This is a genomic window from Actinocrinis sp., assembly GCF_035938995.1.
Taxonomy (GTDB): Bacteria; Actinomycetota; Actinomycetes; order Streptomycetales; family Catenulisporaceae; genus DASZGI01.
In genome coordinates this window covers 1-57,671 of sequence record NZ_DASZGI010000329.1, presented here as the reverse complement: position 1 = coordinate 57,671, position 57,671 = coordinate 1, and the positions used below count along the sequence as shown (strand labels likewise).

Here is a 57,671-nt window from a genome sequence, read left to right as displayed (position 1 = left end):
AACACCGGGGCCTGTTCCGTAGCGCTCGTCGCCGCATCAACGCTCCACCCTCGGGTACGCGGTGCGATTCGCGCATGCTCACGCGGTTCGATCCGCGGGCGACGGCAGGGCGAGGAGGTTGTATCCGTGGAGAAGAAGTGGTGGACGCTGCTGGCGGTGTGCGTCGGCACGTTCATGCTGCTGCTCGACGTCACGATCGTGGTGGTCGCGCTTCCCGACATCCAGCGCGGCCTGCACGCCAGCTTCGGCGACGTGCAATGGGTGGTCGACGCCTACGCGCTGGCGCTGGCCTCGGTCCTGCTGACCTCGGGCGTGCTGGCCGACCGCTACGGACGGCGCAAGCTGTTCGCGATCGGCCTCATCATCTTCACCCTCGGCTCGCTCCTCTGCGGCCTGGCGCAGACACCGCTGATGCTCACCCTCTCCCGCGCCGGGCAGGGCATCGGCGGCGCGATCATGTTCGCGACCTCGCTGGCGCTGCTCGGCCACAGCTTCCGCGGCCGCGACCGCGGGGTCGCCTTCGGGGTGTGGGGCGCGATCACGGGCGTGGCGGTCTCCCTCGGCCCGATCATCGGCGGGCTGATCACCACCGGGATCAGCTGGCGGGGAATCTTCCTAGTCAACGTGCCCATCGGCATCGGCGCGCTGGCCGTGGCCCGGTGGCGGCTGGAGGAGTCGCGGGCCGCGCATCCCGGCAGGCCGGACTTCGCCGGTTTCATCCTGCTCACCGCGGGTCTGATCGGCCTGGTCTACGGACTGATCCGGGCCGGGGAGACCAGCTGGGGCGACGTCGGCGCGATCACCGCCCTGGTGGTGGGCGGCGTCCTGCTGGCCTGCTTCGTCGCGGCCGAGTTCACGGTCGCCGATCCGATGTTCGACCTGCGCCTGTTCCGCAAGCCGACCTTCGTCGGCGGCCTGGCCGCGGCGTTCACGATGAACGGCTCGCTGTTCGCGATGCTGCTGTACCTGGTCCTCTACCTGCAGAACCTGCTGGGCTACTCGGCGCTCGCCGCCGGTACGCGCCTGCTGGTCTCCAGCGGTGCGATGCTGCTCGCGGCCACCATCGCCGGTCGGCTGAGCGAGCGTGTGCCGGTGCGCTGGCTGATCGGACCGGGACTGATCGCCGTCGGCATCGGCCTGCTGCTGATGGCCGGCCTGAACGCGGACAGCCAGTGGACACACCTGATTCCGGGCTTCATCGTCTCGGGCATCGGCTCGGGCTTCGTGAACCCGCCGCTGGCGTCCACGGCGATCGGCGTGGTCGAGCCGGAGCGCTCCGGCATGGCCTCCGGAATCAACAACACCTTCCGGCAGGTCGGCATCGCGACCAGCATCGCCGCGCTCGGGTCGATCTTCTCCAGCTCGATCCGGACACAGCTGACCCACGCGCTGGCCCCCACCCCGCAGCTGGCCGGACACGCCGGCCAGATCATCGCCGCCGTCCGCCAGGGCCAGGTGGGATCGGCATTCGCCGGCCTGTCGCCGACCGCACGGGCGACGCTGCAGACGGCGATCCGGTCAAGCTTCAGCGGCGCGCTGAACAACCTCCTGGTCGTCACCGCGTGCGTCGCGTTCGTCGGCGGAGTTCTCTCCCTCGCGCTCATCCGCCGCAAGGACTTCGTCGCCCGCGCGCCTGAGCCGGGGCAGGAGGAGCTGGTCAGGCAGTAAGCAGAAGACAGCGCCTCGCCAGACGCCGTCGGGCGACGACGGTGACCGGTGAGCGGATACCAGTGAGCCCGACGCACTACCCGACGCCGATCCACCCCGAGCAGTACAACGGCTCCTACGACTACGGGATCATCCGCAGCGCCTTGACTCCACCGACCGGTCCCCCGCGCCGGGTCACGCGTGCTGACCTGCTGGCGCGGCGTGCCCCGGCGGAGGCAAAGGCGCAGCCGGTGCCTGCCCTAGCCAGGCGCGGTAACGGCGCAGCGCCCGCCGCTGCACGAACTGGTCGCATGCCAGTGCGTATGCGGGGCGCGTGCCGAAGACGGGGTCGAGACCACGCGCCATCCGGCGCATCTGGTGCCGGACCAGCGCCATACCCGCAGCCGAGGCGAGGATCCTGTCCGACCAGGCCACCGGACGCAGCTGGCCGTCCGCTTCCTGGAGCTCTCGCCACCGATTCGGAAGATCAGGTGTTGCGGCGAGAGCGGTGCCGATGCCGACCATCTCGACACCGCCGGCGAGGACCTTCTCTGCCGTCGCCCTGCGCGTTATCCCGCCGGTGAGCATCAACGGCAGCGGGCTGGTTTCGGCCAAGTCGCTCGCCAGGTCGAGGAAGTACGCCTCACGCTTCTGGGTGCGCGTGTCGGCCGGGCGGCCCGCCATCGCAGGGCTCTCATAACTGCCGCCGGACAACTCCACCAGGTCCACGCCGAGCGGCTCGAGCATCGCGATCACGCGCCGCGCGTCGTCGGCGTCGAATCCGCCGCGCTGGAAGTCGGCGGAGTTCAGCTTCACCGCGACCGCGAACATCGGCGACACCGCGGCACGCACCGCCCGCACGACGTCGAGCAGCAGCCGGGCCCGGTTCTGCAGTGTGCCGCCCCACTCGTCGGTTCGCTTGTTCACCAGCGGCGACAGGAACTGCGAGAGCAGGTAGCCGTGCGCCGCGTGGACCTCCACACCGTCGAAGCCCGCGCGCTCGGCACGCTCCGCCGCCACCGCGAATCGGGTCACCGTGGCCGCGATCTGCTCCGGGGTCATGGCGATCGGCCGGCCGAACCGCTTGCTGTGTCTGCCCGCCTCGACGCCCACTCCGGATGGCGCCCAGACGACGCCGGGCATCTCGGCCTGCACTTGGCGGCCGGGATGGTTGATCTGCATCCACATCGCGGCGCCTCCGGACTTGCCGGCCCGCGCCCACGCCGCGAACGGCTCCAGCGGCGCGGCGGCGTCAAGCAGCACGCCACCGGGACCGGTCAGCGCCTGGGCGTGGACCATGACGTTGCCGGTGATCAGCAGCCCCGCTCCCTCGGCGCCCCAGCGCCGGTATAACTCCAGCAGCCGCGCGTCGGGCAGTTGCGCACGTCCGGCCATCCCCTCCTCCATGGCCGCCTTCGCGATCCGGTTACCCAGAGTGAGCCCGGACCGCAGCTTGAGCGGTGCGAACAGTTCGCCCGGCATCCTCGTCCCCTTTCGACCGCTACAATGTGAGCGCCGCTTACATTAGCGTGGGATGTGAGCACTGTCTACATGGGGAGTCGATCGATGCCGAAATCGGACGACACGTACCATCACGGCGATCTGCGCGCCGCGTGCCTGCGTGCCGCTCGGCAGCTGCTGGAGGAAGACGGCAGCGCCGCACTGTCGGTGCGGGCCGTGGCGCGGCGTGCCGGGGTGTCTCCGACGGCCCCGTACCGCCACTTCGCCGAGCGTGACACGCTCGTCTCCGCGGTCGCCGCCGAGGGGTACGTCGAGCTGGCCGGGCAGCTGGCCGCCGCGCACCCCTCGCCCTCGACGCCCGACGATCTCGCCGCGGTCGCCCTCGCCTACGTCAGGTTCGCGCTCGAGCACCCGGCGATGTTCCGGCTGATGTTCGCCGAACCCTGCGACCCGAGCAGTGAGGACCGGGTCGTCGCGACCGCCGTCATCTCCGAGTACGTCGGCGGCATAGTGCGGCGGGCGTTTCCCGGCGCCGACCCCGATGCGATGTCGACCGGGGTGTGGGCGCTGGTGCATGGTCTGGCGTTCCTGTACCTCGACGGCAAACTCGACGCCTCCGCACCCGAGGTCGTGGCCGGGCGCGTGGGCGCCGTGGTCCGCGAGCTGGCCTCGGCCGCTGCGGCGATGTCGCCGGCGGCGGCCGAGGCCGACCGGCCCTGAACCGGCCTGGGACCGGCCTGGGACCGGCCTGGGACCGACAGACCGTACCGGAATCACTCGCGGGTCAAGTTGTCCGCGAGCGCGAGGGCCGGGACGAACTTGGCCACGTCGACGGTGCCCCATCCGCTGGCCTCGTCGTAGCCGGGACCGGCGTTGTGTCCGGTGACGCCGTGGTCTGAGTTGTTGCCGGAGGTGATGTCGACGATGCCGGTCTCGGCACCTACCCACGGGATCTGCGACAGGTGCCCGAGCAGGTAGAGCGCCGGGTCGATGTTGCCGAGCCGGTGGCCCGCGGCCTGCTCGGCGAGGGCGACCACACCCGCGAACAGCGGGCACGACTCGCTGGTACCGCCGATCAGGTGCCAGCCGGCGTCGGACGGCACGAAGCTCTGGTAGCTCCACCCGGCCCCGGCGTGGGCCGCGCTCATCGAGATGTCGGGCTGGGCACGGTGGTTGCCGCTGATGACGCTCAGCCCATCCTGCCAGGACGGTCGCGCGAAGACGGTCGACTCGCCCCCGCCGCCGACGATCGGGTAGACGTCGCTCGGCACGCCGAGGACGTTGTCGTTGGCGACGACGTCCGGGGCCAGGCGGGTGCCGTCGTCGGCGATCAGCGGGAAGCTGCCGCCGATCGCGGTGACGAGCGGGTCGGAGGCCGGCCAGGCGGCCGCCGCGAACGGCAGCAGGCTGTTGCCGTCGAGCGCGATCCCGGTCGCCCCGTTGTCGCTGTCCGGAGCGAGCACCGAGACGTGGTGGGCCGCCGCGTCCTTGTAGGCGTAGCGCAGGCCGAGGATCTGCGAGGGGTCCGCGAAGTCGGGCTCCATGGTGCCGAAGCTCTGCGAGATGACGTCGCCGACGCCCTGGTCGATCAGGGACTTCTCCGCGTTCATCAGCTCGGGGAAGCCGGTCTCGCCCTGCGTCTCGTCGACCGAGGTCGCGGCCACGACGATCTTGGCGCCGGGGGCGATGGCGTGGGCGTACTGGACGTCGAGCGTCGCCTCGATGGCCCAGGCGACCATGTCGCCGTTCGTGGGGTCGAACGGGGGCATCGTGCCGAACTGCCGGATGTCGAGGGTGGTGGCGGGCAGGCCCCACTGGGCGTCGAAGACATCGAGGTCGTGCTGGAGCGTCGGCGACCCGTAGGAGACGACGACCATGATGGTCGCGCCCTTGCCGGTGATCCCGGACCGGTACAGGGGCGTGATGTCGTACGCCTTCTGATACTGCAGCGGGGAGTAGCAGCGGCGGCCGAGCTGAGCGAGGCACTGCGAGGACGACAAGGGCGTCGGCAGCACCGCCAGAGTGGTTGCTCCGGCCGAGGCCGGGATCGCGCGCGGGAGGGCATATGCGGCGGGGGCCGCAACAGGGGGCACGGAGGTGGTGGCGGCCGGGGCCGACAATGTCGCGGCGGCGATCGCTGTCACGAGCGCCGCCGTGCACGACGCTGCGCTTCTTCCCTTTCTCACGGTGACTCCTACGTCTCGCAGGGCTTGCGGCGGAGGTGGTGAATGAGCGGTACGGGCGGATGAGGGGATGAGGGGTGTGTCAGTGCCCTGGTGAAAGGTCGGGCGCGCGGTTTGCCCTCCATCGTCGTCGGCCGACGGGTTGGTGTCGCAGCTGGACAAAAAGAACAATCAACGCAGGACACGAGGGCGACGGGTACCGGAACCGCGTCGATGCGCGGCGTCGCGGCGGGCATAGGCTCTCCCCAGACAGATTCCGGCGAGGAGGAACCATGGCAGTGCTCGGCAAGATGCTGAAAAGCCGGCGGGCCGGGCAAGCACAGCTCGCCTGCAACGCGCCGAACCTGGCGCGGGCGGATATGCCGACGATGACGGTGAGCAGCCCGGATTTCGAGAACGGGGGCACGATCCCGCTCGTACACGCCGCGAAGCGGGTCGGCGGCAAGGAGTTGTCACCCGCTTTGACCTGGTCCGGAGCACCGGAATGCACGGCGCAGTTCCTGCTGGTCATGGAGGATCCCGACGCGCCCACGCCGAAACCGTTCGTCCACTGCGTCGCCCTGATCGACCCGTCGGTGACCTCCATCCCCCAAGGCGGGCTCAACCCGGCGACCGCACCGAGTGGCGTGCGTGTCTTGAAGCCGAGCATGGGAGGCCCCGGTTATCTCGGGCCGGCGCCGATCAAGGGCCACGGCCCGCACCGCTATGTGTTCCAGATCTTCGCGCTCGCCGACCCGGTGACCGCAGGCGCGACCGGCGCCGGCCTGGACACGGCGAAGCCGCGCGACGTGATCGCCGCCGCGAGCAAGCCGCTGGCCCGGGGTCGTCTCGACGGTTTCTACGAGCGGGCATGAAACCGAACCGGCGGTGGTTAAGCCGACGGTAACGTCCTACGAATGGAAAGACCCGACATGGTGGAGATTCCCGGCCGCGCCCGTGAGCTGCTGCAGCAACCACTCATCGTCCACCTGGCTACTACCCGCCCGGACGGGGCGCCACAGGTGAACCCCATGTGGTTCGTGTGGGACGGGGAGTTCCTCTGGTTCACCCACACGAACTACCGCCAGAAGTACAAGAACATCGCGCACGAGCCGCGGGTGTCGATCTCGATCCTCGACCCGGAGAACGGCTACAGCTACGTGGAGATCCGCGGTGTCGTCGACCACATCGACCCCGACCCGGAGGCGAAGCTCTACCAGCGTCTGTCCGAGCGCTACAACGGCGAGGCGGTGACCCCGCCGGACGCGGCACAGCGGGTGGCGGTGGCGGTGCGCCCGACGAAGGTCCACGCCCAGTAGCGGCCCGGGTCATATTGTCAGACCGCCGAGATGCTGGCTCGGCGGTCGGTGTGGGGTGTGGTTGGTGCGCGGTGTGGTTGGTGCGCGGTGTGGTTGGTGCGCGGTGTGGTTGGTGTGGGGTGTGGTTGGTGCGCGGTGTGGTTGGTGCGCGGTGTGGTTGGTGTGGGGTGTGGTTGGTGCTGCTCAGGTTGAGGCCGGGGGGCTAGCACGCCAGTGGAGCGTTGGCGGTGCAAGGGGCCGCGGGGTCCGGCATAGGCCGCCGATCCAGGACAGTGGCGGCGGGTGGGCACAGCGGCTCCGACCCGCTATCCGGCAAGAGAGCAGCGTGTCAGGCGGCCGGGAGCAGATCGAAGCCGAGCCGCTCAGCCACGCTACCCGGCACGAAGGCGACGGGTCAGGCGGCGGGCAAGAGATCCAAGCCCAAGCGCTCCGGGACACTGCCCAGCACGAGGGCGGCGGCGCCGCGCACACACGCGCTGTCGCCCAGGGTGCTGGGCACGATGCGCAAGGGCTCGATGTGCGAGGCCATGATGTTGCGGGCGAGCGTGCGGCGCATCGGCTCGAACAGCACCTCGCCTGCTGCCGCCAGGTCGCCGCCGACCACGATCAGCTCGGGGTTGAGCAGCATCACGGCTGTCGCCAGCGCGCGACCCACCGCGTCGCCTGCGTCCTCGAGCGCTCGCAGGGTGCCGCGATCGCCCGCGCGCAGCAGGTCGACGAGCTCTGACGTGGTCACCGGCTTTCCCCAGCTGCGGCTGAGCAGGCCGGCGATCGCGGGCGGGCTGGCCACGGTTTCCAGGCAGCCGCGGTTGCCACAGCGGCAGACGGCGCCACGCGGTTCGACCGTCACGTGGCCCAGCTCGCCCGCGAGTCCGCCGAAGCCGAGCAGCATGCGTCCATCGCAGATAACGCCGGCGCCGATGCCGGAGGACAGCCGCAGATACACGACGTTGGCGCACTCCCTGGCCGCGCCGAAGCGCCGTTCGGCCAGCACGCCGGCGTTGGCGTCGTTGATGATCCGCACGGTCAGGCCGGTGCGGCGGGTCAGTTCCTCCGTCGGCCGCATCCCGACCCAGCCGGGCATGATGCCGTCGGCGCGCATCGCCCCGGTCGTCTTGTCCACCGGGCAGGCGATGCCGAGGCCGAGGCCGAGCACGCGGTCCTTCGGGAGACCGAGCTCTGAGATCGCCAGGTCGATCAGCCGCGCGGCCGTGTTCAGCGCGCGGCGCGGATCGCCGTCGACGGCCATTTCCACGCTGCGGTCCCACAGCGTCGTTCCGACTAGGTCGGTCAAAATGGCGCGGACGTGATCGTGGCCGACGTCCAGGCCCGCCGCGTATCCGGCGCGCGGCTCGAGGGAGAGCAGCTGCGGGGGCCGGCCGGTCCGCGCCCCGGCGGGCGAGGGCTCGGTGGTCTTGCGCACCACTCCGGCGGCAAGCAGATCGTCCACGACGGAGCCCACCGTCGCCCGGGCCAAGCCGGTGCGCTGGACCAACTCGGCCCGGGAGAGCACGGGGCTGTCGGCGAGCGCGCGCAGCACCCGGACGCGGCCGAGGCTGGCGAGGTTGATCGGTGCGTCTGGAGAATCCGGGCCGCGCTGGGGCTCCGGGACTGCTGTGGCCACGACGCAACCGTACCAGCGGATTTAATCCTGATCTAGACATAACCGCGCGACCTCGGCACGCTGTGGGGTGGTGACCCGGCGGCCGTGGTCATCGATGCTTGACGAGGCTCAGTGTTGGATCATGCCTCTTGACAACGCTGTCATGATGCCAATGGCACACGGTCATTCCAGGGGAATGGAGCAGGGGCGCTCGGTTCCGACCCACGCGAGAGCGCTCAGTTCTGACCACTCACAGTAAAACAGCGTGATGGACACCACAGTGACGCGGCTTCCCCGCCGGATGCGGCGTCGCACGACTCCAACGGCGGAGGCGACATGCTATGGACGTTTCGACCGCTCAGGTCGCGGCGGATGCAGGCGCTGATCGCGGCGGCGGTGACCGGTGTCACCGCCGCTGCCGCGCCCGCGGCCACGGCCAGCAGCGCGGGGCGGGCAAACCCACTGCCCATCTATCTCGACACCCACTACAGCTTCCAGGCACGCGCCGCGGACCTGGTGTCACGGATGACGCTGCCGGAAAAGGTGGCGCAACTGAGCACGAACAGCGCGCCGGCGATCCCACGGCTCGGCGTGCAGCAGTACACCTACTGGAGCGAAGGCCAGCACGGCGTCAACACCCTGGGAGCCAACCAGGACAACGGCGGCAACGGCGGTCCGCCGAAGGCGACGAGCTTCCCGACGAACTTCGCGTCCACGATGACCTGGGATCCGAGCCTGGTGTATCAGGAGACCACGGCGATCTCGGATGAAGTGCGCGGTTTCCTGGACAAGTCGTTGTTCGGCACCGGGCAGAACAACCTGGGTCCGTCGGCCAGCGACTATGGGTCGCTGACATTCTGGGCGCCGACCGTGAACCTGGACCGCGACCCGCTCTGGGGCCGCACCGACGAGGCCTTCGGCGAGGACCCGTACCTGGTCGGGCAGATGGCCGGCGCGTTCGTGGACGGATACGAGGGCAACACGCTCTCCGGCCAGTCGCGGACTGGGTACCTGAAGGTCGCGTCGACCGCGAAGCATTACGCGCTGAACAACACCGAGGACAACCGCACCGGCATCTCCTCGAACGTCAGCGACACGGATCTGCGCGACTACTACACTAAGCAGTTCGCGAGCCTGATCGAGAACGCGCATGTATCAGGCCTGATGACGTCGTACAACGCGATCAACGGTACGCCGTCCGTCGCGGACACCTACACCGCGAACCAGATCGCGCAGCGCACCTACGGCTTCGGCGGGTACGTCACCTCCGACTGCGGCGCGATCGGCACCACCTATCAGAACTTCCCGTCCGGCCACGACTGGGCGCCGCCCGGGTACACCACCGACAGCAAGGGCGCCAACGGCACCTGGACGAACACCGCCACCGGCACCACCGTTCCCGCGGCGGCCGGCGGCCAGGCGTACGCGCTGCGCGCCGGTACCGACCTGAACTGCGCGGGCGGCGAGAACACGTTCGCGAACATCGAGGCGGCGATCAGCGCCGGCGTGTTGAGCGAGGGCGTGATCGACAACGCACTGATCAAGCTGTTCACGGTGCGCATGGAGACCGGCGAGTTCGACCCGCCGTCGCAGGTCCCGTACACCAGCATCACCAAGTCGGCGATCCAGAGCCCGGCGCACCAGTCCCTGGCCACCACGGTCGCCGACGACTCGCTGGTGCTGCTCAAGAACGACAACCTCTCGGGAACCAGCGCCCCGCTGCTGCCGCTGAACGCCGCCGCGACGAACAAGATCGTCATCGTCGGCGACCTCGCGAACACAGTCACCCTCGGCGGCTACTCCGGCGACCCGGCGCTCCAGGTCAGCGCGGTGCAGGGCATCACGTCGGCGGTGCAGGCGGCCAACCCCGGCGCACAGGTCGTGTTCGACGCCTGCGGCACTTCGACTACCAACACCGCCGCAGCCTCCTGCTCCTCGGCGACCATGTCGGACATCGGGTCCGCCGACGCGGTGATCGTGTTCGTAGGCACCGACGAGAACGTCGCGAGCGAGGGCAAGGACCGCACCTCGCTCAACATGCCCGGCAATTACGACTCGCTGATCAACCAGGTCGCCGCGGTCGGCAACCCCCGCATGGCGCTGGCCATCCAGTCCGACGGACCGGTGAAGATCAGCGACGTGCAGAGTGACTTCCCGGCCATCGTCTTCAGCGGCTACAACGGCGAGAGCCAGGGCACCGCGCTGGCCGACGTCCTGTTCGGCAAGCACAACCCCGACGGGCACCTGGACTTCACCTGGTACGCCGACGACTCCCAGCTCGCCCCGATGTCGAACTACGGCCTGACCCCCGCCGAGACCGGCGGACTCGGCCGCACGTACCAGTTCTTCACCGGCACGCCCACCTACCCCTTCGGCTACGGCCTGAGCTACTCCAACTTCAGCTACTCCGACGTCAAGGTCGATCACAGCTCGGTCAACGCCAACGGCGCCGTGCACGTCGGTGTCGTGGTGACGAACACCGGCACCACGGCCGGCAGCACTGTCGCTCAGCTCTACGCCGCGCCGTCATTCACCGTGTCCGGCGTGACGTTCCCGCAGGAGCAGCTCGCCGGCTTCCAGAAGACCAAGGTCCTGCGACCCGGCGAGAGCCAGTACATATCAATGGTCGTTCACCTGCCGGACCTGAGCATCTGGGACTCGAACGCGATGAAGTCCGTGGTCTACGACGGCACGTACGCCTTCAAGGTCGGCGCCAGCTCCGCGGACATCCGCGGCACTGCGGACGTGGACGTCACCGGCGCGCTGTCGCCCGACGTGCAGACCGTGACCGTGCAGCCGGACCAGGTCGACTTCCAGGTCGGCCAGACCCTCGACCTGACCGGTAAGAACCCGTGGATCGCGGACGACACCACCGGCGTCGGCTCCGTCCCGCAGGGCCGCAACATGAGCGTGACCGCCGACAACATCATCGAGGCCGCGAACAACGACGGCAGCTTCGTCGACCTGTCGAAGGCGCACGTGTCCTACCTCAGCAGCGATCCGAGCGTCGCCACGGTCGACCAAAACGGTCTCGTGACCGCCGTCGGCACGGGCACCGCCACGATCACCGTCACCGTGGACGGCGTCAGCGGCTCCATGCCGATCGTCGTCGGCCACGCCGTCTCGGTCAGCGCCCCGGCCTTGGCACAGCCCGGCCAGAACGCGACCGTCACCACCACGTTCACCAACACCGCGCCCGCCGCGTCCGGTATCTCAGGCACCGTACAGAACGTCGCGATGAACCTCGACCTGCCCTCCGGTTGGAGCGCGACGGCCAAGACCCCGTCGAGCTTCGCGAGCGTCGCCGCCGGGCAGAAGGTGACCACGACATGGTCGGTGTCGGTGCCGACGGGCGGTGCCGGCAACTTCACCCTGGACGCGGACGCCACGATCAACGGTGTGCACGACAGCACCGGCTACACACAGCTCGCCGTGCCGTTCTCCTCGCTGACCGCCGCGTTCAACAACTCCGCCGTCAGCACCGACGCCAACCGCTGCTGCGCCGACCTGGACGGCGCGGGCGCCAGCTATTCCGCCGAGGCGCTGGCATCGGTCGGCGTCACGCCGGGCGCGCCGTTCGTGCATGACGGGCTGACCTTCACCTGGCCGAACGCCGGGCCGGGTCAGCCGGACAACGTGGTGGCGGCCGGGCAGACCGTCGACATCTCCGGCTCCGGCTCCACGCTCGGCTTCCTCGGCACGAGTGCCTGGGGACCGGACACCGGCACCGGAACGATCGCCTACACCGACGGCAGCACGCAGCAGTTCACCCTCGGCTTCGGCGACTGGGCGAACGGCACCCCGCCGACCGGTGGCGACGTCGCGATCCGGTCGCCCTACGGCAACCAGCCCGGCAACAAGACGGGCTGGCAGGCCACGATCGACTACTTCCCGGTCACGATCGATTCGACGAAGACCGTGCAGTCGGTGACCCTGCCACAGGGCGACCCGCAACCGCAGCCGGGTACCCCGCCGATGCACATCTTCGGCATGTCGATCAAGTCGGACAACCTGTCGATCACCGCGCCGCCGGCGATCGAGCCGGGCGGATCGGCGACGGTCACCACCGCGCTGACCAACCCGTCGTCCTCGGCGCTGAGCAACGTCGCGCTCTCGCTGAACCTGCCCGGCGGCTGGTCGGCGGCGAATACGACGCCGAACACCTTCGCCGCGGTCGCGGCCGGGGCCACTGTCTCGACCACCTGGTCGGTCACGGTGCCCTCCGGCCAGCAGCCGGGGCCGCAGGTGATCGCCGCGACCGAGAGCGTCGGGGGCACGCAGGTCGGCATCTCCGGCGCGCAGACCGAGGTGCCCTACTCGTCGCTGACCACAGGGTTCAACAACGTGTCCATCACGGACGACTCGAACCACGGCCCCGGCAACATCGACGGAGGCGGAAACAGCTTCTCCGCCCAGGCGCTGGCCGCGGTCGGGCTCTCGCCCGGCGCCCTGTTCACCGTCAATGGACTGACCTTCACCTGGCCGAGCTCGGCCGCCGGCACCAACGACAACGTCGAGGCCGACGGACGCGCGATCAGCATCACCGGCAGCGGCACCACGCTCGGGTTCCTCGGCGCCGCCGCCAACGGCCAGTCCTCCGGCACCGCGACGATCACCTACACCGACGGCACCACCCAGCAGTTCACCCTCGGATTCGGCGACTGGGCCGGCACCACGCCTTACCCCGGCTCCCAGGTGGCGGTGACCTCGGCCTACGGCAACACCTCTTCCGGCACCTCGCCGTGGAAAGCGTCAGTGTTCTACGACGCCGTGACCCTCCAGACCGGCAAGACGGTCCAGTCGGTGACCCTGCCCAGCGCCGGGTCCTCGCCACTGCACGTCTTCGCCGCGACCATCGGCTGATCCCGGGAGGGCAGCTGCGACCCAACAGCCCGCAGACCGTCTCTCCGAGACGGCCGGACGCGACCGACTCCCATCCACACCGCCCGCGCTGCCCACACCCACCGACCGGCCATGCGGCGCCGCGCCCTCACGCGTCGCAGAGTACTGACTTTCCTCGCCGAGGAGGCGAAAGAACCGTGATACCCACCCACCGGTGGCTGGCGCTGACCGCCGCGGTCACGCTGTCCGCCGGGCTGCTCGCCGCGCAGCCCCCACTGGCGACCGCCGCGGCGCTGCCCGCGCTGGTCGCCGACCCGACCGCACTGGTCAACCCGTTCATCGGCACCGGGGACGGTGGCGGCGTCGTGGGGCCGGTGAACGAGTTCCCCGGCGCCTCAGCCCCGTTCGGCATGGTGGCGTGGAGCCCTGACACGACGTCACGTCCGTCATCGGGCGGCTACGCCTACACCGACTCGGCAACGATCGGGATGAGCGTCACCCATGTGTCGGGCGCCGGCTGCGGCATCGCCGGCGATCTGCCGATCCTGCCGACCGTCGGCGCGATCGGCACGAACCCGACGGCGACCACCGAGCCGTTCAGCCACACGACCGAGTCCGCCTCGCCGGGCTCTTATTCGACCACGCTGGGCACGGGCTCGTCGGCGATCGGCGTCGACATCGCCGCGACCACTCGGACCGGCCTCGGCTCCTTCACCTATCCGACCGGCTCCCAAGCCAACGTGCTGTTCAAGGTCGGCGACTCGCAGTCGTTCGTCAACGCCGCGAACGTGTCCATCGTCGGTGACGACGAGGTGACCGGCTCGATCACCGAAGGCAAGTTCTGCGACATGCCGAACATGTCGACGGTGTACTTCGCCGCGCAGTTCAACCGGCCGTTCGCCACGCAGGGCACCTGGAACGGCACGACCGTCAACGCCGGCAGCAGCAGCGCGACCGGCCAGGACTCCGGCGCCTACGTCGGATTCGACACCTCCACCGAGGCCACGGTCGGCATGCAGGTGTCGATCAGCTACGTCAGCGTCGCGAACGCGCAGGCCAACCTCGCCGCCGAACTGCACGGCTGGAGCGTGTCCGATGTGGCCGCACAGACGCGCGCGCAGTGGAGGCAGCTGCTCTCCGAGATCCAGATCGGCGGCGGCACACACGATCAGCAAGTTGAGTTCTACACAGCGCTCTACCACGCGCTGCTCGATCCCAGCACCTTCAGCGACGCCGACGGCCAGTACCTCGGCATGGACGGCAACGTGCACCAAACCCGGCCCGACCAGGCGCAGTACACCACGTTCTCCGGCTGGGACATCTACCGCGACGAGGTGCCGCTGCTGGCCGCAATCGCACCCACGCAGACCAGCGCGATGATGCAATCGCTGGTCAACGACGCACAACAGGGCGGCTGGCTGCCGAAATGGCCGGTCGCCAACGGCTACACCGGCATGATGGGCGGCGACGCGTCCGATCCGATGATCGCCGAGGCTTACGCGTTCGGCGCACGCGACTTCGACACGAAAGGCGCGCTGGCCGCGATGGTGAAGGGCGCCACGCAGGTCCAGACGAGCAGCGACCTCGGCGAAGGTTATTACGAGGAACGTCCGGGCCTCGACACGTATCTGAAGGACGGATACGTGCAGAACACGATCACCGCATCCGGCTCCGCGGTCCCGAACGGCGCGTCGCTCACGCTCGAGTACGCCGCCGACGACTATGCGATCGCCGCGTTCGCCAAGAGCCTCGGCTCGCACGACACGTATCGGACATTCCTGGCGAGGTCGCAGAACTGGACGAACATCTACAACACCGACTCGGGATTCCTCCAGCCCAGGGACGCCAACGGAAACTTCCCGGCGGGCGACCCGACGACCGACGGGCTGGGCAGCTTCGGACAGTCCGGCTTCCAGGAGGGCAACGCGGGGCAGTACGCCTTCTCGGTGCCGCAGGATCTCGGAGGGCTTATCACCTCCATGGGCGGCGACGCCGCAGCCGTCTCGCGGCTGGACGCCTTCTTCCAGCAGGACCAGGCCGGGCCGAACGCGCCGAACTACTGGGCCGGCAACGAGACCGACATCCTCGTGCCCTGGGTCTACGACTATGCGGGCGCGCCGTACAAGACGCAGGCCGAGGTACACAAGCTGCTCGACGACGTCTACGCGAACACCCCGGCGGGCGAGCCCGGCAACGACGACCTCGGCGCGATGAGCTCGTGGTTCGTCTGGGGCGCGCTCGGCCTGTACCCGACGACCCCGGGTGCGCCGGTGCTGGCGGTCAGCGCGCCGATCTTCCCGGTGGCGCAGCTGAATCTGCCCGGCCATCAGCTCACGATCACCGCGCCCGGCGCCTCGGACCAGGGATACATCAACTCACTGAGGGTCAACGACGACACGACGGACCGAGACTGGGTGCCGACCTCATACCTGGTTGGCGGCGCGGATTCGCACGGTATGACGACGAACCTGGACATGGCCATCTCCAGCACGCCGAATACCAGTTGGGCGTCTTCTGCGGCTGACGAACCGCCGTCGTACCAGGCCAAGCCGCTGAGCTTCCCGACCGGCGTGCTGCCCGCCGCCGTGACCAGCAGCCCGGTCAACCTGATCGCGGCTGCCGGATCGTCGAACTCTGCGACGCTCACCTTCACGCTCGGCGTCGGCGCGTACGGCGATCAGGTCTCGAAGATCCAGCAGCTGGACTGGACGGCGCAGCCGCCGCCCGGAGTCACGGTCAGCCCGGCCTCCGGCACCGCGACGATCAGCAGCACCGGCGAGACGGCCACCGTCACGGTCGCCTTCGACGTGGCGACGAGCGCCGCGCAAGGCTTCAGCTCGGTCGGTTTCGCGCTCAGCGACCCGCAGAGCGTCCCGCTGCCCACGCTGACGGTCCCCGTGGCGGTCGTCGGCCCCGGCGACACCGCGACCGTGTGCACCTCCCTCGGCGCTACCAACATCGACAACGGAATCACCCAGCAGGAAGGCGGCGACGGCACGACCACACCGGTCACCGTCGGCGGGCTGGACGCGCGCAGCACCACCGCGAGCGCACCCGGCGACCTGAACATGTACTTCCAGGTCGATCCGCGCATCGCGCAGAACGGCGACTTCTCGGCGACCGTCACCATCGAGTACTACGACACCGGCACGAACAACTGGCAGTTGCAGTACTCGATGCACGGCAGCAGCCACTACACCATGGCGGGCTCGAACACGAACACCAACTCCGACACGTGGAAGAGCATCACGTTCGCGCTGCCGGACGCCGCCGTGGACGAGGCCATGAACAACCAGGCCGACTTCCGGATCTGGTCCGCCGAGCCGGTGACCGTGCACTCCGCGACCGCGACGATCAGCGGGCCTGGAGTGCTGCCGATGGACCTGTGCCCGTCCTCGTGACGGGCGCTGTGACATGAACGCTGTGGCCAACACCACTACCTGACACTCAGAGCGGAACACTCAGAGAAACGGTATGTAGGCTGACGCTCTCGTGCTCCCGCCCGCCGCTCGGCGGTCGAGAGCACGAGGCGACTGCCTTGGAAATCGCGATCTGCCGTACTTTCCGCAATGCCCCGGCGCGGGTTGTCCCTCCTGTCTACAGCAGCAGTCGATGCAGCGAAGGAAGGGAAAATGCCAGGAGGCCTGATGCCGGACGCGTCCGTGGTCCAGGCGGCGCGCGCGGGAGACGCCCGGGCGCTCGACGCGCTGGTCGGTGCGTACCTGCCGCTGGTCTACAACATCGTGGGACGGGCGCTGGACGCCCCGGCGGACGTCGACGACGTCGTGCAGGACGTCATGCTGGAGATGGTCCGCGATCTGCGGCAGCTGCGCGATCCGGACGCGTTCCGGTCGTGGCTGGTCGCGATCGCGATGCGGCGCGTGCGCGGCCACTGGCGGCAGCGCCGGGCCGAGCCGGGCCGCGCGGCGCTCGAGGAGGCCGCGTCGGCGGACCCCGGCGCCGACTTCGTCGACCTGACGATCGCCGCGCTCGGCCTGTCGGACCAGCGGCGCGAGGTGGCGCAGGCCACCCGGTGGCTGGACGAGGAGGACCGCCACCTGCTCGCGCTGTGGTGGCTGGAGGCCGCGGGCGAGCTGACCCGGGCCGAGTTGGCCGCGGCGATGGACTCGACGCCGTCGCAGGTCGCGGTGCTCGTCCACCGCACGAAAGCGCGGCTGGAGACGGCGCGGACGGTGGTACGAGCCCTGCAAGCCGTGCCGATTTGTCCCGAGCTGGCCGAGGTGTGCCTGGGTTGGGACGGCCGCCCGTCAGGGCTCTGGCGTAAGCGCATCGCGCGCCATGTGCGGGAATGCCCGTCGTGCAGCGCCCTGCACCTGGACCTCGTTCCGGCGGAGAGCCTGCTGGTCGGACTGGCGCTGGTGCCGGTTCCGTTCGCGCTGCTCTCCGTCCCGTACGTCCCACCCACGGCTGGCGCGCGAAGCGAGAGCCACGCCGAACCCGGACATGGCGCCGGGCATGGCAGGGCTTTGGCGCGCGGTCGCGGGATACGGCACTGGACCGCGCTGCCGACCGCGGGCAAGGCGGCTGTCGCGGGCGTAGCGGCGCTCAGCGTGATCGCCGGTGTGACCGGCGTGCGGTATGCCGCAGACCATCGGACAACCGCGGCCGTTGCGCCCCGTCCGCACGCCCCGACGACCGCCGCCGCGCCGCTGAACACCGCGTCGCCCAGCCCGTCGAGTACTGCGCCGACAGCCTCGCCGTCGGCGAGCGCGTCGCCCTCCCCGTCTCAGGCTGCGGCGGGGATCGTGAACACCGCGTTCCCGATCCGCGCCGCCTTCTACTACCCCTGGTACCCCGAGAACTTCCAGCCGCCGGGCAGCCACTACATGCCGTCGGCCGGCCACTACAGCGTGGACGAATCGGCGACGGTCGACCGGCAGATCGAGGACATGCAGTACGCCGGGCTCCAGGCCGGGATCGAGTCCTGGTGGGGCCAGGGCACGCGGGAGGACAAGCGGCTGCCGCTGCTGATGACCGAGGCCGCGAAGCTGGGCTTTTCCTGGTCGGCGTACTACGAGCAGGAGGCGTACGGCGACCCGTCGCCGGCACAGATCGCCAGTGACCTGATCTACCTGCGCAAGTACTCGGAGCAGAAGGCTTGGCTGCACGTCGACGGCCTGCCGGTGATCTTCGTCTATGCCAGCGGCACGGACGGCTGCGGCATGGCGACGCGGTGGGCGCAGGCGAATCAGACCGCTCACTACTACGTCGTGCTCAAGGTCTTCGGCGGGTACCGCGGTTGCGCCGACCAGCCTCAGGGCTGGCACCAGTATGCCGATGCCTTGGACGTACAGCCCGGTTACTCGGCCATCGTGTCCCCCGGGTTCTGGAAGAACGACGAGCAGACGCCGCAGGTGCCGCGCGACCTGACCCGGTTCCGCAAGGACGCCACCACCGTCGCCACGTCCGGCGCGCCGTTCCAGCTGGTCGTCACCTACAACGAGTGGGGCGAGGGAACGGCGGTCGAGTCGGCCACCGACTGGTCGAGCCCGGACGGGCACGGCGCCTACATCGACATCCTCCATCAGGTCTTTGCAGCCTACCCACGCTGACCGGCCGCGCACGGCGCGGTGCCGGCCGCGAGCAATGCTGCTCGCGGCCGGCACCTCGGGCCTGCCGTCTGTGTCCAAGCGGTGTCTGTGTCTGTATTCAAACGGTGCCTGCATTCAAGCGCGTCTGAATTCACACTCTGTGACAGCGTCACTCGGCGCCGACAACCTGGAAACTCTGGTTGACGAAGATGCTGTGCGGCCAGCCCGCCCCGATGTAGTGCACCTCGTACTCGCCGTCGCTCAACTGCACGACGCGGTCGACCACGGCGCCCGGGTAGGCCGCCAGCGCGGCCTGCGCCGCCTGGTACGCCGTCGTCCCGCTCAAGATCGTCCCCTGACCCTCGGTGTAGCTCGCCGGGATCTGGCCGACCTGCTTCGAGGCGCCCGTCGTGCCGCGCTGGAAGGGCACCACCGCCGTCGAGGTCGCCGTGTAGGGGTTGCCGGCGGGCTCGATGGTCACCTGTGCTGCCGTGATGGTCGTGCTGTTGACCGTACCGAGCACGAGGACGGGTTCGCCGGTGGTCACCGCGCTGGCCGAGGCCGCGCTCGAACCGCTCTGATAGGTCGTGGAGGAGGTCTCGTCCACCGTGACCGTCTGGCCCGTCGCGGTCGTCAGGGTGAATCCCGAACCGGACACGCTGGCGACCGTGCCCGCCGAGCCGCCCGCGGCCGGTCCGGACCGCGCGTTCCCCCCGCCCCCGCCCCCGGTGCCGGCACCGCCGAACGGGGCCCCATGCCCCAACGGAGCAGAGGAGGACGAGGATGCGGCGGTGTTCGTGGTGTCGGACGAACCCGACGCGGCGACACCGATGGACGTCCCGGCCGCCGCGACCACCAGCACGGCGACGCCGATCCAGACATTCCTCTTGCGCGACAGTAGCCGCCGCGCCATCGACCTGCTGTCGGGCCCGGCCGCGCCCGCGCCGGGCAGTTCGCCCGGCGCCTGTGGCGGCATGGCGCCAACGGCGGGCCAGCCGTCACCCGCCGACCCGGATGTCGCGCCGAACGTATCGGGGCTCGTGGGATCGTGACCGTTCATCGCGAAGCTCCTCTCTATGTCGATCTGACATATTGAGGATCCCTCTTGACCTTCGACGCCCCCTGAGCCCGAAGTGTGAATGTGATGAATTCGCTTGATCGTTTCAGAAGGCAACGTATGCGCCGCCGTCGCGCAGGCGCTCCTGGACGAGCGCCGGGCCAGCCGGACTACTTGTTCACCGGCCAGGACGCGGCTTCCACAGGCCGGACAGCAGCGCGAGAGCCTTGAGCTGGAGTTTGACCTCTGTGCGCAGACGATCCGGTTCGGCCGCGAACCACAGGCACCGTTCAGGCGTCCTCATAGACGGATGCGCCCTGTGCACCTTACGTGATGGGGAATTCATCCGATCGGGAGTACACCAGACGACCGCGGAGTTTGTATAGTCTGGAAACAAACGACCGCAAACGTTACCGTAACATTCGGCTATTTCATCACATACCGTGCCGTAGGGATGGGCGGAGCAGTGGCCGACACCATCGGGCCAGGACGCGCGCCGGCGACAACGTTGTCGCCGGTCGGCTCCACGACCGATCTGGCCGGGGAACTGCGCCGTCTGCTGCGCGAGGCCGAGGCGCGCGGAGAGAGGTCGATCAGCCGGGCCGGCCTGGCCAAGCGGATCGGCGTGTCGCAAAGCAGCCTGTACGCCTACCTCAACGGCACCACGCTCATCCCCGTCGATGCCCTATCCGCGCTCCTGCGTGCCCTAGGCGCCGATCAGTCACGCGCTCAACGGCTGCGCCAGACCCGGGAGCGGCTCGGTGAGCGTGAAGCCCCGCCGGAACCCGTGTTGCCGCTGGATGTGCCTTCGTTCACCGCCCGCGTCGAGCACATGGCACAGCTCGACCAGCTGCGCGGCCAGAGCCGCAAAACCTCCACGCCCGTGATCGCGGTCATCTCCGGCACCGGCGGGATCGGCAAGACGACGCTGGCGGTGCGTTGGGCCCACCAGCGCCTAGCCCGGTTCCCCGACGGCTGCTTATACCTGGATCTTCGCGGCTTCCACCCCGAGTCACCCCTCGACCCGGGTGAAGCGCTGGCCGCGCTGCTGCGCCGGCTTGGCGTGCCCGGCACCGCCCTGCCCATCGGACTCGAGGAGCGTCGCGAGCGCTACCAGCAGATGCTGGCCGGCAAACGGATGCTCGTCCTGCTGGACAACGCCTTCTGCGCTGATCAGGTTCGGCCGCTACTCCCCCCGGGCACGTCCAGCTGCTTCGTGCTCATCACCAGCCGCGACAGGCTTTCCGGGCTCGTCGTCGGGCACGGGACGCAGCCAGTGCCGGTGGACGCGCTCTCCGACGCCGATGCCGCCGCCCTGCTCGCCGCCCGCCTGGGCGCCGACCGGGTCAACGCGGAGCCCGAGGCCGTCGCCAAGCTTCTGGTCGCGTGCGCCGGGCTGCCGTTGGCGCTGAGCATCGTGGCCGCGCGGGCCCAGACCAACCCGAGCCTGACCCTCGAAGCGCTGGCCGCGGACCTGCGCGACGCCGGCTCGCGGCTGGACGCGCTCGACGAGGGCGATCCGGCCACGAGCGTCGGCGCCGTGCTGTCCTGGTCGCTCGCCGCGCTGACCGACGAGCAGGCGCGGCTGTTCGCGCTGCTCGGCACCGCCCCCGGCACGGACATCGGCCTGCCGGCCGCCGCGAGCCTGATCGGCCTGCCGCCGGCCGAGGCCAAGTCCATGCTGCATGAGCTGGAACGGGTGTCGCTGGTCGCCCGGGACACCGCGGGCCGGTACCGCATGCACGACCTGGTGCGGCAGTTCGGCGCGGACACCGCGCGCCGCCACCTGGCGCCGGAGGCGACGGAGGCCGCACTCTGCCGCCTGATCGACTTCTACACGCACACCGCCTACGACGCCGATCACGTCCTCGACCCGCACCGTCCACCCGCCGACCTCAACCCACCCGTACCCGGCGTCCACCTCGACCCGCCCGGCGCCGAGCTGGCCGCGATGGCCTGGTTCGACGCCGAGCAGGCCAACCTGCTGGCCGCTCAGCGCATCGCCGCCGCCCAGCACTGGCACCCCGCGGTGTGGCACGTCGCCCGCGCTCTGAGCACCTACCATCGCCGCCGCGGACGCCACGACAGCCGCCTCGCCGTGTGGCAAGCCGCCCTGGACGCCGCCGAACAGCTCCCCGACCCCGCCTACCGCACCCAGGCCCACCGGTTCGTCGGCCGCATGCTGACCGACCTGGGACGCCACGAGGAAGCGGTCCGCCACCTCGAACGGGCCCTGGCCTTGGCCGAGCAACAGGAGGACCTCCTCCAACAGGCGAACACCCACGGGATGTTCACCGCGGTCGCGGGCCTCGCGGGAGACGTCGGCAAGGCCCTGGACCACGCCGCCCGGTCCCGCGAGCTCTACCAGAAGCTCAACAATCCGATCGGGCAGGCCCACGCGCACAACAACCTGGGCGTGTGGCTCGCCCGCCAGGGCGACCACGAGCTCGCCCGGGAACACTGCCAGGCCGCCCTCGCCCTTTACCGCGAGCACCACTCCCCGCACTCCGAAGCCTCGATCCTGGACACCCTCGGCTATATCGACCTGTGTACCGGCCGGTACGCCGACGCGGTCCGCCACTGCCGACAGGCGGTCGACCTGTACCACGGCCTCGGCGACACCTCCTACGACGCCGCCGACATCCTCGACCAGCTGGGTCAAGCCCACGTCGCCCTCGATCAGCTCGAGCAGGCGCGCGCGGCCTGGCAGGAAGGGCTCGAGCTGTACCGGCGGCAGGGACGCGCCGAGGACGCCGCCCGGGCGCAACGGCAACTCCAGGAGCTCGATCACCAAGAAGCCGTCGGCGCCGACCGATGATGGACGCCAACCCGAGAGACGAGGCACGCCGCCGCAGGCCGGAGAAGCCCGGGAGGGCACCGCCGGCGCTCCAGCCGTTTCCAGACTTCCCCAGAGTCGGCTGTGCGAGCAGCCGGAGGGGTCGTACTGTATCAGGGCAGTTCGAAATCCGAATCACGGTACGGGGAACCGGTTGCGGAGCCGCATGAGTCGCGGGTCTTCGTCAGCGTCGTGGAGACGGGGGGTCTCCGGACGGCGCGGCCGGAGGTGGGCCGATCAGGTCACTTGAGCCGCGGTGCGGCCATGGGGAGCGCAACATGGGGCTGTTGTCGACGACGATGCCGCTGATCGGGCGGGATCACGAGAGCCGGCGGATCGAGGAGCTGCTCGACGGGCTGCCGGAACGGGGCGGCGCGTTGATGGTGAACGGCGCGGCCGGAGTCGGCAAGTCGGCGCTGTTGTCCGAGGCCGCGGACCGGGCCCGGGACCGCGGCATGACCGTGCTGTCCACGACGGGGGTGCAGGCGGAGGCGAACCTGCCGTTCGCCGCGCTGCACGCGTTGCTGCGACCGCTGCTTCCCCTCAGCGAAGACCTGCCCTCCGCCCAGCGCGCCGCGCTCCGGGCGGTGTTCGGCCACAGCTACGAGGCTGCCGCCCCGGACCGGTTCCTGGTCGCGCTCGCGATCCTGGAGCTGCTGACCGACGCGGCCGCCGAAGCGCCCCTCCTGCTGATCGCCGACGACGCCCACTGGCTGGACCGCGCCTCAGCGGACGTGCTCGCGTTCGTGGCCCGGCGGGTGGGCATGGATCCGGTCGTCGTGCTCGGCTCGATCCGCGACGATCTGGACTGCCCGGAGCTCTCGACCAGCGTCGACCAGCTCTCGCTCGACCGGCTCGACGACGAAGCGGCCCGCGACCTGCTGCAAGCCCGGTTCCCCGAGCTGGCGCCCGTCGTGCGCGAACGCCTGCTGCGCGAAGCGGAGGGCAACCCGCTCGCCCTGCTCGAGCTGCCCGCGGCGCTGAGCGGCAGCGTGCGCGAGGGCGAGACGATGCTGCCGCGCCACCTGCCCTTGACCGAGCGGCTCGAGCGCGCGTTCGCGGCCCGCTGCGCCGCACTGCCCCCGGTCACCCGGGTGCTGCTGCAGGTGGCGGCGGCCGACGACAGCAGCGTGCTGACCGAGATCATGCGGGCGACCGAGGCCGCGGCCGGGGTGTGCCCGCGGATGACGGACCTCGACCCGGCGGTCGAGGCGGGCCTGATCCACGTCGAGGGCCCGACGGTGCGCTTCCACCACCCGCTGGTGCGCTCCGCGGTGTACCAGAAGGCGACCGTCGCGGAACGCCACGCGGCGCACGCGGCGCTGGCCGAGGTGCTGGCCGAGGACCCGGACCGGCGCGTCTGGCACCGCGCGGCGGCCGCGGTCGACCGCAATCCGCAGGTCGCCGTCGAGCTCGAGGCGACGGCCGAGCGCGCCGTCCGACGCGGGGACCTGGTCACCGCCGCCACCGGATACGAGCGTGCCGCCGCCCTGACCACGGGCGGGACGCGGCGCGGTGACCTCCTGCTGCGCGCCGCCGAGGCCGCCACCGAGCTCGGCCGCAGCGAGCAGGTGCGCCGGCTGCTGCGCGAAGCGGACGCGCTGGAGCTCGGCCCGGTCGAACGGGCGCGGTCGCTCTGGCTCGGCGACGCCTTCCGTACCGGCTCGGCGCGCAACCCCTCCACGGTCGACTCCCTCGTGGAGACCGCCGGGACGATGGCCGCGAGCGGCGAGCTCGACCTGGCGCTGGACCTGCTGTCCGTCGCCGCGGCGCGGTGCCGCTACGGAGATCTGACCGGCGAGACCGTGCGACGGCTGGTCGAGACCACCGATCGCACCGGCGTGTCACCCGAGGACCCGCGGCGGCTGCACATCCTGGCCAACACCGCCCCCGTCGCCTGCGGCGCCGAGATACTCGGCTGGCTGTCCGCGATCAGCACCCCGGACGACCCCGGACTCCTGCATCTGCTGGCCTCCGCGGCGAGCACCACCGGCGCCTTCCATCTCGCCTCGACGCTGTGCGCGGCCGCGGCCGCCCGGCTGCGCGAGCAGGGCCGGCTCGGCGTGCTGGCGCGGGTGCAGACCACCCGGTGCTGGGCCGCGATCCTCGTCGGGGACTACCCGGAGGCGGTGATGGCGGCCGAGGAGGGGGCGAGGCTGGCGGCCGAGACGAACCAGCCGGCCTCGCAGATGCTGACGCGGACGGCCCACGCCGCGCTCGCGGCGCTGCGGGGCGACCACGACGTGGCGGAGGCGATGTGCGCGCGGATCGAGAGCGTCGCGCTCCCGCGCGGTGCCGCGCTCAATCTGGCACTGGTGCAGTATGTGCGCGCCATGTCGGCGCTCGGCCGCGGTCGGCACACCGAGGCGTACGAGCAGCTGCACCGGGTCTTCGAGCCTGCCGACCCGGCGCACCACGACCTGTTCGCCTCCTTGGACATCGGCGACCTGGCCGAGGCCGCGGTGCACAGCGACCATAAGAAGGAAGCCAGGGCCCTGATGCGCAAGGCCGAGCAGGCGGCCGGGCTGACCCCGTCCCCGTTCCTGCGCGTCAACCTGCGCTGCGCGCGGGCGCTGCTCGCCGACGACGCGCACGCCGAGGCCGCGTTCCAGTACGCGCTCGCCGACGAGGAGCTGTTGCGCTGGCCGTTCTTCCAGGCCCGGCTGCACCTCTCGTTCGGCGAATGGCTGCGGCGGCAGCGCCGGACGGCCGAGGCGCGCGGTCCGCTGCGCACCGCCCGGGACGCCTTCGACGCGCTCGGCGCGACGCCCTGGAGCGAGCGGGCCCGGCAGGAGCTGCGCGCGGCGGGCGAGACCAGCCGCTGGCGAGACCCGGGCACGCTGGACGTCCTGACCGCGCAGGAGCTGCAGATCGTGCAGATGGCCGCGGAAGGCATGTCGAACCGCGAGATCGGGCAGCGGCTCTACCTGTCCCACCGGACGGTCGAGTCACACCTCTACCGCGCCTTCCCGAAGCTGGGCATCACCTCGCGCGCCCAGCTGCCCGCCACCCTGGCCGACCCGCCCCGCGCCACCGGCTGAGCCCAGGTCAACGAGCCCGGGGCACGCACGCGCACCACGGGACGGCCACTTCAGTAGCGACACTGAAGACCCGTACGGGCCCGCATGGAAGGGTGGTTCCCGGACGGGCGCTCGCCCACCACGTCGCCGTCGGCGCGCTGCGATCGTGGTGCCCCGGACGAGCGCTCGCCCACCACGTCGACGTCCGGCACCCCCGCCGAGATGCGATTCCCCGCACGGCGTGCACACAATCGCCACGAAAACGCGCCGGAGAGGCGAAAGGGCACAGATGATCACGCAAGGCGAGCCGATGGCGGACGTCCGGGACATGTACATGGTGCACACCGTGTTCCGGCGGGAGTTCGGCCTCATCCCCGGGCTGATCCTGGAAGTCCCCGAGAACGACACGCGGCGCGGCGAGATCGTCGGCTACCACATCGACCTGATGTGCCGGCTCCTGCACATCCACCACGACGGCGAGGACGTGCTGCTGTGGCCGCTGCTGCTGGACCGCGGCGGCGAGGACGCCCAGGCCATCGTGCCGACGATGCGGGCCCAGCACGCCGCCATCGAGGACGCCCTCGCGATCATCACCCCGTTGATCGGTCCGTGGCGGGGGACGGCGCGCCGGGGCGGTCCGCTCGCCGCCGCCTGTAGCAGCCTCAACGCGGCGATCACCGACCACATGGCGCTGGAGGAGGAGCGGATCCTGCCGCTCGCCGAGAAGTACGTCACCGCGGCCGAGTGGAACAGGCTCGGTGCCCACGGCCAGGCGCAGTTCTCCAAGAAGGAGCTTCCGCTGTGCTTCGGCATGGCGATGTACGAGGCGGACCCGGAGGTCGTCCGCGGTGTCCTGGCCGAGGCGCCGCGTCAGGTCCGCTTCCTCGTTCCCCGCATCGCGCCGCGCGCGTTCGCCAAGCACTCCCGCCGCGTGCACGGGACGCCCACCCCGCCCCGTGCCGGGTCTGTCTCCTTCTGAGGCCGTCTGCCGGGAGAACAGCGAGGCCTTCGAGCTAGTGCCAGTTGCTGATCATGACGTCCTGCGGCGCGGGGTCGCCCTTGCCGGTTTCGAGCAGCTTCTTGAAGCTCAGCAGGAAGCTCGCCCAACTCCACCGGCTCCTTCCAGCCCTCGTGCCGGAACAGCACGACCGTGAAGTCGTCCTCCTGCTTGAGGTCGAAGCGGATCTGCGTGCCGACCCACTCCTGGGGACCATCGACGACCTGCCAGAGCACAAGTTTTCCGGGCTGGGCGTCGAGGACCTTGATGTCGAAGCCGCCGGCGGGCCCGAACCGAAACCGCAGCACTCCCCCGACGTCGCCGTCACCTTCCGTGTCCTGCGTCCACCAGCCCGCCAGTCCCTCGACCGTGGTCAGGGCCGCGTAGACGTCCTCGGGGACGCGGTGGCGCCGATCCTGTGCAGAATGTCCACCATTTCGATTGCCTCTTTCTTTTCTCGGATTTGGATAGGCGCCCGTACCCGGGCGGGGGTTCTGGGGCTCAGCCCTGCTGGCCGCGCTGGATCGCTTCGGCGATGCGCTTGATGCGGCGCAGCCGGGCGTCCCAGGTCGCGCCGACCGACGACAGCTGCGCGACGGCGCGGGCGAGTTGGGCCTCGTCCACCTCGTAGAGGCGCTCGCGTCCCGACGGCGTGACGTGGACCAGGCCGACCCGGTCGAGAACGCCGAGGTGTTTGGCGACGGCCTGCCGCGTGATCGGCAGCCGCTCGCTGAGCGTCGTCGCGGTGCCGCTGCCGTCGGTCAGCAGCAGGTCGAGCATCTGGCGCCGGATGGGGTCGCCGACCGCCGACCAGAGTTCGTCGTCTATGGAGACGCTCACGGGGTGGACACCAGCCGGGCGACATACGTGACGAGGCGGGGCAGGAAGTAGTCCCAGCCGTTGACGTGGTCGCGGTACTGCTCCTCGAGCACCGCCGCCTCCCAGCCCTTCTCCCGGAACCCGGACTCGGTCATCCGCAGCAGCGTGCCCGCACCCGAAGGGACCAGATCGAAGGACACCAGGAGTGAGTTGCCGGGCGCCGCGGTCACGCCCTCGTCGTACACCCACCGGAAGGAGAAGCGCCGGGGCGGGTCGGCGTCCACCACCGTCAGATGCGCGACGTGGTCAGGCGAGCTCTCGCCGAAGGTGAAGGCCCCGGCGCCGCCGGGCACCGGCTCGAGCTCCGCCTCGTCCGGCCACCACTCCCGCAGGTGTTGGGGCGTGCTGATGACCTCGTAGACGACCTCGGGCGTGGCCTCGATGCGGACTTCCCGTTCGATGCTGCCGTACTCGATGTTCATGCCGCTCCACTGTCCTTTCGCAACGTTTGGTTGCGCATGACTGTAGCGCGGTGGAGTGAAATGCGCAACTATTGGTTGCGCGTAGGCCGAGGCGGGGCAGCGAGGGCGAGGCGTGGCCGGTGCCATTTGCGTGGCCGGCGCGTTGTGCGCAGCGCCTGCCGCGCCGAGGTTCATCGCGTTCAGGCCCGCGCGTCACGCTCGCGCAGTTCAGGCAGGACGCGGGCGAGGGCCGGGAAGTCGTTGTCCACGTGCAAGACGGTCAGGTCGTGGTGGACCGCGGTCGCAGCCACCAGCAGGTCGAGCACGCCGGGCCCGCGGTGCTGGGAGTGCCGGGTCAGCTCGTACTGGGCGCGCTCGGCCCACCGCCACGGGTCTTTGGGCATGCCCACTGACGGGAACATCGCATCGAGATCGGCTTCCAGTTCCGTGCGGTGCGCCGGGCTACGCGCGCCGAAGAGCACCTCAAGCCGGGTGGGCATACGGTGGCGCAGCAGGCCCTCCGCCAGAAACGGCAGCAACCGAAGCCGCAGGTCATCCTCGTTGCGCAGGATCCGCCACACGGCGCCGGTGTCGATCAGGTAGGCGTCGCTCACTGCGCGGGCGCCCCGGCCCCGGCGCCCTTGCGGTGCTCCCACGCCGCGACGGCCGCGTCGAACTCGCCGCGCTCGTAGCGCTCAGCCATCCGCTCCAGGGCGGCCAGGCGGCGCCGACGCGCGTTGACCTCGCGCAACGCGGTGTTCACCGTGTCCTTCTTGGTGGCGGTACCCAGATAGCGCATCGCCTGCTCCAGCTCGTCATCGTCCAGGTCGATCTGCGTGACAGTCATCGGTGCGCTTCTCCTTCATGTATCCCCTCGATATCCATATCAGGGCGCCAATGTACATCGCGCGAGAGCGCGGCCTGCCGCAGGCGCCCGAAACCAGGCCGCCCGCGCGAATCACCTCGTGTCCACATCGCGGCCCGACCTTGTCAAGCATGCTCTGGAGGCGGGACGGGATGTATGTGCGCGTGATCGGAGCCTTTAGGGCGGGGGCACGCGCTTTCTCAAGCGACGGAGGGCTCCCGGCTCATAACGCTGTGGACGTCGTCGACGATGCGCGCGCAGACCTCGTCGACGCGCTCGAACAGGTAGAAGTGGCCGCCTGGCCAGGTGTGGTGCGAGATCAGCTCGCTGGCGTGGCCGACCCACGGCCGCATGAGCGCGTCGCCGATCACCGGATCGGCCGTGCCTGAGTACACCGACATCGGCGTGTTCAGTGGCGGCCCGTCGCGGTGTTCGTAGGTGTCCACGATCGCGAGGTCGTTGCGCAGGCAGTGGGTCAGCCGCTCGAGGACGTGCGGCTGGCGCCACAGCTCGTCCGGCGTCCCGCCGAGATGGCGCATGAAGCGCAGCAGCCGCTCGTGCGGCCAGTGATGGCGCCGCTGGCCCGCCGCCAGGTGCGGAGCCGCGCTCGCGGACAGGCCGAGCCAGACCGGCGGGCGGCCGCGCTCTTCCAGCTCACGCACCAGTTCGTACGCCACGAGCGCGCCCATGCTGTGCCCGAACACCGCGAACGGTCCGGCCACCTCCTCCCACACCGCGTTCATCATCCAGTCCACCGCCTCGGTCATGCTGCGGCACGCGGCCTGCTTGACGAAGGGGAACCGGGCGGGCAGTTCGAGTCCGATCACCCGCCAGCGCGCGGGCAGGTGCCGGACGAAGGGCAGGTACGCCGACGCGGACCCGCCGGCGTGATGGATAAACACGAACGTCAGCTCGGGCGGGAGTTCGCGCTCGTCGGACACGCGGTCTCGGCGCAGCTCACGGATCGTCATGGCACTGGCTCCGGTTCCGGCGCGGGCACGGACCTTGCTGCGGGTACGCGGATGACTGCTCGGCTCAGCACTGACGGCTCGTGGTGGATGGGCCCCTGGTGTGAGGACAACGGCCGACAGCCGCCGCCGCGCCGAAGCGCGACAATCTCGGCCGCGACGGCGATCGCTGTCTCCTCCGGTGTGCGCGCGCCGAGGTCCAGGCCGATCGGCGAGTGCAGCCGTGCCAGTTCGGCGTCGGTAAGGCCGAGACCGCGCAGTGCGGCGTCGCGGTCGCGGCGAGTGCGGCGCGAGCCCATGGCGCCGACGTAGGCGACCGGCAACCGCAGTGCACGCTCGAGCAGCGGGATGTCGAACTTTGCGTCGTGGGTGAGTACGCACAGGACGGTGCGGCCGTCGATGCGGTCCAGCTGCGAGTCCAGGTAGCGGTGCGGCCACTGCACCACTACGTCGTCCGCCTCCGGGAAGCGGCGCCGGGTCGCGAACACTGCTCGGGCGTCGCACAGGGTGACGTGGTAGCCGAGGAACTTGCCGATCCGCACGACGGCGGAGGCGAAGTCGATCGCCCCGAAGACGAGCATGCGGGGCGCCGGGGTGTAGGACTCGATGAAGAAGGTTGCGACAGATTCTTCGGCCTCGCCGATCCTCTTGCTTTCGGTGGGGGCTGACGGCGCGCAAACCTCGCTGTCGAGAGCGAGAGTGCCGGTGCGTCCCGCGTCGAGCATCGCCCGTGCTTCGGCGACCAGGCCACGTACGCGCGTTGGGAGTAGTGCGTCGCTACCGCCGATGTGGTCGTCGGCGGTGACCGCGATCGACGTGCCGAGCAGCGCTGTCGGCCCGGCGATCGCGCGGACGAGCGCGACCGGAGTTCCCGACGTGATGCACGCGATCGCCGTGCCGATCGCGGGGTCTGCGTCCGTCTGCACCGGCTGAATGAATACGTCCAGGGCGCCGCCGCAGGTCAGGCCGACCGCGAGCGCGTCGTCGCCGAGGAAGCCGAAACTCTCGAGCACCGGCTTTCCGCTCGCGATCGCCTCCCGGCAGAGCTCGTACACCGCCCCCTCGACGCAGCCTCCTGACAGCGAGCCGACCGCCTCGCCGGCCACGTCCACCGCCATGGCGGCACCAGGGCCGCGCGGCGCGCTGCCGGTCACCCCGACCACGCTGGCCACGGCGAACGGACGGCGGTCCGCGTGCCAGGACTGCAATCGTTCTGCGATGTCGTGCATACGGGACCTCCTCGGTGCGTGTTCGACGGTTTCGGGGTAGGCGGGGGCTAAGGGCCGGTGGGTGGAGGGAAGTACGGGGTCTGTGATGTGCGTGGATGGCTACTGCATCTTGTCGCGTTCCTTGATCAGGGCGAGGACGCGCTGGGAATGCAGGGGCAGCGCTCCGACGTCGCCGGTCAGCTGGAGCGCGTCGAAGACGGCGTTCGCGATGGCCGCACCGGCCCCTGCCACGCCGCCCTCCCCCGCGCCCCGGACGCCCAGCGGGTTGCCCGGCGAAGGCGAGTCCTCATATAGCTCGACTTGGATGTCGGGTACGTCGATCGCCCGCGGCCACAGGTATTCGTCGAGGGTTGTCGAGAGCGGCACCCCGGACTCGTCGTAGCGGAACTCCTCGAGCAGCGCCCCGCCGATGCCCTGAACCGCGCCACCGACGAGCTGTCCGCGCACCATGGCCGGGTGCACCGCGCGCCCGATCTCGTAGCTGACGGCGTAACGCAGGATCTTGACTCCGCCGGTGCCCCGGTCGACCTCCGCCTGTACGTAGTGCGCGCCGTACGGATACGTCATCACGTCCGCGAGGTATGTGGAGCGCCCGATCAGGCCCGGCTCCTCGTCGTTGCGCACCTGCCGCGGGGTGAAGCAGACCGCGGCGATCTGGCCGAACGGCACCCGCCGGTCCGGCTGCCCGGCCACCGCGAGTGCGCCCTTGTCGACCACCAGCTCTTCTTCGGCGACGCCGAGCAGGTCGGCTGCCGCGCGCCGCGCCTTCGCCAGCACCTTCTCGGCCGCCATCTTCACCGCGGTGCCGCCGACGACGGTGGAGCGGCTGGCGAACGTGCCGGCCCCGTCGGCGAGGATGTCGGTGTCGGAGAGCACGACCTTCACCGACTCCACCGGGACGTCGAACTCGTCCGCGACGATCTGCGCCATCACGGTCTCGATGCCCTGGCCGCTGGTCGCCCCGCCCATCGCGACGCGCACCGCGCCGGTCACGCCGACGTCGACGACGGCGTTGTCGTGTCCGAGCCCTGCCTTCTCCAGGATCGCCGCACAGCCGGCCCCGACCAGGCGCCCGGCGGCTCGCGCCTGCTGCGCCTCGCGCCGCCAGTCCACGTAGCCGATGGCAGCGCGCGATTTGTCGAAGTGCCCGAGGTGGTCGGAGCCGTCGAGCAGCATCGGCGCGTTGAAGATGCTCATGGGCCTGCGATGCGGAAGCTCGGCCGCGTCGAGCAGGTTCCTGCAGCGCAGCTCCACCGGATCGACACCGAACCGGCGCGCCGCGACGTCGAGGGCGTGTTCGCGCACGAAGTTGTGCTGGAACCGCCCGGGCGCCCGGTAGGTGCCGACCCCGGTCTTGTTGGTGGTGACGATGTGGATCCGGCAGCGGCACGCAGGCAGCCGGTAGGGCCCTGAGATCATCGCGGCGCCGAGTGTGGCCACCACGGCGCCGTGGGTGCGCACGTAGCCGCCGGTGTCGAGCCACGCCTCGTCGCGCAGGCCGAGCAGCCGGTAGTCCGCGTCGAAGGCCAGCTCGATCTCGTGTTCCTGCTCGCGCGCGTGGTTGGCGGCGACCATGTGCTCGATCCGGTCCTCAGTCCACTTGACCGGGCGGCCGGTGCGCAGGCACAGGAACGGGACGAGGACGTCTTCGGGGTACAGCTCACCGCGTATTCCGAAGCTGCCGCCGGCGTCCGTCTCGAGCATGTGGATGCGGTGCTCGGCGAAGCCGAGCATGGACGAGATCACCCGGCGGTTGAAGTACGGGACCTTGACGGCGCCCCAGATCGTCATCCGTTCGGTGCTGTCGTCGTATTCGGCGACCAGGCCGCGCGGTTCGAGCGGGGTGCCGCTGTGCCGCCCGATGCGCAGGTGCGCGGTGACGATGTGCGGGGCGGCGGCGAAGACCTCGTCCACGTCGCCGTATCCGGCGTCGATGACGCCGACGTCGTTCGGAGCACCGCCCCAGCACTCCGGCCGCAGATCGGCCGCAGCGCGGGCGTCCAGCGCGACGGGCAGTTCCTCCAGATCCAGGCGCACCAGTTCGGCTGCGTCCTCGGCCAGGTATGGGTCCTCGGCCAAGACGGCGGCGACCGGCTCGCCGACGTAGCGGATGAAGCCGGTCGCGAGCACTGGCTGGAGGTAGGGGGTGAAGTCGATGCCCGGCGAGGGCTGGCGCACGGGGATGCGCGGCATCGGGTTGAAGTCCCGCGCGGTGATGACCTCGACGACGCCGGGCAGCCGGGAGGCCGCGGACGTGTCGATCGCGCGGATCTTGGCGTGGGCGACCGGGGAGCGGACCACGCGCATCCACAGCTGCCCCGGCCGGATCACGGCGTCGTGGAAGCGGCCGCGGCCGCGCAGCAGCCGCTCGTCTTCGAGCCGGGGGACGTCCTTGCCGATGACGCTCAAGCCGACCGCTCCGCCCCGATCTCGGACGCTTCTTCGCGCGGCGTGGTGTCCAGCGGCAGTCGGTGCCCCGCTTGGGCGGCCGCCTCGATCGCGTCGATGATGGTGCTGTATCCGGTGCACCGGCACAGGTTCGCCGATACCCACTCCCTGATACGGTCGCGGTCCGCGTCAGGTTCCTGCCGCAGCAGTGCGGTGCCCAGCATCAGGAAACCGGCCGTGCAGAATCCGCACTGCAGGGCAAACTTCTCGCGGAAGGCCTCTTGCAGCGGCCCCAGAATGCCGTCCGGGGCCAGCGATTCGACGGTCTCGATCGACGCGCCGTCCGCCTGCGCGGCCAAGACCAGGCACGAGCGCACCGGCTCTCCGCCCATCAGTACCGTGCACGACCCGCAGGCGCCGGTGTCACAGCCGACCTGCGTGCCATTCAGGCCCAGGTCGCGGCGCAGGACGTCAACCAGGTTGCGTCGGGCTTCCACGGTCAGCCTGTGTGTGGTCCCGTTGACCGTCAGCCGGACGTCCGCCTCGATCGTGGCCGAGGAGACCGCACCGAGCGGCCCTCCATCAACTACCTCGTCATCGATCGACGCTGTGCTGGGCGGCACTGTGTTTGTCGGCGCGGTATTGGTCGGCACAGCCATCCCCCGTCACTCTCCTCGGCTCAGCGAAGCGCGCACCGCGCGTACCGTCAGCGCTGCGGCCAGTTCCCTGCGATACGCCCCGTCCGCGCGCACGTCGCCCGGCGGCTCGAGCCCGGCGACCGCGACCGCGCCGACGCGGGCGAGCAGCTTCTCGTCCGGGATCTCCCCGAGCAGCGCCGTCTCAGCTCCCCGCAGGCGCACCGGCCGGTCCGCGACGCCGCCCGCGGCCACCCGGGCCGAGGCGATCCGCCCGTCCGGTCCGCGTTCCACCGCCGCCGCGACCGCGACCAGCGGCAGGTGTCCCGGCTGCTCGGCGAATTCGACGAGGGCGGCGGTCGGCGCGGGCGCGGGCAGCCGCGCCTCGATCACCAGTTCGTCCGGACGCAGCACCGTGCGATGCGCGCCGGCGAAGAAGTCCTGCGCGGCGACCACCCGGCCGCCGTCCGCGTCGAGGACCGCGATCTCGGCGTCCAGCAGCACCGCGAGCAGGCACCACTCGGCGCTCGGGTCCGCGTGTGCCAGGCTCCCGCCGAAGGTGCCCATGGTGCGCACCGGCAGCCGTCCGATCAGCGACGCCGCCTCGGGCAGCACGCCGTACCCGCCGACGACTGCGGGGTCACGCAGCCGCTCCAGGTCGACGTGCCGGGCCAGCGCGCCGATGCGCAGGGCCCGGCCGTCGCGGGTCACGTGCCGCAGTACGGACAGGCGGTGCAGGTCGACGAGCACGTCCGGCCGTACCGCCCGGCGGTTCATCAAGGCCAGCAGACTCTGCCCGCCGGCCAGACAGCGAGCCGCGCCGCCGTACTCACGCAGCGCGGCCGCCGCCTCGCCGACCGTCTCCGGTCGGCTGTAGCGGAACGGTGCCGGGCGCATCAGGGCTCGTTGACCGCGGGCACGTCGAGCCGGGTGTGCCCGAGCTTGCGCATCAGGTCGACGATGTCGAACTGGGCCTGCCGCTCGATCACCTTCTCGCCGCGGAATCGGTCGATGCCGATCGCGGTGAACGTGACCTTTTTCCCGGTCGGCGGCAGCCCGCGGAACGGGCCGAGCTGGGTGCCGACGCACTCCACCCGGGTGACCACCACGTCGCCCTCGGCCACCTGCTCCTGGACCAGGTCGCTGATGTCCGGGAACGCGGTGCGGAAGGCGCGCACCCAGGTGCGCACCCCCTCGGGGCCGCGCAGGTTGAACTGCGGCCAGTCGAAGTCCTCGTGGAAGAGTTCGTCGGCCAGGTCGAGCTCGCCCTTGGTGATGATCGACTCGAACAGCAGGGCGATGCGCGCCTTGCGCGCCTCGGGCGTGGTGCCCGACGGGACGACGGTCATCGTGCGCCCCCTCCTTCCGGGTGAATCAGGTCATTGGTGCGGCGGGGTGGCCGCCCGGCGGGGCGGCCACCCGGCCGTTGTCAGGCCGCGGCTTTGGCCCGCGCCGGACGGGGCAGCAGGAGGCTGAGTCCGGCCGCCAGCACCGTCAGGGCCAGGTCGATCGAGGCCACCCAGATCAGGGCCGAGCCGTAGGAGGCCGCGCCGTGGCCGGTGCCGAGCGCGGTGAAGAAGACCGAGCCGAGCGCCGCGACGCCGGCCGCGCTGGCGAACTGCTGGCTGGTGGTCAGCACGCCCGCCGCGGCGCCGGCCTGCTGCGGCTTGACCCCGGCGAGCACCGCGCCGACCAGCGCGGGCACGGCCAGGCCGTTGCCCATGCCGATCAGGATCATGGGTCCGATCAGGCGCGGCGCGCTGATGCTCGCGCCGGACACGTGCAGGTCGATCAGTAGCGCGATCACGCCGAGTGCCGCGAGTGTGGTGCCGGTGGTGATGACGCGGGCGCCGTGCCGGGCGGTGATCCGCTGCGCCGTGATCGACGCGGCGGAGAACGCCACACCCAGCGGGGTGAAGGTGAACCCGGCCTCCAGCGGGGTCAAGCCGAGGCCCGACTGGAGCAGGAGGGTCAGGCAGAACATGAAGCTGAAGAACGCCGCGAAGGTCCCGATGCCGACGATCAGGCCGCGGGTGAACACGCCGTCCTCGAACAGCTTCAGGTCCAGCAGCGGCTGGCCGCCGCGCTGCGCCACGGCGCGCTCCCAGAACAGCGCCAGCGCCATGACCGGAAGGCTGGCGGCCAGGCAGACCCAGGTCCACACCGGCCAGTGCTCGGTGCGGCCGACCACCAGCGGGATCAGCAGCAGCGCGAGGCTGCCGGAGATGCCGGCCGCGCCGATCGGGTCGAGCTTGGGGTGCGCGGCCGAGCGGGTGCGCGGCATCAGCCGCCAGGCGAGCGCCAGCGCGATGATCCCGATCGGGATGTTGACCAGGAAGATGACCCGCCAGCCGAGGCCGAACACGTTGCCCTGTAGCAGCGCGCCGCCGAGCACCTGCCCGGCGACCGCGCCGACGCCGACTGTGACGCCGAACCAGGACAGCGCCTTGGCCCGCTCCGCGGCGGGGAAGGTGGCGGTGATCGTGGCCAGCACCTGCGGCACCATCGCCGCTCCGGTCAGGCCCTGCAGCAGCCGGGCCGCGACCAGTTCGCCGGGGGTCTGCGCGATGCCGCACAGCAGCGAGGCGACGGTGAACGCGGCCGTGCCGTAGATGAACAGGTTGCGGAAGCTGAACAGGTCGCCAAGCCGGCCGCCGGTGATCAGGCCGCTGGCATAGGTGAAGGCGTATCCGGCCACGATGAGCTCGAGCGCGGCCGGTCCGGCGTGCAGGTCGCGCTCCAGGGAGGGGGCGGCGACGTTGACGACGTAGAGGTCGAACTGGGCCATGAACATCGCCGCCAGCAGGACCGGCAGCATCAGCCAGCGCTTGTCGTACGGCTCCGGGGCGGGGGGCGCAGGGGGCGACGCGAGCGCGGACGCCTGCTGTTCGGTGGCGGCGGCCGGGACTCCGCCGGAGTTGGGCACCATCGTGTCCAGTCCCTTCGTTGCGCGGTTCGCTTGCTGTTTGTTATTCCCGCTGGCGGCCGCCCTCGCGACAGCCTTTAGCTGTGCTTTAGGCCACTGCGACAGCCCTTGCCGCCTGGGCAGTGCGCTCCTTCTCCAGGCGCCAGTCGATCTTGGCGTAGTCGGCCGCCGCCAGCTCGAGCGCCTCCTCCACCGGCCGCACCGTCGGCAGGCCGAAGTGCTCGACGATCTTCTCCAGCCGCTCCTGCGTGCTGCCGGAGACCTCGAAGTAAGGGATCTGCAGCTCGTGGAGAGCGTCCAGCAGCATGTCGTCGCAGGCGGTGCGGAACTGCTCGCTCATCGGCCGGTGGCCGTCCGAGGAGAGGCCGAACTCGCGGCGCAGATGCACGAACGCGTCGAAGGACTCGACGACGTGCTGCTTAAAGTAGTGGCCGAGCTGGGCGGCGACGGCGCCGAAGAACGCCATCTCGGCCGGGTCGCCCTGGCCCGGGCCGCCGTCCGTGGTCCCCGGGTCCATGCCGAACTGGACCCGGGCCGCGGCGTAGGTCCACTCCTGCAGCGAGGAGCCGTCGGCGATGAAGTTTTCGCCGAGCAGCGCCTCGCTGACCGCGCGCCCGACGTGCCGGCGCACTGCCAGCTGGATGTACTCGGCCGGGGTCACCTCGTTCAGCGCCTTGCCGGGCACCGCGTCCGGCATGATCTCGCGGATCGTCTTGGCGGGCGAGCGCGGGATGCCGGTGTAGTAGGACAGCGCGATAGCGGTCGAGGTCTTCCCCGCCGAGTAGGTGCCAGAGATCGAGATTCGCACGGTTCGGGTCTCCTGTCTTCGCGTGCGGTTCGGGGCGGAGGGTCAGGCCGCGGTGGCGGCGATCTCCGGGGGCAGTTCGTGTGCGAACGAGCAGCGCATGTCGATCCCGGCGAGCGAGGCCTGCAGGTCGACGTTGCGCCAGATGCCCCCGCGCACGGTGAGCAGGTGCTTCGCGGTGATCGCGGTGCGGGTGCGCAGCGGCGCGTCCTCGTCGTCGAGGACGAGCAGGTCCGGCTCGGCCGGCGCGGTCATCGCGGTCTGCATCATCCACAGGGTGTTGCTGTTGGCCCGGCTCAGACCGTCGAGCTCGTACATCAGTACCTGGGCGAGTTGGAGGTTGACCACGAAGCAGTCCACCAGGGACACGGCGGGCTGCCGCGCGCCGCCGATGCCCTCGGCCGGTACCGGGCTGCCGGGCACCGTGGTGAAGCGGACCGCGGCCTCGGCGACCAGCGCGTCAAGATCCAGCGCGATGTCCTGGATGGAGTGGCGCCGCAGCCGGAAGCCGTCACCGTAGAAGCGGGAGGCGCCCGGACCGAGCACGGCGTCGAAGGAGTCGAACTCGGCGTCGTGGTAGGCGCGGTGCACGATTGGGTGGTCGATCTCACAGCGCACCCGCAGCGTCCCGACCGTGCACTCGTACTGCGACCGGTACAGGCCGTCGGGGCCCGGCTCGTCGGCAGGGCTCTTCAGGCGCGCAGCCAGCGGGATGCCGACGAGGTCTTCCTGCGGCTCGGAGCCCGCGCGCAGGACCACCTTGCGCAGCCGGGCCGCGCTCAGGTCGTCCGGACCGAGGCCGTAGGCATGCGCGAGGTGCAGTTCGGCGAGCTGGACGCCCAGCACGAGCGCGTCGATGGTGCTCAGGTGCGGGCGCAGGTCGGTGCCCTGCTTCTTCTTGGACCAGTCCGCCGGGTAGCTGACGTCCACCGTGCCGCGCACGCCGGTCTGCGGCGCGTCCACGGCGTCGGCGGCCAGCCCTTCCACGCGGTAAGCAGCGCGCTGATAACCGCGGGAGAAGAACCGGGTCTCGCTGGGGCCGAGGTAGTCGTCTATGGAGTCGATAGACTGTTGTTTGTTCAGGGAATTGACAGTCAGTTGCTGGCGGGTCGACATCTACGCTCCCGCGCCGACTGCGGTGCCGGCCAATGCCTGCTCGTAGACGCGCACCAGGTCGGTGATCGTGCGGATGTCGGCGACGTCGGACTGCTCCTCGAACGGGTCGACACCGAGCTCGGCCTCCAGCTGGATCAGCAGCCGGGCGAGCATCATCGAGTTCACGTCGTTCTGGAACAGCTCGTCGTCGATCGCGTCCGATTCGCTGATCACGTCCGCGTCCACCAGCAGCTCGCGCAGCTCCTGCTCAATCACTTCACGGACGTTCCTGCTCTTTAGCATGTGATGCCTCCGTCGATGACGAACGCCTGGCCGGTGACGAACTTCGCATCCGGCGAGGCGAGGAAGAGGATGGAGTTGGCGACTTCCTGCGCCGTGCCCAGCCGCCCGAGCGGCGTGCGGCGCTGGATCTTCTCCCGGTTGACGTCGGTGACCCCGGCGGTCATGTCGCTGTCGAAGTAGCCTGGGATCACCGAGTTCACCCTGATGTTGAAGGCGCCCAGCTCACGGGCCAGGCTGCGGCTGAATCCGTCCAGGCCGGCCTTGGCGGCGGCGTAGACCGCCACGCCGCGGAAACCGCGGATGGCGTTGATCGACGAGACGTTGACGATGCTCCCGCCGCCAGCCCGGACCATGAGCTTGGCGCAGGCCTGGGTGAGCTGGATCGGGGCGGTCAGGTTGTTGGCGATCAGCGTCTCGATCCGGTCGTTGCCGGTGGTCAGGAACAGGCCCTGGTGCAGCACGCCGGCGTTGTTGACCAGCAGGTCGCACCGGCCGAAGCGGCGCCCTACCGCCTTGCCGAACTCCTGCATCGCCCGCGGGTCGCCCAGATCCGCGGGGGCCCAGAAGAAGGCGTCAGGGTACTGCTCCGTCGTCGCGAGGATGAAGTCGTTCTCCTTGCGGCTGAACGTGGCCACCCGCCAGTCCTCGGCCAGCAGCCGCTCGACTAGAACCCGGCCGAGGCCACGGCTGCCGCCGCTGACCACCGCGACCGGCAGCGCTTGAGGCTCGAGGGTGGCGTCCGGCTGCGCGGCCTCCGCCTCAAGCGCCGACGCTGCTGCTGCCGCCGCGGTCATACTCCGCTCCTGATCTTCTTGAACCGGTCGGAGTGCTGGTCGTCCTCGGAGATCACGACCAGCGCCGGGACCTTGAACGGCTCGAGCCGCTTGGCGCAGTGCTCCTGGACCTGGCGGCGCACGGTGCGCGCGTCCGCCGGCTCGATCAGCTTGACCGTGGCCTTGACCACCATGCCGGTGACGTGGCTGGCCTTGCCGGAGACGGTCGCCTCGGCGATGTTCGGGATCTCCAGCAGGACGTTCTCGACCTCGCTGGGGTAGACCTTCTCCCCGCCGACGTTGATGATCTCCGACTTGCGGCCCAGGATCCTGACGTACTCGCCGTCCACCTCGACCGCATCCTGGGTGTTGAAGTAGCCCTCGTCGTCGAAGGGGGCGGGGGCGTTGAGGTAGCCGAGCATGGCCATCTCGGAGCGGATCCACAGGACGTTGTCGACGATCCGGTATTCGAAGCCTGCGCCGCCGAGCTTGACCCAGAGGGTGTCGTCGCTCTTCGACTTGGTCGGCATGATGCCCAGCTCGGACAGCCCGTAGGTCTGCTTGAAACGGATGTCCGGCAGCGCCGCCTTGAGCCGCTTGAGCGTGCGCTCCGGCATCGGCTCGGTCCCGTAGGTGATGAGCGTCAGCGACGAGATGTCGTACCGCTCATACGCGCCCGAGATGAGCAGCATGTTGAGGAAGGTCGGCGTGGTCGGCAGCACCTCGACGCGGTACTCGGCGATGGCCTCGCACACCGTCGCCGGGGTCCGCTCCGGGATGGTGATCAGCGCGCCGCCCTGGCTGAGCGTGTGGAACAGGGTATTGATGCCGCCGATGTGGTCCAGGTTGAGGAAGGCCAGCGTGCGCAGGGGGCGCGTCGGCTCCCCGTACTTGGCCAGGACCTTGGCGAAGTCCAGCACCGTGGCCTTGCTGCGGCCGGTGGTGCCGGAGCTGAACAGGACCAGCCCGGGGGTGTTCGCGGCGCGCAGCCGCCCGTACAGCTCGTGGTCGGCGGTCCGCCCTGTGCGTTCAAAGGTCCGGCCGCCCTCGTCCAGCGCGATGACCACCTCGACCTGCGCGACCTCGTGGAACTCGGCCCGCTTGGCCGGGGGGACGACGGTCAGCGGGACGACGATGACGCTGGCGTCGATCAGGGCGAGCAGGCCCGCGACGGCCTCGACGCTGTTGGCGCCCTCGAGCACGACGACCTGCCCGGCCGCCACGTCGTTGGCGCGCAGGAACGCTTTCCAGTCGTCCACCCGCGAGACCAGATGGGCATAACTGCACCGCTCGCCGTTGAAGACGATCGCCTCTGTGTCCCCGAAGGTCGTCAACAGAGAGAGAAGAGAGATTGCCATTCAAACTCCAGTGGCCGGGGGTCAGGGAACACACGCGTGTCTGATGCCTCGACCCCGTCGTCTTGGCGCAGATGTTCGAGCAACCCGTGTGCCGCGCCATCGGGACCGACTAAACAGCCACGCCTTTGCTTCCGGCTAAAGCGGACGACCTCTGTCAGAGCTCTGTGAGTAGCCTTTGACCAGGAACTTCCGTATTCGCACCCTCATCGCAGACATTTGTCCATCGCGGCGCAGCGCCGTTGCCGCGGACGCGCAACCCCCGATGACCTGCGGCTTGAACGAAGCTTGCCGCCGCGACCGCCGCGACCGCTGAAGCAAGGCCCTGCGGAATTTGTGAAGGTCCAGACGTCGCGTCCCAGGTAAGCCCAGGAGATGGAACCCGGCCCCTAGTACCCGTCGCCTCGTGGCGCCTTGTCGAAGCCTGCGATCCGGTCCATCAGCTCGCCTGCGAGATACAGGACGTGGCGCTCGGCCTCGGTGAGATCGGCCATCGCGCGTGCCAGCCACTCGTCGCGCGACGCCATGTCTTCTGCCAGCGCTCGGGCGCCTGCCTCGGTGAGTTCGAGGACATACTGCCTGCGGTCCTGTTCGTCCCTTGACCTGGTGATCATCCGCTCGGCTTCGAGCTCGGCGATCACCCGTGTCAGCGACTGCGGTTGTAGACGTTCGGCAGCGGCGATCTCCCCGGGCCTGGCGGCGCCCCGGTGCAGGATGTGCGCGAGGACGACGACCTTGGTCCCGCTCAGGGCGTCCGCCGGCCGCTCCATGCGCAGTCGTCGGGCCAGCCGGATCGCGCCACGGCGCACCTGTACCACGGCTTCGGAAATTTCAGTCGCCATAGTCCTACGCTAACACGTACTATTCTCAGCGAAGCTACGTCATCCTGAATCGTTGAAGCGGAAGGATCTGGCTCTGTGAGCTCGAGATCGTACGCACCGCGTAGTATTACGCTGGCTGCGGTCCAGGCGGCCATCCTGCTGCTCTGCTTCGGATCGGGGCTGCTGCTCGACCATTTCGCGCTGCCGGGACCCGGGATCGTCGTGCTCGCGATGGTCCTCGGACTCACCCTCGGCCGCAGTCGGCGCCACAACGGCACACGGCAACGCCTCGCCGCGTTGATCACGCTCCCGCTCATCGCCGTCGCCTGCACTGAGATCGGGCGGCTTTTCTTCCAGCACCCGACGCTCGCCGACACGCTGTTCACGCTCGGCCTCGGCCTGTCCATCTGGCTGCGCCGCTTCGGACCGTGGGGATTGCGGATCGGCTCGCTGATCGCGACGCCGTTCTTGGCAGTTCTGGTGACGCCGGTCCCGGTGCTTCCCGGCGCCCAACCGTCCGTCGACCGGGCGATGCTGTGGAGCGCGGTGGCTTCGGTGATCGCGTTCCTGTGGGTCTGGATCGTGCAGGAAACGGTTACCCGCCTGGGCCTCCTGCCTATGCCGCCGACGGAAGCCAAGAGGGCGGCGGCCCAGTCCGGCGCTCGGATTCCGGTCAGCGACCGGATGGCCGCCCAGATGGTGCTCTCCCTCGCACTCGCGTTCGTCATCGGTCGCTCGTTCTTCTCGACCCACTGGACGTGGATCGTGATCACGGCCTTCATCGTCAACAGCGGGAACCGCGGACGCGGCGACGTCGCGCACAAGAGCGTGCTGCGTGTCATCGGCGCCTCAGTCGGCACGGTGGCGGCCACGTTGCTGTCCGGCCTCTTCCCGCCGGGCGACAGCATCGCGATCGTGGCCATCTTGATCCTGATCACCCTCGGCAACTGGCTGCGGACGTTCAGCTATACGTATTGGGCCGGGTGCGTCACCGCTGTGCTGGCACTGCTCCAGGGTTATTTCGGCCACAGCGACGTAGGGCTGATCGGCGAACGCCTCCTGCAGATCGTGCTCGGTGGCGCGCTCTCGGTCGCAGTCGCCTGGTTCGTCCTGCCGGTCAAGAGCCGAGCGGTGCTACGCCGCAGAATCGCGGACTGCCTGGCTCCGTTGACGGATGCGCTCGTGGCGGCTCGGCGCTCGCCCGGGGACGTCGCCGAGTATCAGCGCTCGTTCGAGCAAGGCCTCGCCGCGCTTGCGGAGGTCGCCCCGACGTTCACCGCGCACCGTCGTCTACATCGGTTGCGCAGGGCAGGCGTCGGGCATCCAGCCGACGCGATCGACGCCGTCCAGGGCTGCGCCGAACCCTTGTCGGTACTCGCTGCGGAGGCGAAGCAGAGCCCGCGGGCATTCGCCGAGCCCGCTATGGCCGGTCTGCTCGGCGCGGTCACGGGAAATGTCGTCGCCGCGCGCCGGTTCATCGGCCGCCGACCGGACGCGCATTACCGGCAACCGCCAGACGAATTTGATCAGTCAGAGCACGGCGCTGTCTTAGAACACAGCACCGTCATCGCCTCGTTGCGGCGGATCGACGAGCACATGCGCGTCATCTGTGAAGTGGGCTGGGGCGGCAACCAACTTCACGCGCCCGCGCACGGGGGTCAGGAATCGCGCGGCGCGCCGGCCGGGACGCGGGCGGGCGCGGCGGATGGCTGAAGGCGGCCCGGAACGACGAGGCCGGATTCGTAGGCGAGCACGACCACTTGGGCGCGGCTGGACAGGTTCAGCTTGGCCATCGAGCGGTTCAGATGAGTCTTGACCGTGCCTTCGCTGACCACGAGGCGCGCGGCGATCTCACCGTTGGACAGGCCGGCCGCCACGAGGCGCAGGACGTCGGTCTCCCGGGCGGTGAGCGCGGCCAGGGCGGCTCGGCCGGCGGCCGAGCGGGCGTCCGACGCTGGGCGGGAGCGGAGCGGTGACCAGCCTGTGGCGCCTGCCGGAGCGTCGGTCCCGCCGCCGATGCCGTTGGCTCCGGCGCTGTCCTCCGCAGCGCAGAAGGCCTGAACGAGACGGCGCGTGACGGTCGGCGAGAACAGCGTGTCGCCGTCCGCGACGGCCTTGAGCGCCGCGAGCAGCCGCTCGGGCGGGGTGTCCTTCAGCACGAAGCCGCTCGCGCCCGCGCGCAACGCCTTATAGACGTATTCGTCGAGGTCGAACGTGGTCAAGATGAGGATGCGCGGCGGATTCTCCCGCCCCGAGCCGAGGATCCGGCGGGTCGCGGCGATACCGTCCGTCTCCGGCATGCGTATGTCCATCAGCACCACGTCGGGTTCGGTCAGTTCCGCCGTGCTGACGGCCTCGTCTCCGTCACGGGCCTCGCCCACCACCTCGTAGCCGGGCGCGGCCCGCAGGATCGCCGCGATCCCGGCGCGGATCAGCACTTGATCGTCGGCGATCAGAACCTTGACCATGATCGTCGGCCGTTCCTTTCCGGGGTAGCAACCGGGGCCGCCGCCCATCTCGCATGGCGCAGGCCCGGGCGATGCGGGCCGGTCACCCACACGGGTGTCGGGCGGGTCCCGCGTCCGTCACTCGGTCCCGTCCTCGGTCCACAGGTCCGCGTGATCGCTCGAGCTGCATGATCCGTAGGAGACAACGGCCTGGGCGGCTTGGAGACACTGCCCGACGCCAGCGTTTTGGAACTCTTTACTCGAACCCGGTCCGCTCACGACCGACCACAGTTGTGCGGACGCGCCGTTGCACGATTGTGCGGAAACCGCCCCGGCGGAACCCGCGGTGAGGCACAGGCCGCTGAGCTCGTTGACCAGTTCGTCGCCCCCGGACGAGAGGATCCCGGTGAGCGGCAGCGAATACTGCCAGCCTTCGGATTTGTCCGTCGCGCAGGACTGTTGCGCGGGCGCCGAGCCACCGGCGGCGAGGCAGGTCCCGGTCTGCTCGTTCTGGAGCCGGTGGTAGGTGCCGGGCAGCGGAAGCAGGGAGCCGAGCCCGCCTGAGGTCGACGTGGCCGACGCGCTCGGGGGCGCGCCGGGCGACGTCACCGCACCGGTCCCGGTGACGTGCGCATCGGTGCGCCTGGGCGTCGGCATGGCTTTGGCGGTCGGCCGTGCCGACCGGGTCGGCGTCGCGAACGCGGCAGCGGTGACGAACGAGTGGTGTGCCGCGGCCGGATTGTGTGAAGCCGAGGAAGAGTCCTGCGAGGCGAACAGCGCCCACGTGCCGCCACCGAGCAGGGCGACGACCGCGGCGATGAGCAACGGCGTTCTCACGCGGCGGCGGCCGTCTTTGCTCTCCTCACTGCGTTCGCGGCGGCTGTTCGCCGCGTGCGAGGAGCGGCGGGCGGGATCGGCTCGGTCCGGACGCACCATCGTGTGGTCGGCGGAGCGCAGCCGACCGGCCGACGTGGTGTCCGGATCAAGGGCGGGCGCGCTCGGCGCCGGCTGACGGCTGTAGGTCGATTCCGGAGTCACGGCGGCGGCAGCGGCGACCGCAGTCGGGCCGATCGACGACGATTCCACCCGGTCGTGCATCGGTAGGGCGGACGGCGCGCCTTCGGGAATCAGGGCCCGCAGGGTCCGGGCGAACTCGGCGGCGTCCGGGAAGCGCTCGTCCGGCTCCTTCGCCATGGCCCGCAGGATGGCGTCGGCCAGTTCCGGCAACCCGGGGCAGTCGGGCCGCGGCGCGGGCTCGCTCACCGCGCGCCACATGATCGAGCGCACGTCCCGGCCCTCACCCCCGAACGGGGGCTGACCGGTGAGCAGCTGATGCAGCGTCGAGCCGAGCCCGTAGACGTCAGAAGCGACGGTCGGCACGCCGCGTGTCATCAGCTCGGGTGCGGCGTGCTGCGGGGAGAACACGTCCAGCACCGAGGCGGACGAGCTCGAGTCGAGCAGGCACGAGACGCCGAAGTCGGCCAGCGCGGGCTCGCCGAATCTGGAGACCAGGATGTTGTTGGGCGTCACATCGCGGTGCAGCACTCCGAGCGCGTGCGCCGCCGCCAGGGCCTCGGCGATCTTGGCTCCGACCATCGCGGCTTGCGCGGGCGAGAGCGGGCCCGACCGTTTCAGCCGCTCCTTCATCGATCCGCCGTCGTACAGGTCCATCGCCAGGTAGGGGCGGCCCGACGCCGTCATCCCGGTGTCCAGCACGGTCACGACGTGCGGGTGCCCGCTGAGCCGGCTGGCGAGCCGGACCTCGCGCAGGAAGCGGCGGCGGGCCTCCTCGTCGGTGCCCATCGTCAGAACCTTGAGGGCCACCGCGCGTTCGAAGGACTCTTGCACGGCCCGGTAGACGACGCTGAATCCCCCATGCCCTATTCGGGCCAGATCGCGGTAGCCGGGGACGGACTCGGGTGCGTCCGCGGGCGGGTTCGGTTCCGGCTCGAAGCCTGTCGATAAACGTCGGCCTGTCATGAGGTGCGTTTATTCCGTCCCTGTTCGTACAACGCGTCCGGGCGGTGGCGGAGCGGCACCCCGTGATCAGTGCCGTTCCGCCACCGCCGTTGTCGGCTCAGTGCCGTCTGTTCAGGTCTGCGGTGTTCTCAAGTGCCGTGCTCTCAAATGCCGTGCTCTCAAGTGCCGTGCCGCGGCTTACAGGCTGCCGATCGGAAGGCTGCCGACCGCCGGCAGGCTGCCCAGCGAGGGCAGGCCGCCGAGCGGGAGGCCGGACCCGGCCTGCGTGATGTTGTTGAGGATGCCCGTCACCTGCTGCTGGAGCCCGCCCAGCGTGCCCTGCACCTGGCCGAGCTGGGACTGCACCTGCGGCCACACCTGCTGGCCGAAGACCGAGGCCGCCGGGCCGGCCCAGACGTTGGGGTCGGTCAGCGCGGTGCCGTGCTGGACGATCTGGTTGATCAGGTCGTTGAACGACGCCAGGGCGCTGTTCAGCTGCCCGATGCGGACGTGGGCCTCGGCGGTGACCTTGACGGTTCCGTCGGTCATTGTGGTGCTCCGTATCTTCGTCGGTTCCGCGGGCCTGCCGTGTGCCTGCCCGCCGCGTCTGGTGGTGCCGGGGCATTTCCTCGCCCTGACCGCCCGTACGGGTGAGTACGTTATGCAGGGTCGGCATCAGTGGTCGTCTACCGAACGGTTGAATTCCCGGCTACCGCCGTCGTTGTAGGGCTGACGGCCGTGTCGTGCGTACGCGGCAGGTTCCTCGGCCGCGCGGCGCAGCTCCGCTAGCACCAGTTGCACGCCGTCGAGCGCGCCGTCGGACACCAGATAGCCCCGGCCCGGCACGGGCGCCATCCGGTGCTGCCGCGGCAGCACCACGCCGAGCAGGTCGCCGTCGAGCTCGTGGTCGGGCACGAGCAGGACGCCGCAGCGACCGTCGCGCACCCGCTGCGTCCACATGCCGAACTGGCGGCGGATGCCGTCGTTGCGGCCCGCGGCGATCACGTGCTTTCCGGCGCCGGATTTCGCGATCCAGCGGTCGAGCACCCCGAGGGGGTCGGTGACAGTGTCGGCGTCGTCAACCAGCAGCAGAGTCCTGCCGCTGACCGGGTCGAGGGTGCGTTCGAGATCTGTGTAATCGCTGCACGCGACCACCGGGGCGGGCAGCTCCCGCAGCGGAGAACGCCGGGGCGCGAATGCGACGACGGTCGGCGGATCCGGTTCGGCGAGCACGGTGGCGGCGATGGCCAGCAGAGCACTGCTGCGGCCGGACCGGGGCGGGCCCGCGATCAGCGCGTGTTCGTGCTCGTAGAGGCGCAACGCCGCCGCCGCCAGGTTGCTGTCGGTGAATCCGACCGGGATGGACCACGGCTCCGCGCCGGTCGCAGCAACGGCACCCGACCTGCGCAGCTGGCTGTGGGTGATCCGTTCCGGCAGGAGCACGACAGGATGGGCCGTGCCCGGCACGTGCGACCAGCGTCGCGCGATCTCGGCGACCGCCGGGGCCAGTCCGGCGCGCGGATGGCCGATCTGCAGGACCTGACGCGTCGCGGCGACCAGCGCGCGGCCGGGGACGTATCCGGGAACTGCTCTGCGCGGTACCTCGAAGCTGCTGTACTCGCCCGGATCGGCCAGCCGCATCAGCAGTTTCTGCCGGCTCAGCGCGGCCCACGCGCCCGGGATCGCGCCGGCGCGGTCGCCGGTGGCGACGATGTGCAGCCCGACCGCCGGGCCGTCCGCAAAGATCCGCCCGAGCTCGTCGAGGACGCTCAAACCGGCGAAGTCCTTCTCGAGTTCCGATCTCAGGGAGCCGACATTGTCGATGAGGACTAGCCACCGGGCGGGCGCGGGTGCATTCGCGCCGCGTACGGCGCCGCCCGCCTTCCGCGCGTCCAGCTCGCTCCGCAGCATCCGGACCAGCCGGATCTGCCGGGCTCGCTCCGCCGGGCCGATGTAGGCCCCGGTGTGCGGCAGGTGCTCGAGGGGTGCAAGATCGCCGGAGCCCATGTCGAGCACGTAGACGTGCAGGCGGTCCGGCGGCAGCGCGGCCGACTCCGTGAGCGCCACCGAGGCTAGCGTCGTGGAGACGCCGGCGCCGACGGCACCGTAGATCAGCAGGTTTCCGGCCGCCGGGTCCCAGCCGACCGGATATTGCGCCTGGCGGTCCGGATCATCGGCGAGCCCCAGCGCGGGCAGGCCGGTCGTGTCCGTCTGGAGCCCGCGCAGAGCGGTGCCGGGGAGGTGCAGGGGGACGGCGGCGGGCAGCGGGTCCGGCCACGGACGGCGGGGCCGGCGGATCCCGGCCGCGGCGCTGGCCGCTCGGCTCGCCTCCACCAGGCGGGCCAGGTCGGTCGGGATGTTCTCACCGGTCGCGGACCCAGAGGTCGAATCCGGGGACGTCGCCGTGACGACCCCGGCCCGCTCGCCCGACGTCAACCGGAACGGCAGGAGGGTCAACCCGCCCGCGGCGGCCGCCGCCGGAGTCACGCCGGTCGACAGCGCGGTCTGCACGGGAAGCACCTCGTTCGCGCTGACCCGGTAGAAGCCGCGGCCCCACTGCCGGCTGCCGATCGAGGCGGCGGCCGGCGAGTCGATCACGTCCTGGGAGTCGGAGGTGCTCTCCAGGCGCAGCGCCAGGCGCAGTTTGACGTTGTTCTTGATCGCGTCGCTGACCGAGCCGGAGGGGCGCTGGGTGGCCATGATCAGGTGCATGCCGAGGCTGCGTCCGCGCTGGGCGATGCTGACGAGCGCGTCGACGAAGTCCGGCAGGGCTTTGACGAGGGTGGCGAACTCGTCGATCACCACCACGAGCCGGGGCATCGGCTCGAGATCGGGGCGCTGGGTGTCGCGGAACCGCTGGTACTCGCGGACGTGGCTCATCCCGACGCCGCGCAGGGCGTGCTCCCGGTGGCGCAGCTCGGCCTCCAGGCAGCGCAGCGCGCGCTCGCCGAGCTGTTCGTCGAGGTCTGTCACGAGCCCGACGACGTGCGGCAGCCGCGCGCACTCGTCCAGCGCTCCCCCGCCCTTGTAGTCAACCAGCGCGAAGGTCAGGTGCTCCGGATCGGCGCCGACCGCCATGCTCGCGATCAGGGTCCGCAGAAGCTCGCTCTTGCCGGATCCGGTGGTGCCGGCGATCAGGGCGTGCGGGCCGTCGTCGTCGAGATCGACCTCGAACACCTCGCGCTCGGTCACGCCGAGCACCGCCCGCACGCGCAGGGTGTGCGCCGTGGAGCGCCAGCGGTCGGCGACGGCATCTTGGAGACTCTTCGGGTCTGTCCACGGCTTTGGGGCGGCTGCAGATCGCGCGGCGGGGAGAAAGGCGTTCCCCGCGGCGCGATCTTTCGCCGCCGCCGTGGACTGACTCGAAGACCTGGCATCTGCCGGGGGCCCGTTCAGCTCGAGAAGGGGCAGCAGGCCTACCCGGTCCGGCAGGCCGGCTCCCTCTACCTTCATCTCCGGATCCTCGAACCTGGCCAGGGCGCGGGCCAGTCCGCGGGCGCGGGCGCGCGTCATGCCGGCGATCAGGATGTCGTCGATCCGCTCGCCGGTGGCGACCCGCCGCAAGCGTCCGGAGCCGTCGGCCGTCACCGTCAGGACCTCGGTGCACAGGGCAGGCAGGCGCCAGGTCAGCACGATCCCGGCGACGGGTCCGGCCGCGCCGCCGAGCAGATCCCGCAGGGAGCAGGGGCGGCCCTCGAGCAGGGTCGCCCCGTCGACCACAATGAGCAGCGCGGGTGTTCCAGCGCCCTTGGCATCCACGTCCCGGCCGGCTCCGGCCCCGCCGAAGTCGGACAGCAGGCTGCGCGCGAGCGCCTCGCAGCGTTCCGCGCCGACGGCGACGAAGCGTGAGGGCCCTGATCTCGGGTCCTCGCCGTGCGGCAGCCATTTGGTCCAGTCCCAGTCCGCGCTCCGGTCCTCGTCGACGAACAGCGCGACCGCTACGTCCGCCGGGCCGCTCGCGGTGACCGCCTGGCAGAGCATTGAGCGCGCCGCGGCGAGCGCCGCCCCTCGGTCGCCCTCCAGCCCGAGAACTCCCCCTTCGGACAGGTCGACGGCCACCGGGACCTGCGTCAGCCGCGCCGCCGCGGCGAGTGCCGCGGCGAGGACGGGGTCGAGCTCCTGCTCGGTGTGGCGGCCACGGTCCACCGGGGGTGCCCAGCCCTGGTCGGCCAGACCGGCGGAGAGCTTGAGGAAGTCCGCGGCTCCGCGGCGCCGCTCCCACAGGCGCAGTCCGGGCGCCGACGCGCGGTAGCAGAGTTCTGCCGGGTCGGGGAACTGCGCATGTAGGCGGTTCGTCTCGTCCGCGCGGCGCGCGGCGAGTTGTTCGCTGGCTTCGGCCAGGCGGGTGGCGTATTCGCGCTTCGCCCGGCGCAGACCGAAGCGGCCCTTGGTGCGGTCTTCGATCTGGGTTCCGATCATGATCAGTGGACTGAAAAGCGCGATCAGCGCGAATGTGAGGTCCCTGAGCACCAGCACCATGACGCCCGCCAGCACGAGCGGGGCGAGCAGAGCCGATATTCGCAGCGGCTGCCCGTCTGAGCGGCGCGGTTGCTCGGGCAAGCGGACCGGCGGTGCCGCGGATAGGGCGGCGACACGCGGCGCCCGGTTGAACGGGAGCGTGCCACTCGGCCCGGCTTCCCGCACCGTATCGACGTACTGCACCGGGCCGAGCACATCCGCGGGCAGGATGCGGAACGGCACCCGGCCGGCCGCGCAGACCACGTCGTCCGGGCCGACGTGGGCCGGGTCCGTCAGCCGTGCACCGTTGACGTCCGTGCCGTTGCTCGAACCGAGATCCGTCACGGTCACTCGACCGTCGTCGGCGACGTCGATCTCGCAATGCAGCCGGGAGACGTCCGGGCAGGCTACGCGGATCTCCGCTTCCTCGCCGCGGCCGAGCCGCGCGCGTCCGGGCTTCAGCGACACGGACAATCCCGATTCCAGGCCGCCGATGATCCGCAGGACCGCGCCCGAGCTCACCGCCATTCTTCTGGTCGCGGCAGTGGTTGTCGTCCCGGTGTTCGTCACAGCGGCGTTCGTCGCAGCGGCGTTGGTCGCGGCCGCGCGCTCGGAATCCCGGCCACGGATCAGGCCTGCGGCCCGGTCGGACGATTGCGTCGCGGCCGCGACCTGCGACCCCATGACGAGCCCTGATCCGCTCAACGGAGTCGCGGACGCCACCTCGCGGCCGTCGACGAGGAGCCGTCCGCCGGGGGCGCCGAGCGCGGCTGCGAGGTCCGCGACCACGGCATCCGGGCGGCCGAGCCGCACCTCCCACTCGCGTTCGACGCCGGCGTCCCGATGGACGAACCTCATCTGCCACCCACGCTCCGTTGTGCACGCTTGCTCGCGCGGCATCCAGCATCCGCGCGGCTCAAGGGTTTCAGCCGGACTCGGTCCGCCGCGTTCCCCGGAGGTTTCACTGTCCGGAAGGGATGTACAACGCCCGCGGTATCGGGTGATACCGCAAAGGTTTACTCATGGTGCGGCGAAGCCCCCGGTGATCTGAGGACAAGCCGGGCCGCGATCACTAGGTTGGGCCGATGCTCAACGTGCGCAGCGTGGCGAAGGTCGCCGCCTCGATACCGCCGCTGGTCGTCGACCTCGCCATCGCCGCGGCCGTCACCTGGGTCTCGTTGACGACCGCGTCCGGCTCCTACCCGTCTTCGGGCCCGCGGCGGTTCGACGCGTTCGCGATCGCGCTGACCATCGCGGTCGGTGCCGCCCTGGTGCTGCGGCGCCGATTCCCGCTGAGCGTGATGGCGGTATGCGCCGCTCTCGTCGCGATATTCGAGGTGCGCGGGTATTGGTTGAGCTTGAATCAGGCGGGCCTGCAGATCGCGTTCTTCACGGTGGCGTCGCGCCGCGGACGGCGCTGGATCTTGGCCGCCGCCGCAGTCACGTTTCCCGTATTGATCTACAGCAACCTGCACGAGTGGATCGGTTCCCCGTTCGTCATCTGGCTCGAGACCGCGGGGCGCGTGCTGGTCATCGCAGTCGTCGGCGACGGAGCCAGAAGGCTGACGGAGAGCCGCGCGTTCATGGCCGAGTACGACCGGCAGGTGCAGCGCAAGCAGCACGAGCGTGAGCAGCGCGCGGTGTTGCTCGAACGGATCCGCATCGCCCGCGAGCTGCACGACGTGACAGCGCACCACCTGTCCGTCATCGCCGTCCAGGCCGGTCTGGCGCGCTATGTGCTCGAGACCGATACGAAGACCGCCGACCACGCCTTGCGCACCATTTCCGAAGTCGGCAGCGAAGGGCTCGCCGAGCTGCGCCGTCTGATCAGCCTGCTGCGTCCGGATGACGACGAGGCGGGTGCGAGCGCGGACGACCGGCCCGCACCCGGAATCGCGCAACTGCCCGTCCTGATAGAACGCGTCGGCCTCTCCGGCACCCCGTCGCGCTACACGATCGCCGGTCGACAGCGCCCGTTGCCCGCCGGGATCGAGCTGTGCGTCTACCGCGTGGTGCAGGAGTCCCTGACCAACGTGCTCAAGCATGCGCCGGGATCGTCCGTGGACGTGTCGCTGGAATACGAACCCGAGCACATCCGCGTCACGGTCACTGATGCCGGGCCGCACGCCGTTCCGCCCCAGCGGTCCCGCACGCCGCGCTCAGCCGCCGCGCAGGCCACCGATCACAGCGGTGCCGGGGTCGGACTGACCGGCATGCGCGAGCGCGCGTCGCTCTATGGCGGCGCGCTCACCGCCGGACGCAAGCCGGACGGCGGATTCGAAGTCACCCTCACCCTGCCGCTCGACAAGGCCGACGCGGACGAGTTCGACACGCCCGCCCTGCACGAAGGTGAATCAGTACTCGGCTAGTCGTGCACGAGCCGTCCGCGAGCCGTCCGACGGCCGTCCGGGAAAGGATAATCTCGCCGCGCAGCGAACGCCGAGACAAGGAGTGCCAATGCGCGAAGAGTTTGTGCAGCCGGACGGACCGACGAAGGCCGCCGAAGGGGGCGCGTTCGAGCTCGAGGACCTCGACCTGGGCGAGCTCACCGTGACGTCGATGCGCGACACCGTCGCGCTGCCCGAGACGGGCGCCTCGTGGGGGGACTGCTCATGCCAGGGGTCTTCCTCCTGCGTTCAGCAGCAGTACCCTGTGGCCAACTGAACCGGCGCGACCGGGTTCTGAGGACTCTCGGGACTTCACGCTGAGGCGACACGTGCGTCAAGCGGAAAACGCGTCCCGGCGCCTCCGCCGAATCGCGGGGGCGGCCGGGACGCGCCTGGCTGCCGACCGGAGGGTGGGATGTCGGAGAAAGTCGCCGTCGGGGAGCCCTTGCGCGCCCCGGTGACCGCACCGCGCACCATCAGCACGTCCGTCAGCGTCGCGCCGTACGCGCTCGTGCGCATGACGTCGGTGCCGTATCCGGCGCAGAGTCCGCAGAGCGCGTCATTCCGGGAGGCGATGCGCCGGCTGGTCGCACTGGAGGCCGGCCTCGCCGACCTTAAGCCAGTGCTTTGCGACGCTCTCTACGTCAGCCGGAAAGAACACGGGGAAGCATTCCACCGCACCGTCGTCCTGCCGCTGCGACGGGCCGTGCACAACGGCCGGGAACCCGCGTCCGGCCTCCTGGAACGACTCGAAGACCTGCCGTACCGTGTCCCGGAACTGCAGACCTGGCTAGACGACCGCGCGCACCGGAAACTCGTCGCGGAACGGGCAACTGACCTGGCCCCGAGCGCCCTGGCCGACGAGCGACAAGCCCTGGCAGCCCTCTGCGCCCATCCGGCGCTGCTGCACGCGGTCGCGCTCACCAGCGCAGACCTGTTGCGCGCCGTCCAGCGCGCCAGCCGGGTGGACGACCAAACAGCGACACCGGACCGGCGCGGGCGCAAGGCCGAGCCGGGAGTACTGCGCTACACACTGCGCGCCAGCACCAAGACCAGCCCGCTGACCTGGTTCGTCACGGTCGGCTGGGGCCGTCACGACGACGAGCGCCCCGCGACGCGGTGGACGCGCGAGCTCGATCCCGATCCCGCACAGGCGGACAGGTCCGCCGCGACAGTGCCCAATCACGCGCTCACCGAGACGCTGCTCGACGCGCTGCTGTCCGATCCCCGTCGTAGCAGGAGCCTGCGTTACCGGCTCAGCAGCGAGCCCCGGCTCACCACGACCCGGGCGACCTTCCTGCGCAACCGGCAGCAGCTGTCCGCCGGACGGTTTCTCGTCGCGGGTGAGGACGAAGTCGAGGTGGCGCGCGGCGGCCCGCTGGATTTCGTGATCGGCCGCGCCCGGAACCCGGTCCTGCTCGACGATCTCGTCGGCGACCTCGTAGACGGGATCTGCGCGCCGTCCAAGTCGGGTCAGCGGAAGGCGTCGGCCAAGGTGCGGGCCGAGGCCTTCATACGGCGGCTGGTCGACGAGCGGTTGCTCGCGCCGTGTTCCCCGGTCGACCCGCAGGAACCCGACCCGCTGCCCCGGCTCGCCGCCTGGCTGCGTGAACCGCAAGACGACGCTGACGCTCACCTCGCCGAGCAGCTCGAGGCGATATCTGCCGCGACGCGCGCGTTCGCCGACACCGCGCCGGAGCTGCGGCAGCGTGCGCTGTACGAGCTCTCCGCACGGTGGAACGCGGTTTTCGCGGAGATACAGCGCCCGGCGCCGAGCGCCCCAGTACTCACCGAGGACTTGGTGACGCGCGCGCCCGTACCCGTCGGCGGCCTGCTCGGCGCGGACGACCGCGCGGCCTTGGCCGAGTTCGCGCCCTTCGCGGAACGCTTCGACGTCGGACATGCGGTGCGCGATCTCCTGCGGGACCGGTTTGTCGCGCGCTACGGCCTGGGCGGGACCTGCCCACGCCCGTGGGAGTTCGCTCCGGAGGTGCGACGGGCGTGGCAGGACGTGGACACACCGGTGACCGGGCCGGAGGGCGGCGAGTGGCGCGAGGAGGTCTTCCTCGACGAGGACCAGGTGCGGGAGGCGGGGACGGCGGGACGGCTCGGACCCAGGCCCGTCTCGTACTCGTTCTTCGTGCAGCGCGACGACGACTCCGGGCTGCTGTGCGTCAACCACGTCTACGGCGGTTGGGGCAGGTTCACCAGCCGGTTCCTCTCCGCGCTCGGCCCTTCGGCGGCGGCCGACGTCACCCGGCAGATCCACGACGGCCTCGGACCCGCCGCGCGGCCGGTGCAGATCCGCCCGGTAGGCGGCTTCAACGCGAACCTCCACCCGCGGCTGGTGCCCGACGAACTCGGCGACGACCCGCGCCGCGCCTCGCTCACCGAACGCGACGTCGAACTGATCCACGATCCGGCCACCGACCAGGTCCGGTTCCGCCTGCGCAACGGCAGGCTGCTCGACGTCCTCTACTCCGGGTTCCTCGCCCCCGTGATGCTGCCGGACCGCGTCGCCGTGTTCGTCAACGACTTCCCGAGCGGCGTGGTCAACTTCGCCCCGCTCGTGCCCCGGTTCACCGTCGAGACGCCCGCCGGGCAGCTGATCAGAACGCCCCGCCTGCGCTATCGGCACCTGGTGCTCCGCCGTCGGCGGTGGCACCTGCCCGGCGCCACGCAGTCCGCGCTGCGCGAGGAAATCGCCGCCGACGGGGAGGTGCCGATCGGCGCCGTCGCGCGGTGGCGCTCGCTGCTCGACCTGCCGGAGCAGGTTTTCCTCCATCCCCTGCCGCCGCCGAGCGTCGACCGCACGTCGCAGGGGTTGTTGCGCGCTCTGGAGCTGCCCAAGCCGCACCTGGCCGATCTGGGAAACGCCTTGCATCTGCGGTGCCTGGGAAAGTGGCTCGCCCGGCACGGCGACGGCGTCGTGTTCGAGGAGGCGCTGCCGGCCGCGGGCGGCAGAACCCTGCCACACCGGGCGGTCGAGCTGGTCGTCGAGACCTACCGGAGCGGGGAGCTCCGATCCGGATCAATGCGGCTCGGGGCGTGACTATGGACGTGATCTGCTACTACTACCGGCCGACGAAGGCGCCGCTGCTGCGCGAAGCGGTGTTGCCGATCGCGCGAGACCTGGCAGACGCGGGTATGTCAGTGCACGTAGAGCGGCACTGGCTGTACGGTCCACATCTGCGGCTGCGGGTCGACGGCCCGGATGCGCAGACGCTCGCGGACGAGGCCGCCGAACGCCTGCGCCGATATCTGATCGACCACCCCTCGGTGCATCAGGTCGATACGGCCGCGCTGCTCGCCGACGCCGAAGCGACGGGGTACGCGGAGCTCGTGCCGCCGCCGTACGGCCCGCTTCGGCCGGACAACACGGTCCGCGTCGAGCCGAACGACGACAGCCGCACGCGCCCGCTGCTCCACGATGACGGTGTCGAGGTACGCACCCGCCTGCTGCGCCTCGGCGTTCCGGTACTGCGTGCGACCACTGATTTCCTCGGCGCGCACGGCGACGGCGCCCCTGCCCGGCTCCAGGTCGCACTCGCGGCGATGACCGCGCACGCCGCGGCGCTCCCCACGGTCGGCGTGACCGGCGGATACCACTCCTACATCTCGCACCTCGAGGACTTCCTGGCCAACAACGACCCCGACGGCCGGCTCGCCGAGGCCTTCCGCGACCGGTGGGAGCAGCACGCCGAGCAGGTCACCGGGCTCGTCGAGCGGATCTGCGAGGGCCGGCTGCAGCCGTGGGAGGAATTGTGGTCGCAGTGGTCGCGCACGGCCTGGCGGTATGTGGACGAACGGCGCGTCGCGGGCGCGCAGCTCACCGGAGGTGGCGGGCGGCGCCGTGCGGTGTTCAGCGAGTACCACCAGATGATGCACCGCGCCGACCCCGAAGGCTCGATGCGCACGCGGCCCGACGCCCTGGTGTACCGCTGGTGCACGAACGTCCTCTACCTGCTGCTGGCCGTCTGTGATCTGCGGCCACTCGAACGCTATCTCGCCGCCTTCCTGGTGATCCGGGCGGTGCCCGAGCTCACCGGTCACAGCTGGCGGGCCGAGATGGCCGACGCCGTCGCGCGCCGGGAGCGGGTGTGACCCGGCTACGGCCCGGCGTGCGGGCCACGGCCATGCCCCGCGGTGTGCACGTGCGCGGCTGGACGGGAAGCTTCACCGTCGAGGGCGGCGCAGGCGTGCCCGCGCTGTGGACCCGGCTCGAGGACGCGCTGCGGCGCGACCGCCTCGATGACCTGTTGGCCGCTGCGGGCCCGAAGGCTCGCAGCGTTCTGCTGGAGCTGCTCGACACGCTGGACGGGCACGACATGCTGACGTCTGCTCCCAGCGGCGAGGGGGGCGCGGGCGGCGCGGCGGAGGACGCGAGCGACACAGCGGAGAGCGCGGGCGGCGCGGCGGCTGCTGATACCGGAGGTCGACTCGCGCGCCGTTGGTTCGGCGCCGTCGCGGCGGATCCCGAC

The 57,671-nt window shown here is 70.6% G+C and carries 40 protein-coding genes and 2 pseudogenes; 16 read left to right on the top strand and 26 right to left on the bottom strand.

Annotated elements, in window-relative coordinates; translation table 11 throughout:
- Positions 1–126: 126 nt before the first annotated feature.
- Complete coding sequence (locus VGZ32_RS23540) at positions 127–1,668, top strand: MFS transporter (RefSeq protein ID WP_326888345.1); 1,542 nt, start codon at positions 127–129, stop codon at positions 1,666–1,668.
- A gap of 174 nt (positions 1,669–1,842) precedes the next feature.
- Here the strand turns inward: VGZ32_RS23540 and VGZ32_RS23535 are convergent, their stop codons facing one another.
- Positions 1,843–3,129: an NADH:flavin oxidoreductase/NADH oxidase family protein gene (locus VGZ32_RS23535; RefSeq protein ID WP_326888344.1), complete on the bottom strand. Its 1,287-nt coding sequence runs from the start codon at positions 3,127–3,129 to the stop codon at positions 1,843–1,845.
- Positions 3,130–3,213: 84 nt separating this feature from the next.
- Between VGZ32_RS23535 and VGZ32_RS23530 the strand changes: the two genes are divergently transcribed.
- A complete protein-coding gene (locus tag VGZ32_RS23530) occupies positions 3,214–3,828 on the top strand; it encodes a TetR/AcrR family transcriptional regulator (RefSeq protein WP_326888343.1) in 615 nt (204 codons plus the stop codon).
- Positions 3,829–3,881: 53 nt separating this feature from the next.
- Here VGZ32_RS23530 and VGZ32_RS23525 read toward each other — a convergent pair whose 3' ends face one another.
- The gene (locus VGZ32_RS23525; protein WP_326888342.1) at positions 3,882–5,294 is read right to left on the bottom strand and encodes a S53 family peptidase; all 1,413 of its coding nucleotides are present in this window, start codon (positions 5,292–5,294) and stop codon (positions 3,882–3,884) included.
- 269 nt (positions 5,295–5,563) lie between these two features.
- On the opposite strand from VGZ32_RS23525, the gene VGZ32_RS23520 reads away from it, so the two are divergent.
- Positions 5,564–6,145, top strand: a complete 582-nt coding sequence (locus VGZ32_RS23520) for a YbhB/YbcL family Raf kinase inhibitor-like protein (protein WP_326888341.1) — start codon at positions 5,564–5,566, stop codon at positions 6,143–6,145.
- Positions 6,146–6,202: 57 nt separating this feature from the next.
- Entirely contained in the window at positions 6,203–6,589 is a 387-nt protein-coding gene (locus VGZ32_RS23515; RefSeq protein ID WP_349263722.1) for a PPOX class F420-dependent oxidoreductase, read from the top strand.
- Positions 6,590–6,983: 394 nt separating this feature from the next.
- Here VGZ32_RS23515 and VGZ32_RS23510 read toward each other — a convergent pair whose 3' ends face one another.
- The gene (locus VGZ32_RS23510) at positions 6,984–8,213 is read right to left on the bottom strand and encodes an ROK family transcriptional regulator (RefSeq protein WP_326888339.1); all 1,230 of its coding nucleotides are present in this window, start codon (positions 8,211–8,213) and stop codon (positions 6,984–6,986) included.
- A 351-nt stretch (positions 8,214–8,564) separates the two neighbouring features.
- Here VGZ32_RS23510 and VGZ32_RS23505 point away from each other — a divergent pair, with 351 nt between their 5' ends.
- The 3 genes from VGZ32_RS23505 (at position 8,565) to VGZ32_RS23495 (ending at position 18,607) form a co-directional block, all read left to right on the top strand.
- On the top strand, positions 8,565–13,055 hold the full coding sequence (locus VGZ32_RS23505) for a glycoside hydrolase family 3 C-terminal domain-containing protein (protein WP_326888337.1): 4,491 nt from the start codon (positions 8,565–8,567) through the stop codon (positions 13,053–13,055).
- A 176-nt stretch (positions 13,056–13,231) separates the two neighbouring features.
- Entirely contained in the window at positions 13,232–16,435 is a 3,204-nt protein-coding gene (locus tag VGZ32_RS23500) for a GH92 family glycosyl hydrolase (protein WP_326888336.1), read from the top strand.
- A gap of 246 nt (positions 16,436–16,681) precedes the next feature.
- Positions 16,682–18,607, top strand: a complete 1,926-nt coding sequence (locus tag VGZ32_RS23495; RefSeq protein WP_326888335.1) for a sigma-70 family RNA polymerase sigma factor — start codon at positions 16,682–16,684, stop codon at positions 18,605–18,607.
- 148 nt (positions 18,608–18,755) lie between these two features.
- Here the strand turns inward: VGZ32_RS23495 and VGZ32_RS23490 are convergent, their stop codons facing one another.
- On the bottom strand, positions 18,756–19,646 hold the full coding sequence (locus tag VGZ32_RS23490) for a hypothetical protein (protein WP_326888334.1): 891 nt from the start codon (positions 19,644–19,646) through the stop codon (positions 18,756–18,758).
- Between the two features lie 451 nt (positions 19,647–20,097).
- Here VGZ32_RS23490 and VGZ32_RS23485 point away from each other — a divergent pair, with 451 nt between their 5' ends.
- The 3 genes from VGZ32_RS23485 to VGZ32_RS23475 all read left to right on the top strand — a co-directional run bounded on the left by VGZ32_RS23485 (position 20,098) and on the right by VGZ32_RS23475 (position 26,478).
- Positions 20,098–22,461: an ATP-binding protein gene (locus VGZ32_RS23485; protein WP_326888333.1), complete on the top strand. Its 2,364-nt coding sequence runs from the start codon at positions 20,098–20,100 to the stop codon at positions 22,459–22,461.
- Between the two features lie 296 nt (positions 22,462–22,757).
- Positions 22,758–25,520, top strand: coding sequence for an ATP-binding protein (locus tag VGZ32_RS23480; RefSeq protein WP_326888331.1), 2,763 nt, complete (start codon positions 22,758–22,760; stop codon positions 25,518–25,520).
- A gap of 268 nt (positions 25,521–25,788) precedes the next feature.
- Positions 25,789–26,478: a hemerythrin domain-containing protein gene (locus VGZ32_RS23475; protein ID WP_326888330.1), complete on the top strand. Its 690-nt coding sequence runs from the start codon at positions 25,789–25,791 to the stop codon at positions 26,476–26,478.
- 34 nt (positions 26,479–26,512) lie between these two features.
- Here VGZ32_RS23475 and VGZ32_RS28905 read toward each other — a convergent pair.
- From VGZ32_RS28905 to VGZ32_RS23390, 18 genes and pseudogenes are all read right to left on the bottom strand, one after another.
- Positions 26,513–26,932, bottom strand: a pseudogene (locus VGZ32_RS28905) (SRPBCC family protein).
- A 65-nt stretch (positions 26,933–26,997) separates the two neighbouring features.
- Positions 26,998–27,336, bottom strand: a complete 339-nt coding sequence (locus VGZ32_RS23470) for a metalloregulator ArsR/SmtB family transcription factor (protein WP_326888329.1) — start codon at positions 27,334–27,336, stop codon at positions 26,998–27,000.
- Positions 27,333–27,791 (bottom strand): SRPBCC domain-containing protein, encoded by a 459-nt coding sequence (locus tag VGZ32_RS23465; protein WP_349263721.1) that lies wholly within the window; start codon positions 27,789–27,791, stop codon positions 27,333–27,335. Before VGZ32_RS23465 ends, VGZ32_RS23470 begins: the two co-directional genes overlap by 4 nt.
- Before the next feature lie 185 nt (positions 27,792–27,976).
- A complete protein-coding gene (locus VGZ32_RS23460; protein ID WP_326888327.1) occupies positions 27,977–28,390 on the bottom strand; it encodes a PIN domain-containing protein in 414 nt (137 codons plus the stop codon).
- Positions 28,387–28,623, bottom strand: coding sequence for a type II toxin-antitoxin system VapB family antitoxin (locus tag VGZ32_RS23455; RefSeq protein WP_326888326.1), 237 nt, complete (start codon positions 28,621–28,623; stop codon positions 28,387–28,389). Before VGZ32_RS23455 ends, VGZ32_RS23460 begins: the two co-directional genes overlap by 4 nt.
- Positions 28,624–28,841: 218 nt before the next feature.
- The gene (locus tag VGZ32_RS23450) at positions 28,842–29,612 is read right to left on the bottom strand and encodes a thioesterase II family protein (protein WP_326888325.1); all 771 of its coding nucleotides are present in this window, start codon (positions 29,610–29,612) and stop codon (positions 28,842–28,844) included.
- On the bottom strand, positions 29,609–30,838 hold the full coding sequence (locus tag VGZ32_RS23445; protein WP_326888324.1) for an XdhC family protein: 1,230 nt from the start codon (positions 30,836–30,838) through the stop codon (positions 29,609–29,611). The genes VGZ32_RS23450 and VGZ32_RS23445 overlap by 4 nt, the downstream gene beginning before the upstream one ends.
- 99 nt (positions 30,839–30,937) lie before the next feature.
- Positions 30,938–33,247, bottom strand: coding sequence for a xanthine dehydrogenase family protein molybdopterin-binding subunit (locus tag VGZ32_RS23440; protein WP_326888323.1), 2,310 nt, complete (start codon positions 33,245–33,247; stop codon positions 30,938–30,940).
- Positions 33,244–33,885 carry a (2Fe-2S)-binding protein gene (locus VGZ32_RS23435; protein ID WP_326888322.1) on the bottom strand — a complete coding sequence of 214 codons (642 nt, stop codon included), beginning with the start codon at positions 33,883–33,885 and terminating at the stop codon, positions 33,244–33,246. Before VGZ32_RS23435 ends, VGZ32_RS23440 begins: the two co-directional genes overlap by 4 nt.
- A gap of 6 nt (positions 33,886–33,891) precedes the next feature.
- Positions 33,892–34,758, bottom strand: a complete 867-nt coding sequence (locus tag VGZ32_RS23430) for an FAD binding domain-containing protein (protein WP_326888321.1) — start codon at positions 34,756–34,758, stop codon at positions 33,892–33,894.
- Positions 34,758–35,210, bottom strand: coding sequence for an ester cyclase (locus VGZ32_RS23425; RefSeq protein ID WP_326888320.1), 453 nt, complete (start codon positions 35,208–35,210; stop codon positions 34,758–34,760). The genes VGZ32_RS23430 and VGZ32_RS23425 overlap by 1 nt, the downstream gene beginning before the upstream one ends.
- A gap of 80 nt (positions 35,211–35,290) precedes the next feature.
- Complete coding sequence (locus tag VGZ32_RS23420) at positions 35,291–36,790, bottom strand: MFS transporter (RefSeq protein WP_326888319.1); 1,500 nt, start codon at positions 36,788–36,790, stop codon at positions 35,291–35,293.
- A gap of 85 nt (positions 36,791–36,875) precedes the next feature.
- Positions 36,876–37,595: an AAA family ATPase gene (locus tag VGZ32_RS23415; RefSeq protein ID WP_326888318.1), complete on the bottom strand. Its 720-nt coding sequence runs from the start codon at positions 37,593–37,595 to the stop codon at positions 36,876–36,878.
- A 42-nt stretch (positions 37,596–37,637) separates the two neighbouring features.
- Positions 37,638–38,708, bottom strand: a complete 1,071-nt coding sequence (locus VGZ32_RS23410) for an AvrD family protein (protein WP_326888317.1) — start codon at positions 38,706–38,708, stop codon at positions 37,638–37,640.
- Positions 38,709–38,963, bottom strand: a complete 255-nt coding sequence (locus VGZ32_RS23405) for a phosphopantetheine-binding protein (RefSeq protein ID WP_326888316.1) — start codon at positions 38,961–38,963, stop codon at positions 38,709–38,711.
- A 20-nt stretch (positions 38,964–38,983) separates the two neighbouring features.
- A complete protein-coding gene (locus VGZ32_RS23400) occupies positions 38,984–39,784 on the bottom strand; it encodes an SDR family NAD(P)-dependent oxidoreductase (protein ID WP_326888315.1) in 801 nt (266 codons plus the stop codon).
- Positions 39,781–41,121 carry a long-chain fatty acid--CoA ligase gene (locus tag VGZ32_RS23395; RefSeq protein ID WP_326888314.1) on the bottom strand — a complete coding sequence of 447 codons (1,341 nt, stop codon included), beginning with the start codon at positions 41,119–41,121 and terminating at the stop codon, positions 39,781–39,783. Before VGZ32_RS23395 ends, VGZ32_RS23400 begins: the two co-directional genes overlap by 4 nt.
- A 386-nt stretch (positions 41,122–41,507) precedes the next feature.
- A complete protein-coding gene (locus VGZ32_RS23390; protein WP_326888313.1) occupies positions 41,508–41,960 on the bottom strand; it encodes a MarR family winged helix-turn-helix transcriptional regulator in 453 nt (150 codons plus the stop codon).
- Between the two features lie 75 nt (positions 41,961–42,035).
- On the opposite strand from VGZ32_RS23390, the gene VGZ32_RS23385 reads away from it, so the two are divergent.
- Complete coding sequence (locus VGZ32_RS23385; RefSeq protein WP_326888312.1) at positions 42,036–43,652, top strand: FUSC family protein; 1,617 nt, start codon at positions 42,036–42,038, stop codon at positions 43,650–43,652.
- On the opposite strand, the gene VGZ32_RS23380 is transcribed toward VGZ32_RS23385, so the two are convergent.
- The 4 genes from VGZ32_RS23380 to VGZ32_RS23365 form a co-directional block, all read right to left on the bottom strand.
- Positions 43,598–44,407 (bottom strand): response regulator transcription factor, encoded by an 810-nt coding sequence (locus tag VGZ32_RS23380; protein WP_326888311.1) that lies wholly within the window; start codon positions 44,405–44,407, stop codon positions 43,598–43,600. The two genes, VGZ32_RS23385 and VGZ32_RS23380, sit on opposite strands and share 55 nt — an antisense overlap.
- A gap of 117 nt (positions 44,408–44,524) precedes the next feature.
- Complete coding sequence (locus tag VGZ32_RS23375) at positions 44,525–46,366, bottom strand: protein kinase domain-containing protein (RefSeq protein ID WP_326888310.1); 1,842 nt, start codon at positions 46,364–46,366, stop codon at positions 44,525–44,527.
- A 177-nt stretch (positions 46,367–46,543) separates the two neighbouring features.
- Positions 46,544–46,894, bottom strand: a complete 351-nt coding sequence (locus VGZ32_RS23370) for a hypothetical protein (RefSeq protein ID WP_326888309.1) — start codon at positions 46,892–46,894, stop codon at positions 46,544–46,546.
- Between the two features lie 126 nt (positions 46,895–47,020).
- On the bottom strand, positions 47,021–51,661 hold the full coding sequence (locus VGZ32_RS23365; protein WP_326888308.1) for an FtsK/SpoIIIE domain-containing protein: 4,641 nt from the start codon (positions 51,659–51,661) through the stop codon (positions 47,021–47,023).
- Between the two features lie 227 nt (positions 51,662–51,888).
- Here VGZ32_RS23365 and VGZ32_RS23360 point away from each other — a divergent pair, with 227 nt between their 5' ends.
- The 5 genes and pseudogenes from VGZ32_RS23360 to VGZ32_RS23340 form a co-directional block, all read left to right on the top strand.
- Positions 51,889–53,172, top strand: a complete 1,284-nt coding sequence (locus VGZ32_RS23360) for a sensor histidine kinase (protein ID WP_326888307.1) — start codon at positions 51,889–51,891, stop codon at positions 53,170–53,172.
- Positions 53,173–53,260: 88 nt separating this feature from the next.
- The gene (locus tag VGZ32_RS23355) at positions 53,261–53,467 is read left to right on the top strand and encodes a thiazolylpeptide-type bacteriocin (RefSeq protein ID WP_326888306.1); all 207 of its coding nucleotides are present in this window, start codon (positions 53,261–53,263) and stop codon (positions 53,465–53,467) included.
- 138 nt (positions 53,468–53,605) lie between these two features.
- A complete protein-coding gene (locus VGZ32_RS23350; RefSeq protein ID WP_326888305.1) occupies positions 53,606–56,242 on the top strand; it encodes a lantibiotic dehydratase in 2,637 nt (878 codons plus the stop codon).
- Positions 56,239–57,294, top strand: a complete 1,056-nt coding sequence (locus VGZ32_RS23345; RefSeq protein ID WP_326888304.1) for a hypothetical protein — start codon at positions 56,239–56,241, stop codon at positions 57,292–57,294. Before VGZ32_RS23350 ends, VGZ32_RS23345 begins: the two co-directional genes overlap by 4 nt.
- Positions 57,291–57,671 (top strand): annotated as a pseudogene (locus tag VGZ32_RS23340) (hypothetical protein); the annotation flags it as partial. The gene VGZ32_RS23345 and the pseudogene VGZ32_RS23340, both read left to right, overlap by 4 nt.

Excerpts from the sequence above, each read along its gene's own strand:
- VGZ32_RS23375 (WP_326888310.1), bottom strand. The coding sequence starts at position 46,366 with ATGACAGGCCGACGTTTATCGACAGGCTTCGAGCCGGAACCGAACCCG.
- VGZ32_RS23360 (WP_326888307.1), top strand. The coding sequence starts at position 51,889 with ATGCTCAACGTGCGCAGCGTGGCGAAGGTCGCCGCCTCGATACCGCCG.
- VGZ32_RS23490 (WP_326888334.1), bottom strand. The coding sequence starts at position 19,646 with ATGAACGGTCACGATCCCACGAGCCCCGATACGTTCGGCGCGACATCC.
- VGZ32_RS23425 (WP_326888320.1), bottom strand. The coding sequence starts at position 35,210 with ATGACCGTCGTCCCGTCGGGCACCACGCCCGAGGCGCGCAAGGCGCGC.
- VGZ32_RS23445 (WP_326888324.1), bottom strand. The coding sequence starts at position 30,838 with ATGCACGACATCGCAGAACGATTGCAGTCCTGGCACGCGGACCGCCGT.
- VGZ32_RS23475 (WP_326888330.1), top strand. The coding sequence starts at position 25,789 with ATGATCACGCAAGGCGAGCCGATGGCGGACGTCCGGGACATGTACATG.
- VGZ32_RS23365 (WP_326888308.1), bottom strand. The coding sequence starts at position 51,661 with ATGAGGTTCGTCCATCGGGACGCCGGCGTCGAACGCGAGTGGGAGGTG.
- VGZ32_RS23505 (WP_326888337.1), top strand. The coding sequence starts at position 8,565 with ATGCAGGCGCTGATCGCGGCGGCGGTGACCGGTGTCACCGCCGCTGCC.
- VGZ32_RS23520 (WP_326888341.1), top strand. The coding sequence starts at position 5,564 with ATGGCAGTGCTCGGCAAGATGCTGAAAAGCCGGCGGGCCGGGCAAGCA.
- VGZ32_RS23480 (WP_326888331.1), top strand. The coding sequence starts at position 22,758 with ATGGGGCTGTTGTCGACGACGATGCCGCTGATCGGGCGGGATCACGAG.
- VGZ32_RS23535 (WP_326888344.1), bottom strand. The coding sequence starts at position 3,129 with ATGCCGGGCGAACTGTTCGCACCGCTCAAGCTGCGGTCCGGGCTCACT.
- VGZ32_RS23355 (WP_326888306.1), top strand. The coding sequence starts at position 53,261 with ATGCGCGAAGAGTTTGTGCAGCCGGACGGACCGACGAAGGCCGCCGAA.
- VGZ32_RS23395 (WP_326888314.1), bottom strand. The coding sequence starts at position 41,121 with ATGGCAATCTCTCTTCTCTCTCTGTTGACGACCTTCGGGGACACAGAG.
- VGZ32_RS23455 (WP_326888326.1), bottom strand. The coding sequence starts at position 28,623 with ATGACTGTCACGCAGATCGACCTGGACGATGACGAGCTGGAGCAGGCG.
- VGZ32_RS23485 (WP_326888333.1), top strand. The coding sequence starts at position 20,098 with ATGGGCGGAGCAGTGGCCGACACCATCGGGCCAGGACGCGCGCCGGCG.
- VGZ32_RS23400 (WP_326888315.1), bottom strand. The coding sequence starts at position 39,784 with ATGACCGCGGCGGCAGCAGCAGCGTCGGCGCTTGAGGCGGAGGCCGCG.
- VGZ32_RS23410 (WP_326888317.1), bottom strand. The coding sequence starts at position 38,708 with ATGTCGACCCGCCAGCAACTGACTGTCAATTCCCTGAACAAACAACAG.
- VGZ32_RS23495 (WP_326888335.1), top strand. The coding sequence starts at position 16,682 with ATGCCGGACGCGTCCGTGGTCCAGGCGGCGCGCGCGGGAGACGCCCGG.
- VGZ32_RS23350 (WP_326888305.1), top strand. The coding sequence starts at position 53,606 with ATGTCGGAGAAAGTCGCCGTCGGGGAGCCCTTGCGCGCCCCGGTGACC.
- VGZ32_RS23380 (WP_326888311.1), bottom strand. The coding sequence starts at position 44,407 with ATGGTCAAGGTTCTGATCGCCGACGATCAAGTGCTGATCCGCGCCGGG.
- VGZ32_RS23370 (WP_326888309.1), bottom strand. The coding sequence starts at position 46,894 with ATGACCGACGGAACCGTCAAGGTCACCGCCGAGGCCCACGTCCGCATC.
- VGZ32_RS23515 (WP_349263722.1), top strand. The coding sequence starts at position 6,203 with ATGGTGGAGATTCCCGGCCGCGCCCGTGAGCTGCTGCAGCAACCACTC.
- VGZ32_RS23435 (WP_326888322.1), bottom strand. The coding sequence starts at position 33,885 with ATGGCTGTGCCGACCAATACCGCGCCGACAAACACAGTGCCGCCCAGC.
- VGZ32_RS23530 (WP_326888343.1), top strand. The coding sequence starts at position 3,214 with ATGCCGAAATCGGACGACACGTACCATCACGGCGATCTGCGCGCCGCG.
- VGZ32_RS23420 (WP_326888319.1), bottom strand. The coding sequence starts at position 36,790 with ATGGTGCCCAACTCCGGCGGAGTCCCGGCCGCCGCCACCGAACAGCAG.
- VGZ32_RS23450 (WP_326888325.1), bottom strand. The coding sequence starts at position 29,612 with ATGACGATCCGTGAGCTGCGCCGAGACCGCGTGTCCGACGAGCGCGAA.
- VGZ32_RS23430 (WP_326888321.1), bottom strand. The coding sequence starts at position 34,758 with ATGCGCCCGGCACCGTTCCGCTACAGCCGACCGGAGACGGTCGGCGAG.
- VGZ32_RS23390 (WP_326888313.1), bottom strand. The coding sequence starts at position 41,960 with ATGGCGACTGAAATTTCCGAAGCCGTGGTACAGGTGCGCCGTGGCGCG.